The 56,261-nt window shown below is 69.8% G+C and carries 53 protein-coding genes (1 of these 53 only partly in view); 32 read left to right on the top strand and 21 right to left on the bottom strand.

Annotated elements, in window-relative coordinates:
- The 4 genes from FNH24_RS26020 to FNH24_RS26035 all read right to left on the bottom strand — a co-directional run.
- A protein-coding gene (locus tag FNH24_RS26020) for a LacI family DNA-binding transcriptional regulator (protein WP_152365164.1) crosses the window boundary here: on the bottom strand, positions 1-862 show its 5' portion. The gene continues 140 nt to the left of window position 1, outside the view; only the first 862 of its 1,002 coding nucleotides appear in the window; the start codon lies at positions 860-862; its stop codon lies beyond the left edge, outside the window.
- 81 nt (positions 863-943) lie between these two features.
- Positions 944-1,837: a carbohydrate ABC transporter permease gene (locus FNH24_RS26025; RefSeq protein WP_152365165.1), complete on the bottom strand. Its 894-nt coding sequence runs from the start codon at positions 1,835-1,837 to the stop codon at positions 944-946.
- On the bottom strand, positions 1,834-2,820 hold the full coding sequence (locus FNH24_RS26030) for a carbohydrate ABC transporter permease (RefSeq protein WP_152365166.1): 987 nt from the start codon (positions 2,818-2,820) through the stop codon (positions 1,834-1,836). Before FNH24_RS26030 ends, FNH24_RS26025 begins: the two co-directional genes overlap by 4 nt.
- On the bottom strand, positions 2,817-4,178 hold the full coding sequence (locus tag FNH24_RS26035) for an ABC transporter substrate-binding protein (RefSeq protein WP_152365167.1): 1,362 nt from the start codon (positions 4,176-4,178) through the stop codon (positions 2,817-2,819). The genes FNH24_RS26030 and FNH24_RS26035 overlap by 4 nt, the downstream gene beginning before the upstream one ends.
- 319 nt (positions 4,179-4,497) lie before the next feature.
- Between FNH24_RS26035 and arfA the strand changes: the two genes are divergently transcribed.
- The 4 genes from arfA (at position 4,498) to FNH24_RS26055 (ending at position 10,809) form a co-directional block, all read left to right on the top strand.
- The gene (gene arfA, locus FNH24_RS26040) at positions 4,498-6,054 is read left to right on the top strand and encodes an arabinosylfuranosidase ArfA (protein ID WP_343031912.1); all 1,557 of its coding nucleotides are present in this window, start codon (positions 4,498-4,500) and stop codon (positions 6,052-6,054) included.
- A 32-nt stretch (positions 6,055-6,086) separates the two neighbouring features.
- Positions 6,087-8,336 carry a family 43 glycosylhydrolase gene (locus FNH24_RS26045; RefSeq protein ID WP_246187080.1) on the top strand — a complete coding sequence of 750 codons (2,250 nt, stop codon included), beginning with the start codon at positions 6,087-6,089 and terminating at the stop codon, positions 8,334-8,336.
- 103 nt (positions 8,337-8,439) lie between these two features.
- Positions 8,440-9,366 carry a glycoside hydrolase family 43 protein gene (locus FNH24_RS26050; protein ID WP_152365169.1) on the top strand — a complete coding sequence of 309 codons (927 nt, stop codon included), beginning with the start codon at positions 8,440-8,442 and terminating at the stop codon, positions 9,364-9,366.
- Between the two features lie 123 nt (positions 9,367-9,489).
- Complete coding sequence (locus FNH24_RS26055; RefSeq protein WP_152365170.1) at positions 9,490-10,809, top strand: family 43 glycosylhydrolase; 1,320 nt, start codon at positions 9,490-9,492, stop codon at positions 10,807-10,809.
- A gap of 62 nt (positions 10,810-10,871) precedes the next feature.
- On the opposite strand, the gene FNH24_RS26060 is transcribed toward FNH24_RS26055, so the two are convergent.
- Together FNH24_RS26060 and FNH24_RS26065 are read right to left on the bottom strand one after the other, a co-directional pair.
- A complete protein-coding gene (locus FNH24_RS26060) occupies positions 10,872-11,918 on the bottom strand; it encodes an NAD(P)-dependent alcohol dehydrogenase (RefSeq protein ID WP_152365171.1) in 1,047 nt (348 codons plus the stop codon).
- A 129-nt stretch (positions 11,919-12,047) separates the two neighbouring features.
- Complete coding sequence (locus FNH24_RS26065) at positions 12,048-13,076, bottom strand: LacI family DNA-binding transcriptional regulator (RefSeq protein ID WP_152365172.1); 1,029 nt, start codon at positions 13,074-13,076, stop codon at positions 12,048-12,050.
- A 203-nt stretch (positions 13,077-13,279) separates the two neighbouring features.
- Between FNH24_RS26065 and FNH24_RS26070 the strand changes: the two genes are divergently transcribed.
- The 5 genes from FNH24_RS26070 (at position 13,280) to FNH24_RS26090 (ending at position 17,533) form a co-directional block, all read left to right on the top strand.
- The gene (locus tag FNH24_RS26070; RefSeq protein ID WP_152365173.1) at positions 13,280-14,074 is read left to right on the top strand and encodes a ThuA domain-containing protein; all 795 of its coding nucleotides are present in this window, start codon (positions 13,280-13,282) and stop codon (positions 14,072-14,074) included.
- Positions 14,067-15,062 (top strand): Gfo/Idh/MocA family protein, encoded by a 996-nt coding sequence (locus tag FNH24_RS26075; RefSeq protein WP_152365174.1) that lies wholly within the window; start codon positions 14,067-14,069, stop codon positions 15,060-15,062. Before FNH24_RS26070 ends, FNH24_RS26075 begins: the two co-directional genes overlap by 8 nt.
- A 97-nt stretch (positions 15,063-15,159) precedes the next feature.
- On the top strand, positions 15,160-15,987 hold the full coding sequence (locus tag FNH24_RS26080; protein WP_152365175.1) for a phytanoyl-CoA dioxygenase family protein: 828 nt from the start codon (positions 15,160-15,162) through the stop codon (positions 15,985-15,987).
- Between the two features lie 144 nt (positions 15,988-16,131).
- On the top strand, positions 16,132-16,395 hold the full coding sequence (locus FNH24_RS26085; protein WP_152365176.1) for a hypothetical protein: 264 nt from the start codon (positions 16,132-16,134) through the stop codon (positions 16,393-16,395).
- 166 nt (positions 16,396-16,561) lie between these two features.
- Positions 16,562-17,533 carry a CPBP family intramembrane glutamic endopeptidase gene (locus FNH24_RS26090; RefSeq protein ID WP_152365177.1) on the top strand — a complete coding sequence of 324 codons (972 nt, stop codon included), beginning with the start codon at positions 16,562-16,564 and terminating at the stop codon, positions 17,531-17,533.
- Between the two features lie 99 nt (positions 17,534-17,632).
- Here the strand turns inward: FNH24_RS26090 and FNH24_RS26095 are convergent, their stop codons facing one another.
- Positions 17,633-18,244 (bottom strand): SRPBCC domain-containing protein, encoded by a 612-nt coding sequence (locus FNH24_RS26095; protein ID WP_217428546.1) that lies wholly within the window; start codon positions 18,242-18,244, stop codon positions 17,633-17,635.
- 56 nt (positions 18,245-18,300) lie between these two features.
- Here FNH24_RS26095 and FNH24_RS26100 point away from each other — a divergent pair, with 56 nt between their 5' ends.
- From FNH24_RS26100 to FNH24_RS26120, 5 genes are all read left to right on the top strand, one after another.
- Positions 18,301-18,612 carry an ArsR/SmtB family transcription factor gene (locus FNH24_RS26100; RefSeq protein ID WP_217428547.1) on the top strand — a complete coding sequence of 104 codons (312 nt, stop codon included), beginning with the start codon at positions 18,301-18,303 and terminating at the stop codon, positions 18,610-18,612.
- Entirely contained in the window at positions 18,609-19,202 is a 594-nt protein-coding gene (locus tag FNH24_RS26105) for an SRPBCC domain-containing protein (RefSeq protein ID WP_217428548.1), read from the top strand. The genes FNH24_RS26100 and FNH24_RS26105 overlap by 4 nt, the downstream gene beginning before the upstream one ends.
- Positions 19,203-19,273: 71 nt before the next feature.
- Positions 19,274-19,552: a hypothetical protein gene (locus FNH24_RS26110; protein ID WP_152365178.1), complete on the top strand. Its 279-nt coding sequence runs from the start codon at positions 19,274-19,276 to the stop codon at positions 19,550-19,552.
- A gap of 71 nt (positions 19,553-19,623) precedes the next feature.
- The gene (locus FNH24_RS32510; protein ID WP_152365179.1) at positions 19,624-22,476 is read left to right on the top strand and encodes a helix-turn-helix transcriptional regulator; all 2,853 of its coding nucleotides are present in this window, start codon (positions 19,624-19,626) and stop codon (positions 22,474-22,476) included.
- A 108-nt stretch (positions 22,477-22,584) separates the two neighbouring features.
- Positions 22,585-23,031 (top strand): group II truncated hemoglobin, encoded by a 447-nt coding sequence (locus FNH24_RS26120; protein ID WP_152365180.1) that lies wholly within the window; start codon positions 22,585-22,587, stop codon positions 23,029-23,031.
- Here the strand turns inward: FNH24_RS26120 and FNH24_RS26125 are convergent, their stop codons facing one another.
- From FNH24_RS26125 to FNH24_RS26150, 6 genes are all read right to left on the bottom strand, one after another.
- Positions 23,032-23,817, bottom strand: a complete 786-nt coding sequence (locus FNH24_RS26125) for a nucleotidyltransferase domain-containing protein (protein WP_152365181.1) — start codon at positions 23,815-23,817, stop codon at positions 23,032-23,034.
- Positions 23,818-24,000: 183 nt separating this feature from the next.
- The gene (locus tag FNH24_RS26130) at positions 24,001-26,484 is read right to left on the bottom strand and encodes an ABC transporter permease (RefSeq protein WP_152365182.1); all 2,484 of its coding nucleotides are present in this window, start codon (positions 26,482-26,484) and stop codon (positions 24,001-24,003) included.
- Positions 26,485-27,258: an ABC transporter ATP-binding protein gene (locus tag FNH24_RS26135; RefSeq protein WP_425486914.1), complete on the bottom strand. Its 774-nt coding sequence runs from the start codon at positions 27,256-27,258 to the stop codon at positions 26,485-26,487.
- Positions 27,259-27,364: 106 nt separating this feature from the next.
- Entirely contained in the window at positions 27,365-28,024 is a 660-nt protein-coding gene (locus FNH24_RS26140) for a response regulator (RefSeq protein ID WP_152365184.1), read from the bottom strand.
- A gap of 54 nt (positions 28,025-28,078) precedes the next feature.
- Complete coding sequence (locus FNH24_RS26145; RefSeq protein ID WP_152365185.1) at positions 28,079-29,317, bottom strand: sensor histidine kinase; 1,239 nt, start codon at positions 29,315-29,317, stop codon at positions 28,079-28,081.
- Between the two features lie 97 nt (positions 29,318-29,414).
- Positions 29,415-30,038 carry a hypothetical protein gene (locus FNH24_RS26150; RefSeq protein ID WP_152365186.1) on the bottom strand — a complete coding sequence of 208 codons (624 nt, stop codon included), beginning with the start codon at positions 30,036-30,038 and terminating at the stop codon, positions 29,415-29,417.
- A 296-nt stretch (positions 30,039-30,334) separates the two neighbouring features.
- Here FNH24_RS26150 and FNH24_RS31605 point away from each other — a divergent pair, with 296 nt between their 5' ends.
- The 4 genes from FNH24_RS31605 to pyrH all read left to right on the top strand — a co-directional run bounded on the left by FNH24_RS31605 (position 30,335) and on the right by pyrH (position 32,170).
- Positions 30,335-30,475, top strand: a complete 141-nt coding sequence (locus tag FNH24_RS31605; protein ID WP_161606320.1) for a DLW-39 family protein — start codon at positions 30,335-30,337, stop codon at positions 30,473-30,475.
- Positions 30,476-30,549: 74 nt separating this feature from the next.
- Positions 30,550-30,927, top strand: a complete 378-nt coding sequence (locus tag FNH24_RS26155) for an ArsR/SmtB family transcription factor (protein WP_152365187.1) — start codon at positions 30,550-30,552, stop codon at positions 30,925-30,927.
- Positions 30,924-31,448 carry an SRPBCC domain-containing protein gene (locus tag FNH24_RS26160; protein ID WP_152365188.1) on the top strand — a complete coding sequence of 175 codons (525 nt, stop codon included), beginning with the start codon at positions 30,924-30,926 and terminating at the stop codon, positions 31,446-31,448. The genes FNH24_RS26155 and FNH24_RS26160 overlap by 4 nt, the downstream gene beginning before the upstream one ends.
- A gap of 2 nt (positions 31,449-31,450) precedes the next feature.
- Entirely contained in the window at positions 31,451-32,170 is a 720-nt protein-coding gene (pyrH, locus tag FNH24_RS26165) for a UMP kinase (RefSeq protein ID WP_152365189.1), read from the top strand.
- Between the two features lie 614 nt (positions 32,171-32,784).
- On the opposite strand, the gene FNH24_RS26170 is transcribed toward pyrH, so the two are convergent.
- Entirely contained in the window at positions 32,785-35,151 is a 2,367-nt protein-coding gene (locus FNH24_RS26170) for a phosphoketolase family protein (protein ID WP_217428549.1), read from the bottom strand.
- 82 nt (positions 35,152-35,233) lie between these two features.
- Here FNH24_RS26170 and FNH24_RS26175 point away from each other — a divergent pair, with 82 nt between their 5' ends.
- Positions 35,234-35,776 carry a 2'-5' RNA ligase family protein gene (locus FNH24_RS26175; protein WP_152365191.1) on the top strand — a complete coding sequence of 181 codons (543 nt, stop codon included), beginning with the start codon at positions 35,234-35,236 and terminating at the stop codon, positions 35,774-35,776.
- On the opposite strand, the gene FNH24_RS26180 is transcribed toward FNH24_RS26175, so the two are convergent.
- Positions 35,742-36,815 (bottom strand): hypothetical protein, encoded by a 1,074-nt coding sequence (locus FNH24_RS26180; protein ID WP_152365192.1) that lies wholly within the window; start codon positions 36,813-36,815, stop codon positions 35,742-35,744. The genes FNH24_RS26175 and FNH24_RS26180 overlap by 35 nt on opposite strands.
- 66 nt (positions 36,816-36,881) lie before the next feature.
- Here FNH24_RS26180 and FNH24_RS26185 point away from each other — a divergent pair, with 66 nt between their 5' ends.
- Positions 36,882-37,877, top strand: coding sequence for an LLM class F420-dependent oxidoreductase (locus FNH24_RS26185; protein WP_152365193.1), 996 nt, complete (start codon positions 36,882-36,884; stop codon positions 37,875-37,877).
- Positions 37,878-37,880: 3 nt separating this feature from the next.
- On the opposite strand, the gene FNH24_RS26190 is transcribed toward FNH24_RS26185, so the two are convergent.
- Positions 37,881-38,660: an SDR family oxidoreductase gene (locus FNH24_RS26190; RefSeq protein ID WP_152365194.1), complete on the bottom strand. Its 780-nt coding sequence runs from the start codon at positions 38,658-38,660 to the stop codon at positions 37,881-37,883.
- Between the two features lie 131 nt (positions 38,661-38,791).
- On the opposite strand from FNH24_RS26190, the gene FNH24_RS26195 reads away from it, so the two are divergent.
- Complete coding sequence (locus tag FNH24_RS26195; protein WP_152365195.1) at positions 38,792-39,709, top strand: sigma-70 family RNA polymerase sigma factor; 918 nt, start codon at positions 38,792-38,794, stop codon at positions 39,707-39,709.
- Between the two features lies 1 nt (position 39,710).
- Here the strand turns inward: FNH24_RS26195 and FNH24_RS26200 are convergent, their stop codons facing one another.
- The 3 genes from FNH24_RS26200 to FNH24_RS26210 form a co-directional block, all read right to left on the bottom strand.
- Complete coding sequence (locus FNH24_RS26200; RefSeq protein WP_152365196.1) at positions 39,711-40,850, bottom strand: acyltransferase family protein; 1,140 nt, start codon at positions 40,848-40,850, stop codon at positions 39,711-39,713.
- Positions 40,847-41,566 carry a TetR/AcrR family transcriptional regulator gene (locus tag FNH24_RS26205; RefSeq protein WP_152365197.1) on the bottom strand — a complete coding sequence of 240 codons (720 nt, stop codon included), beginning with the start codon at positions 41,564-41,566 and terminating at the stop codon, positions 40,847-40,849. The genes FNH24_RS26200 and FNH24_RS26205 overlap by 4 nt, the downstream gene beginning before the upstream one ends.
- Positions 41,567-41,730: 164 nt before the next feature.
- A complete protein-coding gene (locus tag FNH24_RS26210; protein ID WP_152365198.1) occupies positions 41,731-43,101 on the bottom strand; it encodes a dihydrofolate reductase family protein in 1,371 nt (456 codons plus the stop codon).
- A 56-nt stretch (positions 43,102-43,157) separates the two neighbouring features.
- Here FNH24_RS26210 and FNH24_RS26215 point away from each other — a divergent pair, with 56 nt between their 5' ends.
- Positions 43,158-43,616 carry a cytidine/deoxycytidylate deaminase family protein gene (locus FNH24_RS26215; RefSeq protein ID WP_152365199.1) on the top strand — a complete coding sequence of 153 codons (459 nt, stop codon included), beginning with the start codon at positions 43,158-43,160 and terminating at the stop codon, positions 43,614-43,616.
- Between the two features lie 43 nt (positions 43,617-43,659).
- On the opposite strand, the gene FNH24_RS26220 is transcribed toward FNH24_RS26215, so the two are convergent.
- Positions 43,660-44,910: an MFS transporter gene (locus FNH24_RS26220; RefSeq protein WP_152365200.1), complete on the bottom strand. Its 1,251-nt coding sequence runs from the start codon at positions 44,908-44,910 to the stop codon at positions 43,660-43,662.
- 729 nt (positions 44,911-45,639) lie between these two features.
- Here FNH24_RS26220 and FNH24_RS26225 point away from each other — a divergent pair.
- The 10 genes from FNH24_RS26225 to FNH24_RS26270 all read left to right on the top strand — a co-directional run bounded on the left by FNH24_RS26225 (position 45,640) and on the right by FNH24_RS26270 (position 55,684).
- On the top strand, positions 45,640-45,831 hold the full coding sequence (locus tag FNH24_RS26225) for a hypothetical protein (protein ID WP_152365201.1): 192 nt from the start codon (positions 45,640-45,642) through the stop codon (positions 45,829-45,831).
- A 6-nt stretch (positions 45,832-45,837) separates the two neighbouring features.
- On the top strand, positions 45,838-46,221 hold the full coding sequence (locus FNH24_RS26230) for a TadE/TadG family type IV pilus assembly protein (RefSeq protein WP_152365202.1): 384 nt from the start codon (positions 45,838-45,840) through the stop codon (positions 46,219-46,221).
- The gene (locus FNH24_RS26235; RefSeq protein WP_152365203.1) at positions 46,218-46,685 is read left to right on the top strand and encodes a TadE/TadG family type IV pilus assembly protein; all 468 of its coding nucleotides are present in this window, start codon (positions 46,218-46,220) and stop codon (positions 46,683-46,685) included. Before FNH24_RS26230 ends, FNH24_RS26235 begins: the two co-directional genes overlap by 4 nt.
- Complete coding sequence (locus FNH24_RS26240; protein WP_152365204.1) at positions 46,682-47,095, top strand: pilus assembly protein TadG-related protein; 414 nt, start codon at positions 46,682-46,684, stop codon at positions 47,093-47,095. The genes FNH24_RS26235 and FNH24_RS26240 overlap by 4 nt, the downstream gene beginning before the upstream one ends.
- Positions 47,096-47,133: 38 nt before the next feature.
- A complete protein-coding gene (locus tag FNH24_RS26245) occupies positions 47,134-47,844 on the top strand; it encodes an SAF domain-containing protein (protein ID WP_152365205.1) in 711 nt (236 codons plus the stop codon).
- A gap of 3 nt (positions 47,845-47,847) precedes the next feature.
- On the top strand, positions 47,848-48,630 hold the full coding sequence (locus FNH24_RS26250) for a CpaE/TadZ family protein (RefSeq protein WP_152365206.1): 783 nt from the start codon (positions 47,848-47,850) through the stop codon (positions 48,628-48,630).
- Positions 48,631-48,632: 2 nt separating this feature from the next.
- Positions 48,633-50,147, top strand: coding sequence for a TadA family conjugal transfer-associated ATPase (locus FNH24_RS26255; RefSeq protein ID WP_152365207.1), 1,515 nt, complete (start codon positions 48,633-48,635; stop codon positions 50,145-50,147).
- A complete protein-coding gene (locus FNH24_RS26260; protein WP_152365208.1) occupies positions 50,144-51,016 on the top strand; it encodes a type II secretion system F family protein in 873 nt (290 codons plus the stop codon). Before FNH24_RS26255 ends, FNH24_RS26260 begins: the two co-directional genes overlap by 4 nt.
- On the top strand, positions 51,013-51,909 hold the full coding sequence (locus tag FNH24_RS26265) for a type II secretion system F family protein (RefSeq protein ID WP_152365209.1): 897 nt from the start codon (positions 51,013-51,015) through the stop codon (positions 51,907-51,909). The genes FNH24_RS26260 and FNH24_RS26265 overlap by 4 nt, the downstream gene beginning before the upstream one ends.
- Positions 51,910-52,036: 127 nt before the next feature.
- Positions 52,037-55,684 (top strand): LysM peptidoglycan-binding domain-containing protein, encoded by a 3,648-nt coding sequence (locus FNH24_RS26270; RefSeq protein WP_152365210.1) that lies wholly within the window; start codon positions 52,037-52,039, stop codon positions 55,682-55,684.
- 67 nt (positions 55,685-55,751) lie between these two features.
- On the opposite strand, the gene FNH24_RS26275 is transcribed toward FNH24_RS26270, so the two are convergent.
- Complete coding sequence (locus FNH24_RS26275; protein WP_152365211.1) at positions 55,752-56,048, bottom strand: metal-sensitive transcriptional regulator; 297 nt, start codon at positions 56,046-56,048, stop codon at positions 55,752-55,754.
- Positions 56,049-56,261: the final 213 nt, after the last annotated feature.

Genomic DNA, 56,261 nt, shown 5'->3' on the forward strand with positions numbered 1-56,261 from the left:
TGGTCAGGGTCGGGTTGCTGAAGCGGCCCTCGGCGATGTCGTCGAAGCCGGCGATCGCGATCCGGTCGGGCACGGCGACTCCGGCCTCGACGCAGGCGCGGATCGCGCCGATCGCCATCAGATCGTTGAAACAGAACACGGCGTCCGGCGGCTCGGGCAGCGCCAGCAGCTGCTCCATCGCCGCCTTCCCGTCGGCCCGGTCATAGCGCGCGACGCCGATCACCAACTCCGGCCGGTACGGCAGCCCGGCGGCCTCCAGGGCCCGCCGATAACCCTCCAGCCGGACCGAGGCCGTGCCGGCCACCGACTCCCGGCCGATCGCGGCGATCCGGGACCGGCCGAGGGAGATCAGATGGTCGGTCATGGCCAGTGACGCGGTGACCGAATCGACCGCGACGTGGTCGTAGCCGGGCGGCACGGCCCGCTCACCGAGCAGCACCATCGGCACGTCGTCGGCGCGGGCCGCGATGTCCTCCGGGCCGACCGCCAGGGGCGAGAAGATCACGCCGTCGATCACGTGTGATCGCATCCCGTTCAGCACCACCTGCTCGGCCGCCGGATCGGCGCCGGTGGCGTCCAGCAGCAGCAGATAGCCGAGCCGGGACGCCGCCGCGCTGAACCGGGCGCCGAGCTCGGCGAAGTACGGCGAATCCAGCTGGGGCAGGGCGAGGGCGAGGAAGCCGGCCCGGCCGTGCTTGAGCTGCCGGGCGCTCACGTTGGGCTGATAGCGCAACTGCTCGATCGCCGCCCGCACCTTGGCCCGGGTCTGCGGGCTGACGTGCACGTACTCGTTGACCACATTCGACGCGGTCTTGACGCTGACCCCGGCCAGCGCCGCCACGTCCTTCAACCGCGCAACCACGCCGCCATCCTCCTCGCAAACCCCCACTTGTCAGAACCAGGGGACGCTCTAGCGTGCCCTAGTTCTGACAGGTCGGGGTTTTCAGCCCTTGATGCCGCTGGTGGCCACTCCCTCGATCACGTACCGCTGGACGAACGCGTACAAGATCAACACCGGGATCGCGGCCACCGTGGCGCCGGCCATCACGACCGGATAGTCGACCGCGAACGCACCGCGCAGGCTGGACAGGCCGGCCGGCAGGGTGAGCCGTTCCGGCGAGAACAGGACGAAGATCGGCCAGACGAAGTCGTTCCAGTTGCCCAGGAACGAGAGCACCCCCAGGGTGACCAGCGCCGGCTTGGAGATCGGGATCACGATCCGGGTCAGGATGGTCCAGGTGTTCGCGCCGTCGATCAGCGCCGTCTCCTCCAGCTCCCGCGGAATGGAGAGGAAGAACTGGCGCAGGAAGAACACCCCGAACGCGCCGGCGGCGCCGGGCACGACCAGGGCGAAGATCGTGTCCAGCCAGCCGAGCTGGTACATCAGCAGATAGTTCGGCATCAGGAAGATGAAGCCGGGCACGAACATGGTGCCGATCAGCACGCCGAAGATCAGGTTCCGGCCGCGGAACTTCATCCGGGCCAAGGCGTACGCGGCCATCGCCGAGATCGCCAGCACCAGCAGCGCGTGCAGGGTGGCGGCGACGAGGGAGTTGACGGCCCAGAGCAGCACCGGATTCTGGGCCTGGCCGAAGATGATCCCGAACGCCCGGAAGGTGATCTCGTCCGGCACCAGCGAGATCGGGATCCGCCGGGCGTCGGCCTGACTGCGGAACGAGGTCAGGAACATCCACAGGATCGGCGCGACGAAGATCACCGACAGCAACACGATGCCGACCCAGAAGCCGGGTCCGTTGCGGTCCCGGCGGAACGCCTTGCGGTGGGTCCTGGTCGGCCGGCTCCGGCGTGGCGCCTCGGGCTCGACGGTGGTGGTCATGACTTACGCTCCCTCATCGCGAAGAAGTTGATGATCGAGACGATCGCCAGGCAGACCGCCAGCACGTAGCTCATCGCCGACGCCGTGCCCATCTTGAAGCCGCGCAGGCCCTCCTCGGTCATCACCATGATCGCGGTCCGGGTGCTGTCACCGGGGCCGCCGTTGGTGACCAGATAGGACTGGCCGAACATGTTGGCGCTGGCCAGGATCGTCATGGTCACGATGAACACCAGCACCATCCGCAACCCCGGCAGGGTGATGTGGATCAGCTTGCCCCAGCCGCCGGCGCCGTCGATCTCGGCCGCTTCGTACTGCTCGCTCGGGATGCTCTGGATGCCGGCCAGGTAGATCACCGTGTTGAACCCGAGGGTCCACCAGACCGTCATCCCGACCAGGGCGACCCAGGCCGCCGGCTGGGTCTGGGTCCAACCGATCGGCTGGTACGACCCCAGCGGCAGGAACAGGTCGAAGAACCGGTGGAACAGCTCGATCACGGCGTTGATCAAGCCGAAGTCGGTCTCCAGCAGGTAGTTGAACAGTACGCCGATCACCGCGATGCCGAGCACGAACGGGGCGAAGATCATCGCCCGGAAAAACGTCCGGGCCGGGAAGCGGCGGTTCAGCAGCAGGGCGACCCCGAGCGGGATGACGACCAGGAACGGCACGCTGGCCACGGTGAAGATCGCCGTGTTCTGCATCCCGATCCAGAAGTTCTCCGAGATCACCGACTCCGGGTCGAACAGATCCAGATAGTTCTGCATCCCGACGAACGGTTTCGCCTCCAGCAGGAAATCCCAGTCGTGCAGGCTGATCCAGATGCCGAAGATCGCGGGCCCGACCACGAACGTGAGCAGCAAGATCACGTACGGAGCACAGAGCGCATAGGGCGTCAGCGGGTGATGCAGCCGAAGCCCTCGGCGTCGCTTGGCGGGCGAACCGTCGACCGTCCGGGACGCAGCCTGCTCCTGGACGGTCGCGCTCATCGGCCGTACTTCTTGCGGTTGGTCTCGAGGACCTTGTTGCCCTTCTCCGCGGCCTTGCCGAGGACATCGGCGATCGGCTGGTTGCCGGTCATGGCCGCGTTGACCCCGGTGGTCCACTCGCCCATCACGTCGCCCACGCCGGGGATCGGCGGAGTGAACTTGATGTAGTCGAGCTGCTTGGCGAACTCCACCACGGCGGTCTTCTCCTGGAATTCGGGCAGCTCGCGGACCGAGTTCCGGGCCGGGACCATGCCGGCATCGGCCCAGCCGAGCGACTGCTGGGTGATCCAGTTGACGAAGAAGCGGGACGCCTTGGCCTTGTTCTCGTCGGGCTTGGTCTGCCGCGGCAGCACGAACTGGTGCGAGCCGGCCCAGGTGGCCTGGGTGGTGCCGATCTGCGGCACCGGCGCGCAACCCCACTTCAGCTTCTTGTTCTCGTTCAGCGGCGTGGTCATCCACGGACCGTTGATCATGAACGCGCCCTTGTCGCTGTTCAGCGACACCTGATCACCGTCGCCGGCGGCGTTCTTCGGGCTGTAGCCCTTGTCGATCAAGCCCTTGAGCCAGGTGATCGCCTTGACCGCCGGCTCGTCGGCGAAGCCGACCGCCGAACCGTCGTCGGCGACCATGAAGCCGCCGTACTGGTAGACGAAGGTCTGGGCCAGCAGGCCGGCCGCGCTCTGCGCCGACACCCAGAATCCCTGAATTCCCTTGGACTTGCACTGCTCCAAGATCGTCATGAATTCTTCTTCGTTGGTCGGCGGCTTCTCCGGATCGGCGCCGACCTTCTCCAGCACGGTCTTGTTGTAGTAAAGGCCGGCCGGGTGGATGTCCAGCGGGATCCCGTACCGCTTGCCGTCGTAGAGCCCGCCGTTCCAGGCGATCGTCGCGAAGTCGGCCTCGGTCAGCTTCAGCGCGGTCGCGACGTCGTCCAGCGGCTGGATCACATTCCGGGCGGCGTTGGTGGCCAGGTCGTCGGCGTGCATGATCCCGACGTCCGGGCCCTTGCCGCTGCTCACCGCGGCCGGCAACTTCTGGAAGTACTCGGCCCACTCGATCGAGGTGGTGGTGATCTTGATGTTCGGGTTGGCCTTGGTGAACTGGTCGGTGAGCTTGCGCATGATCGGCCCGTCGCCACCGGTCAAACCGTTCCAGTACGCCAGCGTCACCGGCGGGCCGTCATAGCCACTGGCGCCGCCGTCACCGCTCGGTGCCACCTGTTGGCCCGGGGTGCCGGCCGAGCCGGGGCCGCAGGCCGTCAGCGCCAGGCCGCCGGCGACGCCGAGCGCACCGCCGAGCAGTCCCCGCCGACTGATCGACCGTGTCCCTGCGGAGCCGAATGGATTGACCTTCGTCATGTCTTCCTCCTTGAAGCTGCGAAATCTCCCGACGCTCACCGGCACCGGGCTGCGGGTTTCGACGGCAGCGAACCAGCCGGTCCCTTCATCGGGCGCGGTGGATTCGGTCACTCGGTTACAACGATTACTCGGGGACGATACCGGTGCACTCCAGAACCTGCAACGGCCCCGGACAACTTCTTTACAACGGTTAACAAGTGCTGTGAGAATGCGGTTCGAGCGGCCGTTGAGCCCCGTCCCATCGAGGGAGGCCGTGGCCAGCGACAGGGATGTCGAATGCCGGCCGGTGCGTCGAGCGCCGGACGACGGAGGAGGAACGGTGACCGAACAGCAGCAAGCCGGAACAGCTTCGACCGAGCGTGGCGCGGCCCGCATGAAGGTCGATCCGGACTTCCGGGTCGGGCCGTTGAACCGGCGCATCTTCGGCTCGTTCGTCGAGCACCTGGGCCGGTGCGTCTACACCGGCATCTACGAGCCCGAGCACCCGACCGCCGACGAGTACGGCTTCCGGGCCGACGTCGCCGAGCTGGTGCGTGAGCTCGGCCCGACGATCATCCGTTACCCCGGCGGCAACTTCGTATCCAACTACCAGTGGGAGGACGGGATCGGCCCGCGGTCGGAGCGGCCGGTGCGGCTCGACCTGGCCTGGAAGACGATCGAGACCAACCAGGTCGGCACCGACGAGTTCCTGCAGTGGTGCGAGCGACTTGATCTTGAACCCATGATGGCGGTCAACCTGGGCACCCGGGGGATCACCGAGGCCAGCGATCTGTTGCAGTACACGAATGCCGAGACCGGCATCGAGCTGGCCGACCGGCGGGCGAAGAACGGACACACCGACCCGTACGGGGTCAAGGTCTGGTGTCTCGGCAACGAGATGGACGGGCCGTGGCAGATGGGCTTCAAGACCCCGGAGGAGTACGGCCGGCTGGCCGAGGAGACCGCCCGGGCGATGAAGCGGTTCGATGAGAACCTCGAGCTGGTCGCCTGCGGTTCCAGCAACCGGTCGATGCCGACCTTCGGCACCTGGGAACGGGTCGTGCTGGATCGCTGCTTCGACCTGGTCGAGCACATCTCGGCCCACGCCTACTACGAGCCGATCGACGGTGATCATGACTCGTTCCTGGCCAGTGCCGAGGACATGGACCGCTTCATCTCCTCCGTCGTCGCGACGGCTGATCATGTCGCGGCGGCCAAGGGCTCGAGCAAGAAGATCATGGTCAGCTTCGACGAGTGGAACGTCTGGTTCCAGAAGCGCTGGGCGGGCGAGAAGAAGCTCGAGATCCGGGAGACCTCGGCGCTGATCGAGGACGTCTACGACGTCGAGGACGCGGTGGTCATCGGCAGCCTGCTGATCGAGCTGATGCGGCACACCGACCGGGTCTCGATCGCCTGCCAGGCCCAGCTGGTCAACGTGATCGCGCCGATCCTGACCGCTCCCGGCGGCGCGGCCTGGCGGCAGACGATCTTCCACCCGTTCGCCCTGACCGCGAAGCACGCGCACGGCACCGTGCTGCAGCCGGCGATCAGCGGCCCGGGCATCGACACCGCGCGGTACGGCGAGGTCAGCGCCCTGCACGCCACCACCGTGTGGAACGCCGAGGCGGGGGAGCTGGTGATCTTCGCCGCCAACCGCGATCGGGCCACCGAGCTGGACCTGACGGTGGATCTGGCCGGCTTCGATGAGCTTCGGATCATCGAGCACGTGCACATCGCCGACGACGACCGCCGCGCCTTCAACTCGCCCGAGCAACCGGACCGGATCGTCCCGAAGCCGGGCGTCTCGACCCTGACCGACGGGCGGCTGACCGGCGTCCTGCCGGCCGCCTCCTGGCACTGCATCCGCATCGCCACCAGCTCACGCTCCGAGGACTGACCTCACCCCTTTCAACGACGAGGAGATCAATGATGATCAGACCCCGACCGCCCCACGCTCTGCGTACCCTCCTGATCATGGTCGCCGCGGCGGCCGTGATCGCCGGGCTCGCCCTGGCCGGCCCGGCCGCGGCGGACCAGGCCAAGCCCGGCCGCTTCACGAACGCGATCAGCGACAGCTTCGCCGACACCTTCGCCGATCCGTCGGTGATCTTGGGCAAGGACGGCTGGTGGTACGCGTACTCGACCGCCGACCCGCTCCGCTCCGGCGACCCGTCCGGGATCATGCACATCGCCCGGACCAAGGACTGGATCACCTGGGAATACCAGGGCACGGTCTTCGACGCGTCGAACCGGCCCTCCTGGGCGGCGCCGAACTCCTTCTTGTGGGCGCCGGATATCCGTTATATCCAAGGCAAGTACGTGCTCTACTACACGGTGATCGACACCCTGCTGAACCCGGGCGAGGACGAGGCGATCGGGGTCGCCACGGCGCCGACGCCGACCGGACCGTGGACGCCGACCGACGCGCCGGTGATCGCGCCGCGGGCGAGTGGCGGCACGTTCCTCGGCACCATCGACCCGGCCGGCTTCACCGACGTCAACGGTGACTCCTACCTCTACTTCGGCGGCTACCACGGCGGCATCTGGGCCAGCAAGGTCAGCGCCGACGGCCTGACCGCGACCGGCGAGCTGACCCAGGTCGCCATCGACAACCGGTACGAGGGCGGCTATGTGATCCGCCGCGACGGCTGGTACTACCTGATGGCGTCGTCGGCCAACTGCTGCGCCGGCCCGACCACCGGCTACACGGTCTTCGCCGGCCGGTCCAAGAGTCCGCTCGGCCCGTTCGTCGATGCCGACGGGATCCCGCTGCTGGCCTCCGCGGTCGGTGGCACCACGGTGATCACCCAGAACGGCAACCGCTGGATCGGCACCGGTCACCATGCGATCGCCACCGACGCCGAGGGCCGCGACTTCATCGTCTACCACGCGATCGACCGCAACGAGCCCTGGCTGAACCAGCCGTTCGGGATCAACCGCCGGCCGATGCTGCTGGACCGGATCGACTGGATCGACGGCTGGCCGCGGACGCGGGCCGGAGCCGGCCCCAGCGACAGCCCGCAGCCGGCGCCGGTCACCGGCTCGGCGCTCGGCATCATCGCCGACGATCCGGCCGCCCGTGGCTTCACCGGTCTGCAGCCCGGGCCCGCCGATGATCAGGCCGGCAAGACCGCCCTGGTCGACGGCGACGCCCGGTCCAAGGCTCCGGCGCCGGGCAACCGGGCGCGGGTGCGACTGGACGTCCGCGCCGACCAGGCGCTGACGATCACGCTCGGCTCCGGCCGGCAGCAGGTGACCGCCACCGTCGACCCGGCCGAGCAGCAGTTGCACGTCACCGCCGGACCGCAGTCGATCGAGGGCTCCGCCGCGCTGAAGCCGACGCCCGGTTGGCAGTCGGTGATCATCGAGGTCGACCGGAGCCGGGTCACGGTGTCGGTGGGGGACTCCGATCTCGCCGATCCCAGCGCCGAGGTGCGGCTCGACGTGCCCGGACTGCGGCTGCGCTCGGCTCCGCTGAGCCTGAGCGGCGACGGCGCCGTGATCGACAACCTGTCGGTCCGGTCGATCGCGGTGCAGGCCCGGGAGACCGTGCCGACGCCGGGGACCGGCAAGCTGCTCTGGGCCGACGAGTTCGACAACGGTGACCTGACCGGCTGGAACTGGCTCCGCGAGGATCCGGCGGCCGAGGTCGCCGACGGCGAGTTCACCTGGCCGCTGCAGGCCGGCGACCTGGTCGGGACGGCCAACACCGCCGGCGCGCTGCTGCGCACCCCGCCGAAGGGGTCCTGGATCGTGGAGACCAAGGTCGAGCTCGATCTCGGCGCCGACACGGTCCGCAACTATCAGCAGGCCGGCCTGGTGATCTATCGGGGCGACAACGATCTGGCCCGGCTGTGCAGCGTGGCGATCTGGAACACCCGGCAGGTCGAGTACGGCCGGGAGTTGGTGGGCGACGCTGCCGGCCGGCTGTCGTACGGCGCGGCCATGATCGGCACGCCGGCGAAGGAAACCTGGTTCCGGGTCGCCTACCACCGGGGCGCCAAGGGCGAGCACCACTACCGGGCGGCGAGCTCGCGCGACGGTGAGCACTGGACCTGGGGTGCCACCTGGGTGCTGCCGGCCGGCGAGGCACCGAAGATCGGCCTGGTCGCCCACGGCGGCGCCAGCCCGGCCACCGTCGCCTCGTTCGACTACCTGAGGTTCTATGCCGTGCGGTAGAGCGCCGATCGCTCTCCCGGCCATGATCATCGCCCTGGTGGTGATCATGGCCGGGTGCACGGCCCCTGTCGATCCAGTCCCCGAAGGAGCCGAGGAATCACCCATGGGATTCACCAATCCGGTCTACGCCAGCAACTTCCCGGATCCGTTGATCATCACCGGCCCAGATGGTGCGCCGACCGAGGACGGCCGCTACTGGGCGTACGCGACCAACGGCAACGGGGCCAACGTGCAGACCCTGACCAGCACCGACCTGGTCAGCTGGGAGCAGGGGCCGGACGCACTGCCGCAACTGCCGGACTGGAGCAGCTCGGGCAAGGTCTGGGCGCCGGAGGTGATCAGGCATCCCGACGGCCGCTACCTGATGTATTACACGACCCGGGCGCCGGACCCGTCGATCCAGTGCGTCGGCCTGGCGATCGGCGACGCCCCCGGCGGGCCGTTCGTCGATGATCATGACGGGCCGCTGATCTGCGAGACCGATCAGGGCGGTAGCATCGACGCGCATCCCTACGTCGACAGCGACGGGAATCGCTACCTGTACTGGAAGAACGACGGCAATCACGTCGGCGTCGACAGCTACATCTCGGTGCAGCGACTGAGCGCGGACGGCACCGAGCTGGTCGGGGAGCCGAAGCAGTTGTTCAAGCAGGACCAGCCGTGGGAGGGACCGCTGGTCGAGGGGCCGTTCCTCTGGGAGCGGGACGGGACCTACTACCTGTTCTACTCCGGCAACGGCTTCACCTCCCCGGACTACGCCGTCGGCTACGCCACCGCCGACAACCCGCTCGGCCCGTTCACCAAGCACCCGGACCCGATCCTGACCGCCAACGACGTCGCCGCCGGACCGGGCCACAACGCCCTGTTCGAAAAGGACGGACGGGTCTGGACCGTCTATCACGGCTGGGCCCCGGACGCGGTCGGCGAGTCGATCCCCGGCCGGATGATGTGGCTGAGCGAGGTGATCTTCGGCGCCGACGGCAGCGTCTCCATCGAGCCGCCCCAGCTCGACTACCCGACGAAACCCTGAGTCGTGTTTCGTTCCCTGAGCCTGTCGAAGGGCAGGCCACATCAGCCGGGCCCTTCGACAAGCTCAGGGAACGAACACCCAAGACGTCCCCTTCGAACTGACCGCTACTGCGAGGAGATGATCATGCGAATCCGTACCGCCATCGTTGCCGCTGGCGCCGCACTGTGCCTGGCGCTCACCACCCTGCCCGCCACCCCGGCCTTCGCCGCCGGAACCGTCGCACCGCAGATCCAGATCAACCGTGACTTCCCCGACCCCGACATCGTCGCCGACGGCAACACCTGGCACGCGTACTCCACCAGTGCCGGCGGCATCGGCACCGTCCCGCACGCCTCCGCGCCGAGCCCGACCGGGCCGTGGACGGTCGTCGGTGACGCGCTTGATCACAAGCCGGCCTGGGCCCGGGACAACCACGGCTTCTGGGCGCCGGACGTCTCCCGCCGCCCGGACGGCAGTTGGCTGATGTACTTCACCGCCAGGCACGACGCCAACGGCCGGATGTGCCTCGGCGCGGCCACCGCGGCGACGCCGAATGGCCCGTTCATCCCCACCAGCGAGAACACCCCACTGGTCTGCAACGCCGGCGAGGGCGGCGACATCGACCCGTCCAGTTTCGTCGACAGCGACGGGAAGCGTTACCTGCTGTACAAGAACGACGGCAACGCGGTCAGCCAGCCTTCGATCCTGTGGCTGCAGGAGGTCGACGCGACCGGGATCGGCTTCATCGGCGGCCGGACCGAGCTGCTGCGCAACAGCGCCCCGAGTGATCAAGGAGTGATCGAGGCGCCGACGCTGGTCAAGCGTCCCGAGGGCTATGTCCTCTTCTTCTCCGCCGGGGTCTACTCACAGGGGACCTACCACACCAGCTATGCCCGATCGGCCACCCTGCGCGGCAGTTACGGCCGGGCGTTCCGACCGTTGATCACCACCGAGACGGTCGACGGAGCGGTGAACGGACCGGGCGGCCAGGACGTGATCGGCAACCGGATCTGGTTCCACGGTCACCTCGCGGCCGGCGGTCGCGGGATGTACACGGCCGAGGTCGGCTGGTTCGGCGGCAATCCGGTGGTCCGCGGCTCCCGGGTCCGCTACGAGGCCGAGCGGGGGACGTTGAACGACTGCGTCGTCCGGGCCACCTCGAGCGCGTCGCAGGGCGAGGTGGTGGCCAAGATCGACAACCCGACCTCCTGGGTGCAGAACACCGTGCACGTGCCGACCACCGGTGACTACACGCTGCACATCTTCTATGCCGCCGGGTTCGGTGACGCTGAGCATGCGTTGTCGATCAACGGCGGAGCCCCGGTCACCGTGAGCTATCCCAACCGTGGTTGGGAGAACTGGACCGAGGTCGCGGTCGACGTACGTCTCAACGCCGGCGCCAACACGATCCGGCTGACCCACCAATCCCGCTGGGCCGAGATCGACCACCTCGAAGTCGCCTGACCCGACCTTCAGCCGACTTGTCAGAACTGAGTTGCCCCAGGAGGCAACTCAGTTCTGACAGGTCAGCGGGGGAGGGTGGAGCTGTCGATCACGAACCGGAAGCGGACGTCGGAGGCGAGCACCCGGTCCCAGGCCTCGTTGATCTGATCGGCCGCGATGAGCTCGACCTCGGGGGCGATGCCGTGCTCGGCACAGAAGTCGAGCATCTCCTGCGTCTCCCGGATGCCGCCGATCGATGATCCGGCGAAGGAGCGACGGTTGTTGAACAGGGAGAACACCTGGATCGGCAGCGGCTCGGGCGGGGCGCCGACATTGATCATGGTCGCGTCCAGCGCAAGCATCCCCAGGAAGGCGCCGGTGTCGAGCGGTGCGCTGACCGTGTTGAGGATCAGATCGAACGAGTTCGCCAGCTTCTCGAAGGTGGCCGGATCGCTGGTGGCGTAGTAGTGGTCCGCGCCCAACGCGAGCCCGTCGTCTTTCTTGCGCAGGCTTTGCGACAGGACCGTGACCTCCGCGCCGAGCGCGTGGGCGATCTTGACGCCCATGTGCCCGAGCCCGCCGAGGCCGACGACTGCGACGTTCTTGCCGGGACCGGCACCCCAGTGCCGCAACGGCGAATAGGTGGTGATCCCGGCGCAGAGCAGCGGGGCGGCCTTCTCGAACGGGATCGCCTCGGGCACCCGCAGCACGAAGTCCTCGTCGACGACGACGTGGCTGGAATAGCCGCCCTGGGTGATCGTTCCGTCCCGGTCGCGGGCGCCGTAGGTGCCCACGTTTCCGTTCAGGCAGTACTGTTCCTGGCCGGCCTGGCAGTTTGCGCACTCGCGGCACGAGTTGACCATGCAGCCGACGCCGACCCGGTCGCCCGCCCGGTGCCGGGTGACCTCGGCCCCGACCTCGGTGACGATCCCGACGATCTCGTGACCGACCGTCAACGGATACGGCACCGCGCCCCATTCACCGCGGACCGTGTGGATGTCGGAATGACAGATCCCGGCCCAGGCGATCTCGATCAACACATCCTTCGGCCCGACCTCGCGACGCTCGATCGTGCCCGGCTCGAGCGGAGCATCGGCCGCGGCGGCGGTGTAGGCGGTGGCAACAGACATCGGAAGCTCCTGAAGTGAGGTGTTCTGGACCCGTCCGGCGGATCCTCGTCCACCCCTGAGATCGTACGGCTGCCTTGACGCTGCTTGTTCCGTCCCCTGAGCCTGTCGAAGGGCAAGCCAGACGGACCGTCAGGGAACGGAACCAGCAGCGAGGGCGGGCCCGGTGGAGGCGGCGAGTTCGAGGTGGCAGGGGATCAGTTGGGGTGGCGGGGGCTCGTGCCCCTCGATCACCTGGATCAGCGCTTGGACGCCGAGCCGACCGAGCTCGGGGCCGGGGGAGCGCATGATCGTGAGCTCCGGGTCGCTCAGGGCCGGCAGCTCTTTGGAGGCGACGAGCGGGAGGACGGAGATGTCGCCGGGGATGTCCCGGCCGCGCCGGCGGAGCTCGGAGACCAGGCCGAGCGAGGCGTACTCCTTCATGATCAACACTCCGGTGGTGTCCGGCTGATCATCCAGCAGGCGGCCGGCCAGCTCCCGGCCGGCGGCGGCCGTCGGTCCGCAACGCAGGATGGTCGGCTGGATCCCGCGGCTCTCCGCCTGGCCGGCGAACGCCTCCTCGGCCCGCACGTAGGGCCCGTAGTCGATCATGGACGGATCGGTCCGGTCGCCGGAGACGAGCACGATCCGGCGATGCCCGAGCTCGTGCAGATGGGTCAGGGCGTCCCGGATGGTGGCCTCGAAGTCGATGTCGACGTGCACGAACGGCGCCGGGTCGGCGGTCCGGCCGATCAGGGCGAACGGCACCCGGGAATCGGTCAGCGCGGCCACCCGCGGGTCGTCCAGCTGCACCTCCATCAGCAGCACCCCGTCGACCAGACCCTGGCCGAGCAGTTCGGTCAGCTCGGCGGCGTCGTTGCTGACCGGCCAGAGCACCAGGTGATGATCAAGCTTGGCCGCGGTCGCGGCCGCGCTGGTGAAGAACTCGAGCGAGGACGAGCTCAGGTCGTGGTCCAGCGCCGGATAGGCCATGGCCAGGATGTGGGTGCGACGACTGGCCAGTGCCCGGGCGACGGCGTTGCGGCGGAAACCGAGGTCGGCCATGGCCTGCTCGATCCGCTGCCGGGTGCCGGCCGAGACCGGCTTGGTGTCGTTGACCACGAAGGAGACCGTGGCGATGGACACGCCGGCCCGGTCCGCGACATCCCGCATGGTGACCATCCGTTCCCGTCCTCTCCGCTCCGATTCCACGGCCGCTGCCGATCCTTGACAGTGTCGAACTCGTCGTTGCAGTATCGACCCTACGCACTAGTTAAGCGCTTAAATCCCGTCCAGGTCCTGGCTGTCGGGCCGAGGTGGTCGCCGCCGGGATCGCGTTGGCGCGATGACATGATCAAGACCACGACGACAGGGGAGCAGCACGTATGACGTCACCGATTCGGGTCCTCGTCTGGGGCGAGAACCGGCACGAGCAGGTCGAGCCGCACGTCCGGGAGATCTACCCGAACGGGATGCACACCACGATCGCCGAGGGGATCAGCGAGTTGCTCGGCGACCGGGCGCAGGTGAGCACCACCACCCTGGACGAACCCGATCATGGTCTGACCGAGGAGGTGCTGGCCAACACCGACGTGCTGGTCTGGTGGGGTCACGCGGCGCACGGTGAGGTGTCGGACACGGTGGTCGAGCGGGTGCACCAGCACGTCCTGTCCGGGCTCGGCCTGCTGGTGCTGCACTCCGGTCACTGGTCCAAGATCTTCGGCAAGCTGATGGGCACCACCTGCACCCTGCGCTGGCGCAGCGAGCAGGACCGGGAGCTGGTCTGGACCGTCAACCCGACCCACCCGATCGCCCAGGGCGTGCCGAACCCGATCATCATCGAGCAGCAGGAGATGTACGGCGAGTTCTTCGACATCCCGACCCCGGACGAGTTGATCTTCATCTCCTCCTTCACCGGCGGCGAGGTGTTCCGGTCCGGCTGCACGTTCCGCCGCGGCCACGGCAAGATCTTCTTCTTCTCGCCCGGTGATCAGGACTATCCCGTCTATCACCACCACGACGTCCGCCAAGTGATCGCCAACGGCGTCCAGTGGGCCCATCCGGAGGTGCAGCGGAAGGCGCCGATCCTGCTCCGCTACGAGACCGACGACTTCTTCCACGGCCACGGCTACACCGGGGCGATCAAGTCCGAATCCCCCGAGGTGGGGGCCGATGGCTGATCAGATCCGGCTGATCCAGGTCGGCGCCGGCGGGATGGGCAAGGGCTGGCTGCGCAACCTCGCCGCCAACCCCGACGTCGAGCTCGTCGGGCTGGCCGACCTCGACCTGGCCACCGCCGAAGCGGCCGCGGCCGACCATGGATTCACGGGGATCGAGATCGCCCGCTCGCTGACCGAGCTGCTCGACCGGACCGATGCCGACGCGTTGATCAACGTCACCACCCCGGATGCGCACCGGGCGACGTCGGAGAAGGCGCTGGACCGCGGCCTGGCCGTGCTGTGCGAGAAGCCGCTGGCCGAGTCGGTCGCCGAGTGCCGGTCCATGATCGACACCGCCGCCGCGGCGGACCGGCTGCTGATGGTGTCCCAGTCCCGGCGCTACGTCCGTACCCTCTACGCCTTCGAGCGGCAGCTGGCCGAGCTCGGTCGAGTGGAGCAGCTCAGTTGCGAGTTCTTCAAGGCGCCTCACTTCGGTGGGTTCCGCGATCAGATGGACGAGCCGCTGCTGATCGACATGGCGATCCACCAGTTCGATCTGGCCCGCAAGCTGATCGGCGCCGAGCCGGTGTCGGTGCGTTGCCGGTCGTTCAATCCGTCCTGGAGCTGGTACGCCGGCAACGCGGCGGCCGAGGCCACCTTCGAGTTCGAGAACGGCGCGGTGTTCAGCTTCGTCGGCAGCTGGTGCGCCCCCGGCCTGGAGACCTCCTGGAACGGTCGCTGGCGGGCGAGCACCGCCGCCGGCACCGCGATCTGGGACGGTGATCACGAACCGGTCGCCGAGACCGCGGACGGCACGGAACTCGCGGCCGAGGTGGGCGACGAGCCGGAGGGGATCGCCGGCAGCCTGGCCGAGTTCGTCCAGGCCCTGCGGACCGGATCGACGCCGCAGAGCGAGGCCCGGACCAACATCAACAGCGTCGCCATGGTCGAGGCGGCGGTCCGCTCCAGCCGGCTGGATGCCACCGTGTCGCTGCAGCCCGCCGCGTGATCAGCAGGACGGGTGCCGTCCGTTCCAGCGGATGTTCTAGGTGGCGTGGCGGGATCGTCCATGGTTGGGACGAGTGCAGCGCGGGGACAATCGGGGTATGACGCAGGTTGAGTCCGAGCGGGCACTGCCCCTGACCGACGACGAGTTCCGGGCCTGGGACTCCGACGGCTTCCATGTCGCCCGCGGGTTGTTCGCGGCCGAGGAGGTCGCCGCGATCCGGGACCGGTTCGACCGGATGGCGGAGCGCCGGGAGCCGATCGAGGGCCATTGGGCGTACGACAGCGCGGCGACCGACGCGCTCGGCCGCTACCCGCGGGTGATGCATCCGCACGAGATCGACCCGGCCAACGTCGACGTCTACCTGGACCGGCGGGTGCAGCGGATCCTGCGGCAGCTGATGGGCGAGGAGATCGTCGGCTGCCAGACGATGTTCTACTTCAAGCCGCCCGGTGCCCGCGGTCAGGCGTTCCACCAGGACAACTACTACCTGCTGGTGCAGCCGTACACCTGCGTCGCGGCCTGGCTCGCCGTGGATCGCTCGTACCCGGAGAACGGCGGCCTGCAGGTCTGTCCCGGCACCCACCGGATGGATCTGGAGTGCCCCGACCACGCCGACCTGTCGGAGAGCTTCGTCGACGACTACGTGCGGCCGCCGGAAGGGCACGAGCCGGTCGGGCTGGATCTGGCGCCGGGCGACATGCTGTTCTTCACCGGCAGCGTGATCCACGGCTCGCAGCCGAACTCGACCGAGGACGAATGGCGCCGCTCCTTCATCAGCCACTACATGCCGGTCAGCGCCACCCACATCGGCGGCTGGTATCTGCCGCACATGATGGATTTCGACGGCAACCCGGTGACCCGCGAGACCAACGCCTGGGGCGGCCCGTGCGGCGAGGAAGACAGCCACTTCCGCGGCTTCCACTGACCGTCCTAGGTGGGGCCTTAGGTACCTCAGACCCGCCGACCCGGGTCGCCGGCGGCGAAGATGAGGCAGTTGCCCCATGTGCCGGTCGGGGTCTTAGAACGAGGCTTTAACCATCGAGAAAGACACGATGGGAAGGGCACTCCGATGAGCCTCAACAGCGACTACTTCGTCAACACCGCCGTGCAGCAGCGCCGCGCCGACCTGATCGCCGAGGCCGAGAGCGACCGACTGGCCCGGCTGGCCCGGTCGACCCGGACCGGCTGGCTGCGCCGGCTGCGCTCCGCCCTGCGCCGGCCGCAGACCCCGGTGTCCGCTCCGGTCACCGAACCGGCCGTACGCGAGCCGGAGCGGGAGCCGTCTTCCGAAGCGCGGCAGCTGGTTGGCGCCGGCCGGAGCCACGGCGCCTGAGCGGTGGGTCAAGGCTGAGCGACCTGGGGAGCGTCGGGCCACCGCCCGACGCTTCTCCACGTCGGGCACGCACGTCCTCCCGGGTGATCGAACCTCGTCGATCGTCTAACACAGTGTGTTAGTCTCGTACTAACACACTGTACTAGTCGTTTGAGGGGTACTTAACGTGACGACCGAGAGCGCGGGCTCGGCGGCGGCGACCAGGACGAACTGGCTGGTTGGTCGCAGTGAACCGATCCGTCCGGCCGCGGTGCCCGCCGGAGTCGAGTACCACCGGGTCCTGGCCGGCGAGAAGCGACGGGTCGGCCGGGGCATCCTGGCCATCCTGTTGCTGCTGGTCGGCTTCCTCGGCTTCCCGCAACTCATCGGGCGGCCCCTCGGACTGATCGATCTTGCCCAGGGTCGGACACCGCCGATCTTCGGCGGCACCGACTACACCCAGCTGGCCCACGCCGGCTCGATGGTCGCCCTGGGTCTCCTGATCCCCTGGAGCATGATCATCCAGCGGGTGCTCTACGGTGTCCCGGCCGCCTCGTTGCACTCGGTGATCTCACGGTTCCGGTTCGAGTTGTTCGGTAAGGCGCTCGTCGTCCTCGGTCCCGTCTGGTTGATCGCCAACGCGTTCGGATTGCTGGCCCCGGCCGCCGAGGTGCCCTGGTCGCAGCTCGATCTGGTCGGGATCTTCCTGGGCACGCTCCTGCTCACCCCGTTGCAGACGACGGGGGAGGAGTACGGGGTGCGCGGGCTGATGTTTCGGGTGATCGGCGGCTGGGCCCGCAGTGCCCGAGCCGGCCTGGTCGCCGGCGTGCTCGTGTCCAGCGCACTGTTCACCGCGGCGCACGGCGCTACCGACCCATATCTGATCAGCTGGTATTTCGTGCTCTGGACCTGTCTGGCGCTGATCACCTGGCGCACCGGTGGGTTGGAGATCGCGGTGGTGATCCATGCGGTCCTCAACACCGCCAGTCTGTTGGCGGCGCCGTTGCTGCGGATCGACCTCGGAGCCGCGCTGCTCGACCGTTCCGCCGGGGCCGGCTCGCCGATCCAACTGATCCCGACGCTGGTCGTGATCATCTTCACCGCCATCGTCTGGTGGGCCACTCGGCGCACCGGGCCGGCGCTCACGCCCACGGGTTAGATCGCCGCCGTGTTGATCAACACGTGCAGGAAGATCCGGAAACCGTTCGGTGGAACGGTTCCGGCGGATCCTGGTCGGGGGTCGCCGGTCACGGCAGGATCAGTGGTCGGCGGCGGCGTATGCGGCCTCGGCCTTGGCCCACTCCGGCGCGCGGAGCTTGGCCAGCCGCATTTCCTCCGCCTCGTCGAAGACGTACCACTCCAGGCTCGGCCGGTCCGGCAGGGCTCCACGCAGATGCTCGCCGAGGAAGTGCAGCGGACCCTCCCAGCCGATCGCCGGGCTGAACTTGTCGCCGCTGAGGTCGGTATGGAAGACGTCGGCGACGGAGGCGTGCTCGAGCTCCAGCCAGGTCGCAGCCGGGCCGTCGGCGGTCAGCCGCAGCTCGACCTGATCGGCCTCGCCGCGGTCCGGCGGCAGCCACTCGACTCGCACCAGGTTCGGCGCGTCGCAGGCGAGGATCCTGCCGCTGGCCTGCCCCTGGAATGCGTAGCTGCCGTCCTCGGTGTCGATGGTGACCGGCAGGAAGAACCGGTCGATCCGGTCCGCGGTCGTGATCGCGGACCAGACCTCGGCGATCGGCGCCTGGTAGCGGCGCCGCAGCGTCGCGGCGCGGGCCGGACCCTGCGCGATCTCGCGGTCGCCCATCGTCCGCTCGATGGCCTGCAGGGTCGTGTCCTGGCTGGCGATCTCGGTCAAGGTCAGCTCCTTCATCAGCCCGAGTGGGGGATTGGGCCCCCATGCTAGAAGTCATATGACCATCTGGCAATATGAGGTACGTGAGCGCCTACGCCGCCCTGGCCGAACCACACCGCCGGCAGATCCTCGACCTGCTGCGCGGCGGCGAGCGATCAGCGGGCGACCTGGTCGACCACCTCGACCTCAGCCAGCCCGGCGTGTCCAAGCACCTCAAGGTGCTGCGCGAAGCCGGGCTGGTCGCCGTCCGCGCGGAGGGCAAGCGCCGGCTGTACGCGCTCCGCCCCGAGCCGCTGGCCGAGGTCGACCAATGGCTGGAGCCGTATCGTGCCTACTGGGCCGGCCGCCTCGACGCGCTGGAGCAACACCTGAAGGAGAACCCATGACCGACGGCACCCTGGGCACGATCGACGGGCGATCGGCCCTGGTGTTCGAGCGCCTGTTGGCGCATCCGATCGAACGGGTCTGGCGGGCCGTCAGCGATCCGACCGAGCTCGGGCACTGGTTTCCCGCCACGGTCGACTGGTTGCCCGAGGCCGGCGAGGTCCTGCAGGCCCTTGGCATGACCGGCGAGGTGACCGAGGTCGAGCCGCCCCGGCTGCTGGCCTGGGTCTTCGCCGGCGACTCGTACCGCTTCGAGCTGACCGCCGAGGATGACGGCTGCCGGCTGGTCTTCACCCACGTCTTCGACAACCGGGACCTGGCGGCGCAGATCGCGACCGGCTGGGCCAGCTACCTGTCTCGGCTCGAGCCGCTGCTCGCCGGCCACCCCGTCTCCGAGGATCTGGCGCACGAGTCGTGGGCCGAGCTGCACGAGCGCTATGCGGAACGGTTCGGCGTCGATCCGCCCCGGGCCGCCGGTTCGCCGCCGCCCTGCGGTCAGAGGAGAACAGAGCTGACGGAACCGTTCCGGAGGTGCCTTAGGTACCTTAGGCGCCTCCCGGCGGTCCCTCAGTGGCGAAGATCGGGCAGTTGACTCATGTGCCGACCGGGGTCTTAGGACGAATCTGGACACATCGAGAAAGAAACGATGTGGAAGGCACTCCGATGAGCCTCATCAACGACTACTTCATCAACTACGAGGTCCGGCAGCACCATGCCGAACTGATCGCCGAGGCGCAGAACAACCGGCTGGCTCGGCTGGCTCGTCAGGCCCAGAAGGCCCGGATCAAGCTGCAGCGGCGCCTGCTCGGCTCGCAGCAGCCGGCTCCGCTGGACCCGCACGCGCCGGTGGACGCGCCGGCCGAAACCCTGACGGACGCGGACTCGGCTTCGGCTTCGACCGTCCGCGTGCCGGTCGGGGCGGGCCGGATCAACAGCCTCTGAGCCGAGCGGGTGCGTCATGGTGACACGATGGACGGGTGACCACGGCCCGCGGCTCGAGATTCGGCCATAGCATGCCGAAGCTGATGGTCGGGCGGGCTCCGCAACTGGCGGAGCTGCACCGCACGCTGGACATCGCCGCCGCCGGCAACAGTCGGCTGGTGCTGATCGGCGGTGACGCGGGCGGCGGCAAGACCACCCTGGTGCAGGCCTTCGGGCGGGAGGCGATCGACCGGCCGGCAACGGTCGAGCTCGGCGAATGTCTCCCGCTCGAAGGCCTGGCCTATGCCCCGGTCAGCCGGCTGCTGCGCGGCCTGATCGATACCTACAGCGCCGGCCGGGTGCTCGACTGGGCCGGGGCGGCGCGGGTCGGCCTGTCGGCCGTGCTGCCCGACCTGGTGCCGGCGCCGGAGGCCACCGACACGATGCGGCTGCAGCTGTACGAAGCGGTGACCCAGGTGATCGAGCGGGCCAGTCGGGACCGGCCGCTGATCCTGATCATCGAGGACCTGCACTGGGCCGACCAGCCGACCCGGCAGCTGCTCAACTTCGTCGCCCGGGCGCTGACCGATTCGCCGGTGATGATCATCATGACCTACCGCAGCGACGAGCTGACCCGGCGCCATCCGGTCCGGCCGTTCCTGGCCGAGCTGGCCCGGCTGCCACAGCTGCGCCGGATCGACCTGCCCCGGCTGAACCGGCCCGAGACCGTCGAGCTGCTGACCGATCTGATCGGCCGCGAACCCTCCTCGTCCATGATCGACGTGATCACCGCGCGCAGCGAGGGCGTGCCCTACTTCATCGAGGAGCTGGCCCGGGCCGCGGTCGACTGCCGCGACTGCCTGCCGGACAATCTGCGGGACGCCCTCAGCGTCCGGATCCAGGGCCTGTCGGAGGAAACGCAGTCACTGCTGCGGGTGCTGGCGGTCGCCGGCCAGCGAGTTGATCACGACATCCTGGAGGCCGTCGCCGGCCAGGAGACCGGTGCGGCCGACCTTGATCATCGACTGCGCGAGGCGATCGACGCCCAGGTGCTGCGGGTCGACGCCACCGGCTACGTGTTCGGGCACGCGCTGTTGCAGGAGACGGTGAACGAGGACATCCTGCCCGGCCAGCGGGCCCGGCTGCACGGCCGCTACGCGACGGTGATCGAGGAGTTGCCGCGGCTGTCGGAGCTGGTCCGGGCGCGGGAGCTGGCCCGGCACTGGTTCGAGGCGCACGAACAACACCAGGCCTTCCGCTGGGCGTACCGGGCGGCGCGCAGTGACGACGTCGCCGCGCACGACTCGCTGCTGATGTACGAGCGGGTGCTCGAGTTGTGGGATCGGGTGCCGGACCCGGCGGGCTTCGCCGGCCCGCGGGCCGAGGTGCTGCAGCGGGCGGCCGAGGCGGCCCGGGCCGCGATCGACCCCGAACGGGCCCTCGCGTTGATCAAGGAATCGGTGGCCGAGACCGCTCCCGATGATCATGAAAGGCTGGCCGAGCGGCTGATCTACCGGAGTCGGCAGCTGACCACCCTGATGCGGTCCGGGGCGGTGATCGACGCCGAGCGGGCCCTGGCCCTGTTGCCGGCCGACCCGCCGACCGAGGTGCGCGCCGAGGTGCTGGAGCGGCTGTCGGTCTGCCTGATGTTGGAGCAGGGCCGGGCCGCGGAGGCGCTGCGGCGATCGCGGGAACTGATCGAGACCGGGATCGCGCTCGGTTCGCGCCGGCTGGAGGCCTCGGGCCGGAACTGGGCCGGGTCGGTGATGGTGGCCCTGGGCGACGAGGAGGCGGGGCTGGCCGAGCTGCGCCGGGCCGAGCCGTTGTCCCAGGGCGACGCGGATTCCATGATCAGATACTTCGTCAACCTGTCCGACGCCCAATACTGGGCCGGCCGCTTCACCGCCGCCGTGGCGACCGCCCGGGCGGGACTGGAGGCGGCCGAGCCGCTCGGCCTGGACCGGACCATGGGCGTGATGCTGGCCGGCAACGCGGCGGTGGCCCTGCTCGCGCTCGGCGACTGGCCGGAAGCGCAGCGGCTGATCGATCAGGCGCTCCGGCTGGATCCGCCGGCCAAGCACGGCGCCCACCTCCGGCTGCTCCGCGGCTGGGTGTCGCTGTGGACCGGTGACCTCGACGGCGCCGAACAGATCCTGATCGAATACCGCTCGCTGATCATCAACGACGTCCCGTCGCCGCAGTACGCGATCATGGCGATCGGGCTGGAGATCTGGCTCGGCCTGTGGCGCGACGATCCGGAACGGGCCTGGGGCGGAGCGCAGTTCCTGTTCCAGAACTGGGATCGGCTGCATGCCAGCATGGTGTTCGAGCCGCTCGCGGCCGCGGCCCGTGCCGCCCGGCTGCTGGACGGCGGCGAAGGGGAGCGGACCGCCGCGATCCGCCGGCACCTGGCCCACTCGGTCCGGACCACACTGGGCCGGCACTGGACGCCGACCATCGAGGCCGAGCTGGCCGGCACCACCGAGGCCTGGCGGACGGCCTGGCAGGACACGGAATCCTGCGGTGGCCAGGCGACGATCCGGCCCTACGCCGGGCTCCGGTTCGCCGAACGGCTGATCGCCGACCATGATCATGATCATGAGGTGGCCGGGGTGATCACGACGGCGCTGGCCGCGGCCGACCACCTGGGTGCCACCCGGCTCTCCGTACCGCTGCGGGACTTGGCCGGCCGGGCCGGGGTCGCGCTCGAAGCCCCGGAACCGGTCGCCGCGGCGCCCGATCCGGCCGGCCCGCTGAGCAGCCTCACCCCCCGCGAACGCGAGGTGCTGACCCTGGTCGCCCAGGGCCGGACCAACGGCGAAATCGCCCGCGAACTGGTGATCAGCACCAAGACCGCGAGCGTGCACGTCTCCAACATCCTGACCAAGTTCGGCGTCACGAACCGCGGCGAGGCCGCCGCCCTGGCCCACCACCACACCCGCTGACCCGCCACTTGTGCACCGGTGGAGCCTGTCCTGAGCCTGTCGAAGGGCGGCGTGTCGGTGCACAAGTGACGTCTCGACGCCGCTTCGGCGATGTGTGATCCTGCGGGGATGAGTACGGTCTACGAGGCGATGGGCGGCCATGACGGAGTGGTCCGACTAGCTCATGCCTGGCATCAGCGGGTGCTGGCCGACGAGGTGGTGGAGCACGCCTTCAGCCACGGGTTCCGGCCCGACCACACCGAACGGCTCGCGGCCTACTGGGCCGAGGCGCTCGGCGGCCCGGCGACCTACAGCGAGCAGTACGGCGACGAGTCGACCGTGGCCCGGATCCACAGCGGCAACGGGCCGCACGACGAGATGGACCGCCGGGCGATCGCCTGCTTCGACGAGGCGCTGGGCGATGCCGGGATCACGGACGAACGACTGCGCCGGGTGCTGCACGACTACTTCGCCTGGGCCACGAACACGTCGATGGCCCGGTTTCACGGGTCGAAGGCGGACGTGCCGGACGGACTGACCATCCCGCGCTGGTCCTGGGACGGCCCGCTGCCCTGATCAGGGTCGGCGGCCGACGCCGTCCTCGACCATCCAGGTCAGCAGGTCGTAGGTGTCCTGCCCTCGTCGCCCGGGGTCGTCGTACCCGCTCGGGGTGTCGGGCCGCTCGCGGATCCGTAACGCTTCCCGAGCGATCTCGGCCCAGCGTTGATCGAGCTCCAGCAGGTAACGGCCGGCTCCGCTCTTCGAGGTCATGACCCGACGGGTGAGCAGGTGATGCAGTCGGGCCACGCCGAGCGCGATCCAGGAGACCGCGCTCTCGTTGCGCCCGAGCCGGTCGAAGCCGGCGTCCTCGACCTGGGCGATGGCCCCGCGCCAGTAGCTGTCCAGATTGCCGCGGGTGTACGCGAGCAGCGCCGGCCGGTCCGTGTGCACCGGCGGGAGCTCTCCGCGGATCGTCACTGCGCGCTCGGCCAACTCGTGCCAGGTGACCAGGCTGAGACCGGCCCCGCCGGCCGGATCGAAGGTGCCCTGGAAGAAGGCCGGCCGGTGGTCGATCAGGGCCGGTGAGCCGGCCAGATCCGCGGCGGTGCCGTGCAGCCCATCGAAGACGCGGTCCGGGTGCCGGGCCCGGGTGCTCTCATGCGCCGCCCGCAGCAGGTCGAGGTCGGCACCGGTCGGCAGCCGGTCCCAGACCGCCAGGAAGTCGATGTCGCTGCCCGGGAAGAATTCACCCCAGCAGAGTGAGCCGTGCAGGAACAGCCCGCCCAGTCGCCCGGGAAGCCGCCGGTCGACCTCGGTCAGGAAACACCGGGTCACGGCATCGACGGGAGCTGGCAGCGGCACCCGCCGAGCCTAGTGTCGTCCGGCTCCGGCCGGCCACGGAGTCACGGGTCCCGGCCTCCGTGCCGGGAGGCCGGGATCCGTCCACTCAACAAGCCCGCCGGCTTTCACCGAGCCGTCACTTGTGCACGGACACGCCGCCCTTCGACAGGCTCCACCGGCGCATAAGTGACGGGTCGGCGGGGGTTAGGTGGCTTGGGCGAGGGCGGCGGCGGGTGGGACTCGGGCGGCGCGGAGGCCGGGGAGGATCGAGGCCACGCCGCCGGCCAGGAGGGCGACGATGACCACGACCGCGGTCTGCGGGGCCGACACGGCGAGCACGGTGTCGGACATCCCGGCGTCGCGGGCCAGGGCGGTGGTGCCGAGGAAGCCGAAGCCGATCCCGGCGGCGATCCCGACGATCACGGCGACCAGGGCCAGCACGATCGCCTCGATGGCGAGCATCCGGCGCAGTTGTCGCCGCTCCAGGCCGAGCGCCCGGAGCAGGGCCGACTCGCGTTGCCGCTCGATCACCGACAGGCCGAGGGTGTTGCCGACCCCGATCAGCGCGATCACGATCGCCACGCCGAGCAGCGCCGTCGCACCGGCCAGCAGCGCGTCGATCAACTGACCCATCTGCGCGGCCTGGGCCAGCGAGCCGCCGATCTGGAGCCCGGGGCGCTGATCGACCACGGCGACCACCGCGGCCGAGACCGCCTGGGCGGCGGACCGGTCGACGGCGGACGCCCAGACCGCCGCGACCGGGGCCTTCGGCGCCAGCGCCGCCAACGTCGAGCCGCGGACCACGAGCGCGAAGTCCTCCGGGACCCGGCTGAACCGGAGCCGGTAGGTCGCCTCGCTTCCGCCCGTGGTCACCGTGACCTGTTGACCGTCGGTGAGCCCGAGGATCCGCGCCGTGTACGGGCCGATCAGCGCGACGTCGGCGGCATCCAGCCGGTCCAGCCCTTCCCGGACCACGGAGTCGGCGTCATCGGCCAGGCCAGCGATCGTGAATTCGGTGCCGTCCGACTCGGCGAGCGCGGCCCGGACCTGGCGGATCTCCGTCGTCGCCCCGATCCCGGGCACCCGGGCCAGCGCCGGAGCAAGATCACCCGGCAGCGGCTCGGAGCCGGCGGAGACGGTCACGTCGACCGGATAGCGCTGCTGCGCGTCGACGTCCGTGGTCGCCTTCACGCTGGCCGCACCGACCTGCAGCGTCACCACCAGCCCGACCGCGATCATCAGCGCGGCACAGGTCGCGGCGGCACGGCCGGGATGGCGTGCCGTGTTGGCGGCGGCGACCCGGCTGACCGGGCCGAACCGGCGCAACACCAGGCCGAACCCGCGGACCAGCAGCGGGACATAGACCGGCGCGGCCGCGATGATGCCGACGGCGAACAGGAACGCGCCCGCGATCGCCGGCAGCAACACCCCGCTCGGCTGGCTCAGGGCCAGCCAGATCACGCCGGAGCCGGCCAGCATCAGGCCCAGCGCCAGCAGCCCGATGATCATGGTCCGCCGCCGCTCCACCCGGTGATCATCGACCGGTCGCAACGCCTCCAGCGGAGTGATCCGGCTCGACCGGGCGGCGGGCACGCTCGCGGCGACGACGGTGACGATCACGCCGACCGCCGCGGCCAGGGCCAGCCGGACCCAGGGCAGGGCCAGCCCGTTGCTGATCGAGCCGGACAGGGCCGCGCCGATCGTGGCCAGCCCGATGCCGAGCCCGATCCCGATCGCCGCGCCCACCACGCCGACCAGGAAGGCCTCGGCCAGCACCATCCGCCGGACGTCGCCGCCGGTCGCGCCGACGGCTCGCAGCAGTCCGATCTGCCGCCGCCGCTGCGCGATCAAGATCGCGAACGTGTTGGCGATCATGATCCCGCCGACCAGCAGGGCCACGGCACCGAAGCCCTGCAGCAGGATGCCGTACGTGTCCACGCCGCCGGACAGGCCGAGCAGGGTCTGCTGGGCCACCTCCTCGGACGCGGCGACCACGGCGGTCGTCGGCAGCGCCGAACGCAGCCCGTCCAGCACCTGACCCTGATCGGCGCCGGGGGCGGTGATGATCAGATAGCGGACCGCCCAATCGGCCAGGGTCTGCCCGGGCGCCGCCTGCGCGGTCGACTGCTCGAAGTAGGCCTGGGTCACGTAGCCGGAGTCGTCGATGCCGGCGAACAGCGACCGGGACTGGTCGACGATGCCGGACACGGTCAGCGGGTGATCGGCACCGGTCGACTCATCGGAGACGGTGATCACCGAGCCGACCTCGAGTCCGTGCTGCTGTGCGGTGGACTGGCCGACCGCGATCTGGTCGGCGCCCCGGGGCCAGTCGCCGGCGGTCAGGTCGGCCCAGCGCAGGGCCGGTTCGCCCGGGACCGAGGTGATGCCCAGCCGGCCGGAACCCTCCGGGCCGCGGAACTGCAGCCCGCCGGACCAGATCGGATCCGCGGCCGCCACGCCGGCGACCGATCGGATGGCGGCGAGATCTTCGGGTCGCGACTGTTCGGCGTCGACCACGATGTCGCTGGTCGACAGCGACCGGGTCGCCGCGGCGGCGACCGCCGCCTGTTCGGTCTCCAGGAAGGTCATACAGGCGGACAGGAACCCGACGCTGATGGCGATCGCGCCGAGCACGGCCACCATCCGGCCGGGAGTGTTCCGCAACTCCCGCAACGCAAGCCGCAGCATCTACTGTCCCAGCTCCTTCATCGTCGCCAGGATCTCCTCGGCGTCGGGATGATCGAGATCGTCGTTCAGCCGGCCGTCGTTCAAGATCAACACCCGGCTCGCGTAGCTGGCGGCGATCGGGTCGTGGGTCACCATCACGATCGTCTGACCGAGCTCCCGGCTGGCCCGGCGCAGCTCCGCCAGCAGTGCCTGCCCGTTCTTGGAGTCCAGCGCTCCGGTCGGCTCGTCGGCGAACAGGACGTCCGGCCGGGTGATCAACGCCCGGGCGATCGCGACCCGTTGCTGCTGGCCACCGGACAGCTCGCTCGGCCGGTGTTGCAGCCGGTCGGTCAGGCCGAGGGACTCGACCACGGCCGAGAAATGATCATGGTCCGGCTTGCGGCCGGCCAGGTCCAGCGGCAGCACGATGTTCTCGGCCGCGGTCAACGCGGGCAGTAGGTTGAACGACTGGAAGACGAAGCCCACCTTGTCCCGCCGCAGCCGGGTCAGCTCCCGGTCGGAGAGGCCGCTGATCTCGTGGCCGCCGAGGAAGATCCGGCCCGAAGTGATCGAATCGAGGCCGGCCAGGCAGTGCATCAGGGTCGACTTGCCGGAGCCGGACGGTCCCATGATCGCGGTGAACGTGCCGCGATGGATGTTGACACTGACCCCGTCCAGCGCCCGGACCGCGGTCGCTCCGGACCCGTACACCTTGGTCAGGTTGAGCGTCGAGGCGATCACGCGGGACAACTCCGGATCGGCCGGGGCCTGGGTCACTGCTGCGGTGGACATCAAACGAACTCCTCGGTGGATGACGATGCACGTCACAACCTAGGAATCCCGCCGGAACCACACATCGGAGCGCGGACCGGACCGGGCTACGACCCCGGTCGGAGACCGCTCAACGGTCGACGAGTCCGACCTCGTACGCGAACAGGACGAGGCCGACCCGGTCCCGGATCTGCAGCTTCGACAGCAGCCGGCCGATGTGGGTCTTCACCGTTCCCTCGGCCATGAAGAGCTTGCCCGCGATCTCGGTGTTGGTGGCGCCGGCGGCGATCTCGTTCAGCACCTCGATCTCCCGGGCAGTCAACACCTCGAGCCGCTCATCCGTCTTGCCGGGCAGGGTTCCGGGCAGCTTCGGCACCACATGATCAAGAAGTCGTTTCGTCGCGCTCGGCGCCACCACGGCGTCGCCGGCGGCGACATTGCGGATCGCCGACAGCAGGTCCTCCGGCCGCGAGTCCTTGAGCAGGAAGCCGCTGGCGCCGGCCTTGAGCGCGGCGAAGACGTACTCGTCCAGGTCGAACGTGGTCAGCACCAGCACCTTGGCCGGATTGCCGCTGGCCGCGAGCCGCTTGGTGGTCTCGACGCCGTCCAGCCGGGGCATCCGGATGTCCATCAGCACCACGTCGGCCCGGATCCGCTGCAGGGAGGCCAGTCCGTCGGCGCCGTCGGACGCCTCGCCGACCACCTCAAGATCATCTTCGGCCTCGATCAACATCCGGAACCCGCCCCGCACCAGGGCTTGATCATCGACGAGAAAGACACGGATGGTCACGCTGGGAACTCCTTGTGGCTGGTCGGTGTGCCGCACTGTCGAAACGGACGTGGCCTACGGCGTCGGTTGGGCGCCACCCAGCGGCAGGGACGCCCGCACGACGAATCCGCCCCCGGGCCGCGGTTGTGCGCTGAGCCTACCGCCGTGCACGGCGACCCGCTCGTACATGCCACGCAGCCCGTTGCCGCGGCCGTCACCGACCACGGCGGCGCCGCGGCCGTCGTCGGAGACCTCCAGCTCGATGCTGGCCGGCAGATAGGCGATCCGGACCCAGGCCCGGGCGTTCGGGCCGGCGTGCTTGAGCACGTTGGTCAGCGACTCCTGCACGATCCGGTACGCGGTCAGGCCGAGCGCCTGGTTGACCACCGGCCGGTCCCCGTACTGGTTGAACTCGGCCAGCTCGCTGGTCCGCCGGACCAGGTCACCAAGATCATCCAGCCCGGGGGTGGGCACGTATTCGGGATCGGATCCCTCCGCCTCGCCGCGGAGCAGCCGGACCATCTGCCGCATCTCGGCCAGCGCCTGCCGACTGGTCTCGGCGATCGTGCCGAGCACCTCCGGCGCCCGCTCCGGCCGTTTGGCCGCGATCGCCTTGCCGCCCTCGGCCTGGACCACGATCACCGACAGCGAGTGGGCCACGATGTCGTGCAGCTCGCGGGCGATCCGCTGCCGCTCGGTCATCGTCGCGGCGCGATCCCGTTGCGCCTCCTCGGCGATCAACAGCCGTTGCCGTTCCAACTCGGCCTGGGCTCGCTGCCGGGCGTTGTCGGCCCACTCGTTGCGGCGCCGGCCGAGCAGGTAGGCGCCGCCGGTGATCGAGGCGCAGGCGAACGCGGTGACGACCAACAGCGCGCTCTTGTCGAGGTCGTACCCGTAACGGAACACCCAGCGCACCGGACCGACGATCGACCCGAACATGGCCAGGGCCAGCGAGATCCTGCCCCAGCGCCGTTCGGTCCACCGGGCGGCCGAATAGACGATGATCGGCACCACGATGATCGCCATCACCGGCTCGCTCAGCGCGACGGCCATGATCAACGCGATCCCGGCCGCGGCGATCACCGCGAGCCGCGGCAACTGCCGCCGGATCATCACGGTGGTGGTCAGGGCGAAGGAGAGCGACACCGCGAGCAGTCCGTTGGTGCTGGTCAGCCCCTCGTACCCGAGCAGGTACGGGACGACGCAGAGCACCTGCAGCGCGGCGCAGAAGAGGAAGTCGAAGGCCCAGTGCGGATCGCGGATCGCCGGCGGTGGGCCGCCGGGAGCCGTGCTCATCTGGCCTGGGTACGTCATGACCCGGCCAGACTAGAAGGTGCCCCCGGCCCGTTCATCGGTCCACGGTCCGATCCGGCCCGTGTCCTGAGTCGGATCAGCCGTGTCCTGGGTCGGATCAGCCGCCCTCGTCCTCCCGCTCGGCCGGGCCGATGAAGGTGACCGGCTCGTTGAGGTCGTCGCCCGGGTCGACGGTGACCGCGATCGACTTGATGGCGCTGAACGGCACCGCGAAGCCGAGGGTCGCCGTCGCGTCGCTGTCCGGTGGGACCGGTTCGCCGAAGCCGGCGCGCAGATCACCGGTGTCGTCGATGATCAACGGCGCGTCCTCGACACCCTGATACTGCAGGGTGATCAGGGCGTCCTGGGCGTCGAACGGCTCGGTGCCGGTGTTGGTGATCAGGACGGCGACGACCACCAGCTCACCGTTGGTCGACTCGGCACCCTTCTCGTGGTCGCCGGCGCGGCGGGCCAGTGGGGTGCCGGAGATCTCGATGGTCAGCCCGTCGTCGAACTCCGCCGCGTCCTCGAAGGTGAAGTCGTCCTCGCCGGGGGTCTGGCTCGCGGCCGGCGAGCCGGCCGGGGCGCTCGGCGGTGCCAGCGGTGGCGCCGGGTCGGACGGCGTACAGGCCGTACCGAGGAGTGACAGGCCGGCGACGAGCACCGGGATGATCAGTCGGGGGAGTGGACGCCGGCGGGCGGAAGACCCCGACCTTGCGGCGGCGACCGGTGCGCAAGTCATGCCCACACGGTAAACCGGGCCGATCCGGTTCCCGACCCGCACCGCCGGTCAGCCCCGGCCCGCGGCTCGGGGCCGGATCGGCCGTTGGGTTCCCGCCCTGGTGTTCCTGGCGAGGGGCACTAGTAGCGTGTCGCGGCTGAAGCGGGCCGTTTCGCGGCGTCCAGGTGCGTGCAGCGCAAGGCCGACGAGGAAGGAATATCGGGTCATATATCGACTGAGGAGAACGCCGCGATGTGCGTGCCTGGGCGTCGCGAAGCGGTTCGCTTTAGCTGCGACGCGCTACTAGGGTGGGCCAGGTGAAATGGAAGGTCTTACTGGTTGTCGGCGCCGTTGCGGCGGGGGTCATCATCGCGGCCCGGCGACGAAACCTCCAGCTGCAGGCGGATGCCGAACTCTGGGCCGAGGCGACCGACCCGGTGCCCAGCTCTCACCGCTGAGCCGAGCCGATGCTCTCCTCGGGGACTTGTTCGTTCTTGAATACATCACTGGACAGTGATATCAATGAACGGTGATGAAAACCTCCGACGGCATCTTCGAGGTGCTGGCCGATCCGGTCCGACGCCGGCTGATCGAGCTGCTGTCCGAGGGCCCGCGCACCGCCGGTGACCTGACGACGGCCGTGACCGGCGAGTTCGGGGTCAGTCAGCCGGCCGTCTCGAACGCGCTACGGATGCTGCGCGACACCGCCGTCGCCGACTGCGCGCCGGACGGGCGGCGCCGCATCTACACCCTGCGACCGGAGGCACTCGCCGAGGCCGAGCAGTGGCTGCACCGCCGTCGTTCGCTCTGGGCCGGCGCGCTGGAAGCCCTGCAGACCGAGGTGGCCCGCGGCCGGCGCGGCGACCGGTCCGCCGGAGCCGCGCATCGATCCCGAAAGGCGTCAGCATGAACCTCGATCAACTCTTCGATCGGTCGGCCAGCCGGACCGCCACCGGCTTCGACCAGACCTTCCGACATCGCTATCGGACCACCATCGACGACCTGTGGGCTGCCCTGACCACACCCGACCGGATCGGTCGGTGGCTCGGCCCGGTGGCCGAGCGGTCGGCCGACGGCTCCACGTACCTGATCAACATCGGCAGTGGCGAATCCTTGGCCCCGGCCCGGATCGTGATCCGCCACTGCGCCGAGCCGACGGAGTTGATCGTCGACTGGGAGTGGCAGGGCCAGCCGGCCGCGCGGGTCTCGGCGACACTCAGATCGATCGACCATGATCAGGTCGAGCTCACCCTCCGGCATGGCGGAGTCTCCTCCGAGTCGCTGGTCGTCGGGTACGGTGGCGGCTGGGAATGGTGCCTGCTCGCACTCGGGGTCGAGGCCGGAGCCGAAAGCTGGACCGCCGAGCAGCTCGACGATCATGAGCGCGCGGCCCAGGACGCCTGGCGACGCACGCTGGAAGGAATCGACTGACGATGGGGTCTCGATATCGACGGGTCGTGCTCAAGCTCAGCGGCGAGGCGTTGTCCGGCAACGACGGCTGGGGCGTCGACCCCGAGGCCCTCGACCGGTTGGCCGACGAGGTGCTCACCGTTCATGATCTTGGCATCGAGGTCGCCGTGGTCGTCGGCGGCGGCAACTACTTCCGCGGCCGGATGGCCGACGCCTGGGGCATCGGCCGGGCCGAGGCCGACAACATCGGCATGCTCGGCACCGTGATGAACGCCCTGATGCTGCGCGGTGCCCTCACCGCCAAGGCCAAGACCGAGGTGCGGGTGATGACCGCGATCGGCATCCAGAGCGTCGCCGAACCCTTCATCCGCCTCCGCGCCATGGCCCACCTGTCCCGCGGCTACATCGTGATCCTGGCCGGCGGCATCGGTCAGCCGTACGTGACCACCGACTACCCCTCGGTCCAGCGCGCGCTGGAGATCGAAGCCGACGCCCTGCTGGTGGCCAAGCGCGGTGTCGACGGGGTGTACGACAGCGATCCCAAGATCAATCCGGACGCCAAGCGTTACGACGACCTGACCTACTCCGAGGCCATTCGGCGCGGGATCACGATCATGGACGCGGCCGCCTTTGTGTTGGCTGGGGAGCAGAAACTGACCATGCATGTGTTCGACATCGATGCTCGGGGTGTGATGAAGCGCATCTGCTTGGGCGAAGATCTGGGGACTGTCGTTCATAGCTGACTGGGGGCTGCCTGCCGCGGTGGGGTCTGGGGGATAGGTGCGCGGGCAACCATCCGCCCGCGGGCAGTTGAAGTGCCGCTGCCGCGGTTCTTGCGTCCGCGTGCTCCCGCCAGGCCCGTCCACGCCCGCGCACCTATCCCCCAGACCCCACCGCTCCCTTTGGATCCCGCATAGTTTTACCGCCACAGCCGAGCGCTGATCGGACCTGCTGGGACTGCCTCACCGGAGCGGTTGGAGTGATCACGACGGCAACGCCGCGGGCTCGCCGCCGAGGTGTGGGTGTCCGTTCCCTGAGCCTGTCGAAGGGCAGGTCAGGGTTCCGGGTGATCAACTGATGATCTTGCTTGCCCTTCGACAAGCTCAGGGAACGGACACCTTCGTGATCAGCCATACGCTCGGCTTGGCAGTCGGCAAGATCAGGGTTCCGCTCGGCTGAGGCGGTAAAAAAGTGTGCGGGGGGCAAAGGGAGCGGGGAGGGTTGGGGGTCTGTGCGCTGGCGTGGCTGGGACTGGCGGGAGCACGCACACCCAGACCGCGGCAGCGGCACCCAACGTCCCGCGTGCGGATGGTAGCCAGCGCACAGACCCCCAACCTTCCCCGCGGCAGTTCCCCTCCTAGGAGCCAGGGCGAGTCCAGGACCAGTTCTTGATCTCTGGCAGATCTTCCAGCTGATCAACGACGTAGCGCTCGTGCTCGGCTAGCTTCTCTTCGCACCAGGCCAGCAACTCCGACGCCCCCGGAGGCGTACGGCGGGCGTTGTTGATGGCGTCCATGACCAGGTGGTAGCGGGAGGCGCGGTTGCGGACGGTCATGTCGAACGGGGTGGTCGTGGTGCCTTGCTCGATGAAGCCGCGGACGTGGAAGCGGTCGGCGTCGGGGCGACCGTGGACCAACTGGTGGATCGCGCCGGGGAAGCCGTGGAAGGAGAAGACGACGTCGACGTGGTCGGTGAACAGCTCGCGGAAGTAGGTGTCGGAGAGGCCGTGGGGGTGATCACGGCGGCGGGGCAGGGCCATCAGGTCGACGATGTTGACCACCCGGATCCGCAGCTGCGGCATCCGGCTGGTCAGGATCTCGGCCGCGGCGATCGTCTCCATCGTGACGACGTCGCCGGCGCAGGCCAGGACCACGTCCGGGTCGGCGGTGCCGTCGTCGTTGCCGGCCCAGGGCCAGATGCCGCCACCCCGGTCGGTGTGCTTGATCGCCTCGTCCAGGGTGAGCCATTGCTGCTGCGGCTGCTTGTCGATCACGATCAGGTTGACGCAGGACCGCGACGTGAAGCAGTGCTCGGCGACCCGGAGCAGGGTGTTGGCGTCCGGCGGCAGATAGACCCGAGACACGTCACCGCGGTGGGTGATCACGTTCTGGATCAGGCCGGGGCCCTGGTGGGAGAAGCCGTTGTGATCATTGCGCCAGCAGGTCGAGGTGAGCAGGATGTTGAGGCTGGGCACCTTGGCCCGCCAGGTCAGATGGTTGGCCTCCTCCAACCACTTGCCGTGCTGCACGGTCTGCGACGCGCTGACCATCGCGAACGCCTCGTAGCTGGCGAACAGCCCGTGCCGGCCGGTCAGCGTGTACCCCTCGAGCCAGCCGTGGCAGTTGTGCTCGCTGAGCACCTCCATCACCCGGCCGGTGGCGGAGAGCTTGACGTCGTCGTCGGTCGTCCGCTCCAGGAAAGTCCGGTCGGACACGTCGAACACCGCGCCCAGCCGGTTGCTGTTCACCTCGTCCGGGCAGAACAGCCGGAACCGGTCCGGGTTGCGCCGATAGAGCTCGGCCATCAGCTCGCCGAGCCGTCGGGTCGACTCGACGGCCGTACCGAACTCGTCCGCGGTGACCGCGAAGTCGGAGAGGTCGGGCAGCTCGAGATCACGGGTGAGCAGGCCGCCGTTGGCGTGCGGCGAGGCGCTCATCCGGCGCGGCCCGGACGGGTTCGCGGCCAGCACGTCGGCCACGGGGCCGCCGGCGGCATCGAACAACTCCTCCGGCCGGTACGACCGCAGCCACGCCTCCAGCAGCCGGCGGTGATCGGCGTTCTCCCGGACCCCGGAGAGCGGCACCTGATGCGCCCGCCAGGTGCCCTCGATCTGTTCGCCGTCGACGACGTCGGGGCCGGTCCAGCCCTTCGGGGTGCGGAGCACGATCATCGGCCAGTGTGGTCGCTCCGACACCGTGCCGGCGGACCGGGCCTGCTGCTGGATCTCGGTGATCATGGCGTACGCCTCGGCCAGCGCCGCGGCGAACCGGTGATGCATGCCGGGAAGATCATCTCCGGTCACTTCCAGCACCCGGTAGCCGTGACCCTCGAGCAGTGACCGTACCTCCGCCGGGTCCTTCCGGCCGAGCACGGTCGGGCCGGCGATCTTGGCGCCGTTGAGATGCAGGATCGGCAACACGGCCCCGTCGTGCACCGGGTTGAGGAAGGAGATGCCCTTCCAGGATCCCTCCAGCGGACCGGTCTCGGCCTCGCCGTCGCCGACCACGGCGATGGTCAGCAGGTCCGGATTGTCGAAGACGCTGCCGAACGCGTGCATCAGCACGTAGCCGAGCTCGCCGCCCTCGTGGATCGAGCCCGGCGTGGTCACCGAAACGTGGCTCGGGATGCCGCCGGGAGAGGAGAACTGCCGAAACAGTCGGCGCAGGCCGGACTCGTCCCGGGTCACCTCGGGGAACACCTCGCCGTAGGTGCCTTCGAGCCAGCCGGCGGCGACCAGTGCCGGCCCGCCGTGGCCGGGCCCGGTGAGGTAGATGCAGGACTGGTCGGACTCGCGGATCAGCCGGGACACGTGGGCGTAGCTGAAGGAGAGCCCGGGACTCGTGCCCCAGTGCCCGAGCAGCCGGGGCTTGATCTGCTCCGGCGTCAGCGGCTCGCGCAGCAGCGGATTGTCCTGCAGATAGATCTGGCCGACCGTCAGGTAGTTGGCCGCGCGCCACCAGGCGTCGATCGTGCGGAGCTCGTCGTCGGGCAGTTGATAGGTCATCTGTTCCCCTCGTCGTGATCCGAGTGGCTTCCACCGTAGGTACCCGGCCGGTGCGCTGGCTACACCCTCATAGGGTCGGACCATGGCCTCCCGACGGATGATCGCGATCGAGTTGTTCTTCGATCCGCCGACCGATCGCGCCGTCCGCGACGTCTGGGCGGCGCTCGATCGGGCTGGAATCGGATCGTTGGCGACGACGCACAGCCGGCAGCACCCGCACCTGACGCTGGCCGTGACCGACGAGCCGCCGCCGATGATCATCGATCGGCTCGGAGCCGAGCTGCCCGCCCTGCCGCGGATCGGACTCGACGCGGCCGGCTGCTTCCCGGGCCGGGGCGGCGTCGTCTTCCTCGCCGTCCGGGCGACCCCCGAGCTGCTCGCCTACCACCAGGCGTTGCACACGATCCTGGACGAGTACGAACCGCGGCAGGTTGATCAACTCCGGCCGGGCCGCTTCTTCCCCCACTGCACGGTGGCCAAGGGTCTCGACGAGGATCGGATCGGCCCGGCCGTGGCGGTGGCGCGCGGCCTGGTGCCGATCAGCGGGGCGGCAACGTCGATCAACGCGGTCGTGGTCGGCAGTGGCGAGATCACGTCGATCGATCGGCCGCGGCCCGCCCGTTGATCAACCAGCGGACCGTGCCCGGCAGCGCCAGCGAGACCCAGAGCAGCAGCAGGGATCCGGCGGCGATGATCATGATCGGGGTGATGATCACCGGATACCAGGCCGCCTCCAGCCGCTGGCCGACGAGCCGCAGCGGCGCCTTCCAGCCGGCCGGGTTGATCAACAGACAGACGTAGAGGACGATCGGCCAGGCGCCGGCGACCAGGCCGGTGGCGATGGCCCCGAAGGTGCTCCGGCCGCCGCGGTGGAAGGTCCGGGCCAGCAGCGCCGAGACGACGACGCCGGCGATCAGCAGGCCGGCCAGGGTGAGCAGCCGGAACAGTGCCTGGTTGAGGAATTGCCGCAGCGAGTACGGTTCCGGCCGCATCGCCCCGGCCCGGCCGACCAGGTCACCGAAGGCCACACCGTTGACCGTCAAGATCACGAGCCCGGCGCCGGTGAGGGTGACCAGGCCGATGGCGGCGAGCAGCGCCGGCCGGGGCCGGGTCGTGATCGGTGCGCTGCGACTGCGTACCTCCGCCGTGGCCGACGGGCCGCCGGCCAGGACGACGACCGCGATCCGGGCCGCGACGATCAGCACCAGCAGCATCGCTCGGACGTATTGGTAGCCCAGCGGCCCCGGCGCGATCTCCGGCATCCCCGCGTCGCCACCGCCGAAGGTGATCACCCAGAGCGGGTTGGCCCAGGCCGTCCCGGCCAGGAACAGCAGGTTGGCCGTCGTGGTCAGGCCGAGCACCAGGAACGCCGGGCCGGCGCTGGTGGACAGCCGGCGCACGATCAATCGGTCGGCGAGCGTCAGGACCGCGGCGCCCACGATCGCGAACGCCAGCGGGCCGAAGGAGATCGGGACCATCGGGAGGTCGTTCGGGGTGTCCAGCAGACTCATCCCCGGGAAGGCCATCGACTCGCCGAACATGGCGACCAGGCCGACCGCCGCCGTGTCGTTGATCAACAGCGCCAGCCAGAGGACGGGCATCCACCGGAGCAGTCGGACGGACGGGCCGAGCCGGGGCGGCAGCGGCCGGTCGACAGCGATCATCCTGCCCAGAGTAGTGATCAAAGGTGCACTTGCCTTCGAGTGCGGTCTAAGGTCTAGCTTCGAAACATGACCCGAACCCGACGCATCCGACTGGGCTACCAGATCCCCAACTTCACCTATCCCGGCGGCCCGGAACAGATCTTCAACACCGTGGCCGCGCAGGCCCAGGAGGCCGAGGCCGCCGGTTTCGACACGGTGCTGGTGATGGATCACTTCTATCAGTTGCCCATGATCGGCAAGCCCGAGGAGCCGATGCTGGAGGCGTACACCACGCTCGGCGCGCTCTCCGCGGTCACCGACCGGATCCAGCTGTCCACGCTGGTGACCGGCAACACGTACCGCAATCCGGCCCTGCTGGCGAAGACGGTCACCACCCTCGACGTGATCAGCGGCGGCCGGGCGGTGCTGGCGATCGGCGCCGGCTGGTACGAGCTCGAGCATGATCAGATGGGCTACGAGTTCGGCACCTTCACCGACCGGTTCGAGCGGCTCGGTGAGGCGCTGGACATCATCGAGCCGATGCTGCGCGGTCGCACTCCCGATCATGACGGCCGTTGGTACCAGGCCCACGGAACCCTGAACCAGCCGCAGCTGCGGACCGATCTGCCGATCATGCTCGGCGGCAGCGGCGAGAAGAAGACCTTCGGCCTGGCCGCTCGCTATGCCGATCACCTGAACATCAACACATCACCGGGCGAGATCCCGCGCAAGCTGGACGCGTTGGCCCAGCGGTGCGAGGAAGTGGGCCGGGACCGGTCCGACCTGGAGACCAGCTTCCTGGCCACGGTGATCATGGACGAGAACGGCGATGAGGCCCGACGGATGTTGCGCCGGCACCTGGCCAGGACCGGGATCGATCTCGACACGATGCCCGACGAGGCCCGCCACCAGCTGACCGACCGCCTCTTCGTCGGCACCCCCGACGACGTGGCCGATCAGCTGCAGCGCCAGGTGATCGAGGCCGGCATCGACGGCGTGATCATCAACCTGGTGCCCAACGGGCATCTCCCGGGCACCGTCGAGCTGGCAGGCAAGGCACTCTCGCCGCTCGTCGCCGGCTGAGCGTCAGCGGGCCGCGCCGGACCTGGTCGACGCCTGGGCGCTGAGGAACTCGTCCCAGGACCGGCCGCTCCGTACCGGATCGGCCGCCAGGTTGACCCCGGCCCGGTAGGCCCGGCCGACCTTGCCGGCGAGCGGCACGGGCAGGATCGGCCGCCGCTTGCCCTGCGCCGCCAGGTAGCCGCGGACCAGGTCGGCCATCGGGTAGACCCGCGGCCCGGCCAGCTCGTCGACCACCCCGGCCGGCGTGCCGAGCGCCAGTTCGGCGATCCGGGCCGCCACCGCGGCCGAGTCGACCGGCTCGAATCGCAGGTCCCGCGGCGCGGGGACGACCGGCAGCCGGGCCATCGCCCGGACCGCGGTCAACGTCAGCTCGTGGAACTGCGCGGCCCGCAGGATCGTGTGCGGCACCCCGGACTCGGCGATGGCCCGCTCTGCGCCGGCCTTGGCCCGGAAATAGCCGAGCGGCATTCGCGCGGCACCGATCACCGAGATGTGCACCAGGTGCCGCACTCCGGCCGCCGCGGCCGCCCGGACCAGGTGCCGGGCCGCGATGTCGTCGCCCTTCGGCCCGCCGGCCAGATGCACCACGGTCTCGATCCCGGCCACCGCTGTCTCGATCCCGGTCCCGGCGATCAGGTCGCCGGTGACGTACTCGATCGCGGTGGTGTCGGCATGCTCACGCCGGCTGAGCAGCCGAACCCGGTGCCCGGCCCCGATCAGCAGCGGCGCGACCTGCCGGCCGAGAGTGCCGGTGCCGCCGGTGAGCAGAATGGGTGCTGACATGATGAGATTCCCTTCGCTGTTTGCCCCGGTCCGGGCGCTGTGTACTCTGTCCGGCCGGGCCGATTCGGTCGGTTCGTCCGGTGTTTGCCCTTCAACTTCGATGACAACCGGCGATCGAGGAATGTGACGGCGTGACTGACGACGACTGGCTGGCCGGGCAGTTCGAGGGCCAGCGGACCCGGCTGCGGGCGGTGGCGTACCGGATGCTGGGCTCGATCAGCGAGGCCGACGACGCCGTCCAGGAGGCCTGGCTGCGGGTCAGCCGGGCCGGCGTGGACGGGGTGGACAACCTGGCCGGCTGGCTGACCACCGTCGTCGCCCGGGTCAGCCTGAACCTGCTGAAGGCGCGGGATCGGCGGCGGGAGGAGTCGATCGAGCTCCGGGTGCCCGACCCGATCCTCAGCCCGGAGTCCGGGGTCGACCCGGAGCAGCAGGCGGTGCTGGCCGATTCGGTCGGGTTGGCGCTGATGGTCGTGCTGGAGACGCTGACGCCGGCGGAACGAGTGGCGTTCGTGCTGCACGACCTGTTTGCGGTGTCCTTCGACGACATCGCGCCGTTGCTCGACCGGACGCCGGCCGCGACCCGTCAGTTGGCCAGCCGGGCCCGGCGCCGGGTGCAGGGCCAGGCTCCGGTCGGCGACCCCGAGACCGTACGGCAGCGGGCGGCGGTCGACGCGTTCCTGGCCGCGGCCCGCGACGGCGACTTCGACGCCCTGGTCGCGGTGCTCGATCCGGACGTGGTGCTGCGGGCCGACGGCGGTCGGGCCCGGGAGCGGTTCACGATGACGATCAGCGGAGCCCGTACGGTCGCGTCACAGGCCCAGCTGGCGCAGAAGCTGGCGCCGTTCGCCCGGCCGGTGTTGATCAACGGAGCGGCCGGCGTGATCACCATCGCCGGCGACCGGGTGTTGTCGATCATGGCCTTCACCGTGGTGCACGACAAGATCGCCACGATCGACGTCCTCTACGATCCGGACCGGCTGGAGAAACTGAAGATCCCCCGGCTTCCGCCGACAGAGTCGACGGACACCGGGGGCATCAGCCGGTGAGCTACATGATCTTGGCGACCGCCGGGATCCGGCGGAGCAGGCTCGCCACCAGCCAGCAGGCCGGGACGGACAAGATCAGCAGCAGGGCGAACTTGACGATCGCCGGGGCGACCAGGCCCTGCATCGCCACCGCGATGGCGACCAGGACGACCGGGTGGATCACGTACACGGTGAAGGCGTTCGCCGCGGCGAACCTGCGGATCGGCCCGGTGCCCGGCGCGACGCGGCGGAACAACATCAACAACGCGACGCTGATCCCGACGCCGAGGATGGCCATGGCGACGCCGCCGCCGGCCGCGGCGACCGCCGGGTCACCGGACATCAGCATCGGGCCGAACACCAGCACCGCCAGCACCGACAGGCCGAGGCCGACCCAGCCGAGCGAGCCGGGCATCCGCTCCAGCCACCGCCGCCGGGCGGCGAGCACGCCGGCCGCGAACATCAGTGCGTACTGCGGCAGGAAGGCCGGGCTGGGCAGCCCGATCACCGGCCAGTAGGTGCCGTCCGGCACGAACTGCCGCCACACCGCCAGCAGCACGCCCATGATCACCATCAGACCGACCAGGACGCCGAACGCGACCCACCAGCCGAGCTTGCGATCCGTGTCGTACGGCTTCGGAGTGCCGCCGCGGAGGGCCCGGAACCCGGCGTAGATCAGGGTGAAGACGAGCAGCACCTCGAGGAACCAGGTGGGCCCCGGATCCCAGCTGAGGAAGTAGAAGATCGGGAACGGCGGCAGGTCCGGCGTGGTCAGGTAGGCGTGCAGATTGGCCAGCGGCCGGAGCAACAGGATGAAGCCCAGCAGCGGCAGGCCGAGCCGGATCAGCCGGTCCCGGCTGAACGAGCCCGGGCCCTTGCGATCGATCGACCGCGGGATGAAGTAGCCGGAGATGAAGAAGAACAGCCCCATGAAGAAGCTCTGGTTGATGATTACCAGGAGGTCCAGCGCCGAGGCGGACGGATCGTGCGGCGTCTCGTTGTAGAACCAGACCGGGATGTTGCCGTACGTCACGCCGCAGTGGTGGGCCAGGACCAGGATGGTCAGGGCGACTCGCAGCGTGTCGATCCAGTAGACGCGGCTGCCGGCCGGCCGACTGACCGGGTCGGCCGCGGCGGCGGTGCGGGTGGGGACGGGATTCATGACGATGCCCTTTTCGACGAAGATTTCTTGGCGGTGGTGGTTTTGCGAGCGGTCCTCGATCGCTTGGCCGGGGGTCGGGGGGAGGGGGACTCGGGGCCGGCCCGGACGGCGTGCACGATCAGGTCGGCCAGCCGGTCGGCGTGGGCGACAAGATCATGATCGGGATGGTTGCCCCAGTAGGCGAACATGGCGTCGATCGCCGCCTGTTGGGTGATCGCCATCACCCGGACGTCGAAGTCGCGCAGCTCACCGGCCTGCTGTCCGTGCTGATACATCTGTTCCAGGCCGGGATAGAGGGCCTCGTTGCTCTCGGCGCCGAAGTGCAGCCGGCCGTCCGACCGGCGCAGGTTGCCGGCCACCTGACCCAGCGCGATCAGCATCGAGCGGTGATCGAGGGCGTAGAGCGCGAGCTCGTGCAGATGGACGTGGATCCCGGCGATGGTGCCGTCCGCGGCCAGGATCTTCGGCACGACGGCCTCGATCATTCCCTCGAAGCAGTGCTCGACGACCTTGACCATCAGGGCGTCCTTGCTCTCGAAGTGGTACGAGATCACGCCCTTGGAAACCCGCAGATCCTTGGCGATCCGGGCCAGCGAGGCATTCGCGAACCCGACCTCGGCCAACGTCTCGATCGCCCCGTCGAGGATCTGCTTGCGCCGGGTCGCCTGGATGAAGGTCTCCGCCTTCTGGCCCTCGGACTCAAAATCTGACCGCATGGCCAGAAATATATCCCCAGGGTCAGATACTGAGCAATTCGGGTAAACCCTGAACCTTCTCGGGCACCGGTCGGTTCTTCACCTAACGGGAAAGGCTGACGCTTTAGGAACGTTGCAAACCACAAAGTGACAGGAACGTGGGTGAAGCTTGCCGGCGATGCCGGTCAGCCGGCGGTCGAACCGCGGGTCGTCAGCGCGTTCGTCAGCGGCTCGAGGTCGTCGATGATGACGTCGGCGCCGGCCAGGTCGAGCCCGGGCCGGCGGCCCGGCCGGGCGTAGCCGATCACCGGCACCCCGGTGATCATGGCGACCTCGACGTCGGTGACCGAGTCGCCGATCAGCAGGCCTTCGGTCGCGGGCCGGCCGAGCCGGACGAGGGCGCGGCGGATCGGATCCGGATCCGGCTTCATCAGGTCCGGCCGGCCGGGGAGGCGGGCGATCACGCCGGTCACCCGGTCGGCCAGGCCGTGCCGGTCGAGGAAGACGGCGATCGCCGGCGCCGAGTTGTTGCTGACGATGATCACCGGCAGCTCGGCGGCCTGGCAGGTCGTGAGCAGCTGAGCGGCGCCGGCGGTGAGCGGGGCCAACTGCGCGGCCTCCACCTCACCCTGGATGCAGGCCAGCTCCACCGCCGCGGCGGCGTCCGGACCGAGGTGTTGAGGGGTGGCCCAGCGGAGGATCCGCAGCGGGTCGACGGTGGTCCGAAGCTCCGCGGGCGGATCGACGCCATGTTCGGCCAGGACCTGCCGCATCCGGTCGGCGATCCGGCCGTCGCGGCCCTCGGCGAGCAGCGGGGTCACCGGACCGTCGAAGTCGAGCAGTAACGCTCTGGTCGGTGCCAGGATGCGGGCCAGGGATTGGTCGAGGGCGGTCGGCGTTTCGTACCGGAGCACGGCGATGTCACCCAGTCGGCGTACCTCGGCCAGCCGGACGTGATCATTGATCGGTCCGATCCCGGCCCGGATGAAGCGGGGCGCCCGGTCGTCCCCGACGACGATCGGCGCGATCGCCAACTGCAACTCGTCGTAGCAGCGCCGGGCCAGGAACTCGGTCAAGATCATCCCGCCGCCTTCGACCAGCAGCCGGCCGATCCCGCGCTCGACGAGATCACGCAACAGCCGGTCGAGATCGATCCGGTCACCGAGGTCGACCACCGACGCCGGAAGGGCTGTCCGGCCGAGCTCGGTCGCCGCGGGGGACGTCGCGTAAATGATCTTGTCCGCATCGCCGGCCGCGAAGAACGCGGCTCCCGGATCGAGCTCACCGGAGCCGGTGATCGTGATCTTGGTCGGGTCGACCGGCAGTCCGCGCGCCACGCGGGCCGCCCGGCGCGACTCGGACCTGATCAGCAGCCGTGGATCGTCGCTGCGGATCGTCGTGGCGCCGACCAGAATGGCATCGTGCCTGGCCCGGACGGCGTCGACCCGGTCGAAGTCGGCCGGGTTGGACAGCAGCAGCCGGTTCGGCGAGGCGTCGTCCAGGTAGCCGTCCAACGACACGGCGCAACTGAGGGTGACGTACGGGCGGTCGATCATGGTCGGTCCCTGCCGATGTGGGACGATCGGAGCAGCCGACCGGCCCAGGGAGACCGATGCAGAACGACCGCCGACCCGCTGATGATCATCACTGGATGCAGCTCGCCGTCGAGCTCGCCCGGCTCTGCCCGCCCAGCGACTCCGCCTTCGCCGTCGGCGCGGTGATCATCGACGCGGATGGCAACGAACTGGCCCGCGGCTTCTCCCGCGAGTCCGATCGGGTGCACGCCGAGGAGTCCGCGCTCGGCAAGCTCGGCCCGGACCCGCGCCTGGCCGGGGCGACCCTCTACTCCACCCTCGAGCCATGCTCCATCCGCGCTTCGCGGCCCGACAGTTGCACCCGGCTGACGATCAAGGCCGGCCTCGCCCGGGTGGTGATCGCCTGGCGCGAGCCGCCGATCTTCGTCGCCCGGTGTGAAGGAGTCGAGCTGCTCCGCGCCGCCGGAATCACCGTCGACCTGCTCCCCGAGTTCGAGGCGGCCGCCAAGGAACCGAACGCTCATCTCGGACTCTGATCATCGATCTCGAGACTCGGCAGATCGTGAGCCGCAGCCGGGGTCACTTCTGCGAGCGGGGTAACTCGAACCCCCGGAGTCGCTTCTGGGACAAGGCGAGCAGGGTCGATCCGAGGACGATCACGCCGCCGCCGATGAACGGCACGCTGGCGCCGAACGGTCCGGTGAGGAGCCCGGTGAGGGCGTGACTGATCGGGACCACGCCCTCGAGTGCCAGGGTCAGCAGCCCCATCACCCGGCCGATCTCCGCCTTGGGCGTGATGGTCATCAGGTGCGCGAGCAGCAGGGTCCCGTACGCGCCGGTGCCGAGGCCGAGCAGCACCGCCATGGTCACCGCGGCCTGCAGTGAGGTGGCGATCCCGTGCAGGATCAGCGAGGCGCCCATCACCCCGAGCGCGGTGAACGCGAACAGGCCGGCCCGGGGCGGTCGCTTGATGATCAGCAGCACGGTCGCGGTCACGGCCGCCCCCAGGCCGAGGCCGCCGAACAGATAACCGACGCCGATCGGTCCCCAGTCGTTCTGGTTGCCGAGCAGCGGGTAGCCCACCGTGACCGGCCCGGCGAAACCGAAGTTGGTCGCCGCGATGACGACCAGCAGCCAGAAGACCGGCCGGTTGGCCCAGGTCGACTTCAGGCCGGTGACAGTCTCGCTGAAGATCGATCGCTCCGACATCATCCGCAGCTCGTACGGCAGCGGCCGCGGCACCCGGAGCAGCAACAGGGAACTGACCGACACCACGAACAGGACGGCCGCTCCGCCGAACGCGGCCGCGGGTCCGAACAGGGCGAGCAGCCAGCCGGTCAGCGGCCCGCCGATCACCAGCACCAGGCGCTGCCCGACCGTCCGCACCGCCGCCATCCGGCTGAGCTGGTCATCGGAGGCGATCCGGGCCGGCACGGCTCCCATCGCCGGCGCGAAGAAGCCGTCCAGCGCACCGAAGATCAGCGCGATCACCAGCAGGCCGACCGCACCGAGCGACTCGGCCCCCAGGAACAGCACCGCCGCGAGCGCGATCAGGATCGCCGCCCGTGCCGTGTCGGTGACGAGGATGATCCGCTTCGCGCTGACTCGGTCGGCGATGGTGCCGCCGATCAGCAGGATCAGCAGCCGCGGCACCGAGGCCGCGGCCAGGATCAGTCCGGTCATCGCCGGATCCGTGAACTCGCTGGCGACGACGGAAAGAGCGATGAAATAGACCTGGTCGCCGAGCAGTGACGAGACGAATCCGACGATCCAACCGACGACGTTACGCGGCGCGTTCATCGGGAAGACGGCGCGGCGCGGAGCGATCACCGCGTCAACCTATTCAGTCCTTGTCGGCTCATCCCTACCCGCTCGTAGCCATCGACTGCACGTCCCGGTCGGCCCCCGTGAGCCTACGAGTCACCTCTCTTTCCTTCCAAGCGGGACGCTCCGATTCTGGAACCTTCCCGCCACCATCGGTGCACCCACCGACTCCCCGACAACAGATCACTCCACCGAACGACACCTCCGCCCGCTCGGACAACACCTCGGCCAACACCCGCTCGGCAGCATGGTGCCAACGGACAACGCCTTGGAAAGGAGCCCGAACATGCGAACTGCTTCGGACCGCTCGATGCCGGCCGCTCTGCCAACGGAGTCCGTCACCCTCGCGACCTGTCGGTGGGTGTCGTCGGGGGAGACCCATCGGCACGGTCGCGAACCAAGAACGTCGATCCGGGCACGGACCGGAGGTCGGGTGGCCGCCCACGGAGGTACTCCAGGGCCGTGCTCGGATCGGCATCCAGCCTGCCAAACCGGCACCCCGACACGCCCAAATCTCGACGTCCACTTGAGGACATGTCATCAACCGGACACAGGGTTTCCGATGGGATGCGCGGCGCGTTGGCATAGCTTTAGAAATCGCTTCACACTCCGAATCGACATCATCGCGGACTCGATTCGGCGACCGTCCATGGCGCCGGTGGACGCGGGGATGACAGGTGCTCAGGGATGTAGTGGGTCGCGCCTTCTCGCGACCGTTGACGAAGGAGGATCTCGATGACTCAGCTGCGGCGTCAGCTCCAGTTCCTGATCGGCACATTCGTCTGGCTGCGGTCGCCGGCCGCGCGGGACGAGCGCGGGCTCAGCCAATCGGCGGAGAACGCGATTCTTCTGGCCGGCGCCGTCGCGGTGGCGACGATCGTGATCACGACGATCTCGATCTACGTCAGCAACCACCTGCCCAAGTGACCTGCCATGAGGGCAACCCACCGGCACCGGTCGGAACGCGGGGCCGCCGAGTCGTTGCAGTTGGTGCTGATCTGGCCCGTGGTGCTGCTGGCCACCGTCGCCGTGATCCAGACCGGCCTCTGGCTGCATGGCCGCAACATCGCGGTGCGGGCCGCCGCGGTCGCGGTTGACGAGGCCCGTGGCGCCACCGGGACGACGGACCGGGGACGAGCCTTGGCCATCGACCTCGCCACGACCGCGGGTCTGACCGAGGTCAAGGTCGTGGTCCTTCGGATCGGTGACCAGGTCGAGGCCCGGGTGACCGGCCGAGCCGCGGTCATCATCGACTTCGGCCTGAGCCGGATGGACGAGCGGGCGGTCGCTCCGCTGGAGCGGGTGCCGGGTCGATGACCCGGTCCGGCGATGGTCCGCGGCGGCGGCGGACCGGTGATCGCGTACGTGGTCAACGCGGTGCGGCGACGATCGAGCTGGCCCTGGTGGTTCCGGCACTGATGTTGGTTCTGGGACTACTGATCGCCGGCGGACGGCTCTGGTACGCGCGGACCGTCGTCGCCGAGGCCGGCTACGCCGCGGCGCGGGCCGGCTCCCTGGCCCGGACCGCCGCCGAAGCCCGGATCGCGGCGGGATCGGCGGGAAGACAGTCCCTCGCGACCGCCCGGCTCGACTGCGAGCAGGTCCGGGTGAAGGTGTCGACGGCCGCGTTCCGGGTGCCTGCCGGGCGACCCGCGACCGTCACGGCGACCATCCGGTGTTCGGTGCCGCTGACCGACGTCGTCCTGCCGGGACTGCCCGGCCGGATCGAGCTGGATGGCACCGGCGCGGCGGCCCTGGACACGTACCGGGGGCGGGGATGAGCGGACCACCGAGCCGCGATCAGCGGGGACAGTCGATCAGCGTGTACGTCCTCGTCGTGCTCGCCGCGTTGATCATCAGCGCCGGCCTGGTCATCGACGGCGGACAGAAGATCGCCGCGGCCAGCCGGGCCGAATCGGTGGCCGCCGAGGCCGCCAGGGCCGCGGGCAATGCCGCGGCGACGCACCGACTGGCCGGGCACAAGAAGGCGTCGGTCGCGGTCCGAGCGGCGAAGAGCTACCTGGCCGGACAGCCGGAGGTGTCCGGCCGGGTCCAGGTCAGCGGCGGGGTGGTCCGGGTGACCACGGTGGCCACCCGGCCGACGATGTTCCTTGGCGCGATCGGGATCCGGACCGTGACCGCCACCGGCTCGGCGGAAGCGACGCTCGTCCCGACCGGGGCGGACGGCTGAACCAGGACGGCGAGACCACCAGGAAGGGGGAGGATCGGATGCTCAGGATCGAGAAACGCGGGTCGGCCGGGGCCGACACCGCCCCGGAACCCGGGGTCGAGCAGGAGTTCCGGGACGGCGCGACGGCCCAGCCGCCACGGTTGCCCGGGCGGCGGAACCCGAAGTGGATCGCGCTCGGGGTGATCGCCATCTGCCTCGGCGCCCTGCTCTCGTACGTGATCTATGCCAAGGTCGCGGCCGAGAGCTCGGTACTGATCATGACCAAGACCGTCTATCGCGGCTCGGTGATCATGGCCGAGGATCTGGCTCCCGTGACGATCAGCGGCACCGCCGCCGGCAACGCGGTGCTCGCCGACCGAGCCGGCGAGTTGGTGGGTCGGGCCGCGATCTACGACCTGGTGGCCGGCAGCATCGTGCCGGCCGGGGCGATCGGCGAGGTGATCATTCCGGCCGAGGGCCGGGCCGTGGCCGGACTCCGCCTGGTCGAGGGGCGGGCGCCGGTCGGGCTGTTGCATCCGGGCTCCGTGATCCGGCTGATCGCGCTGCCTCCGGAGGGTGCCGAGCCGGACTTCGCCGACCAGTACACGGGGGACGCCTTCCCGGCCACCGTGGTCGACGCCGTGGCCGGGGCGGACGGCATGTCGACCCTGGTCAACGTCGACGTCGCGGCCGACCAGGCCGCGGCCGTCGCCTTCCTGGCCGCGCAGGATCGGCTGGCCGCCGTGCGCGACTTCGACGGTGAGCGCTGAGCCGTGGCGATCATCACGCTGACCGCCGCCGGTGGGGCGCCCGGCGCCACCACGACCGCCGTCGGGCTGGCACTCTGCTGGCCGCGCTCGGTGATCTTGGTCGACGCCGACCCGGGTGCCCACCAGGCGGTGTTGGCCGGGTTCCTGGCCGGTCAGGACCCCGGCGGTCGCGGACTGGTCCGGGTGGCCGAGGCGCACCGGGATCGTCGACCGCTGCGGGAGGTGATCATCGACCAGTCCCTTCCGCTGACCGGCGACGAGGGCACGCGGCGCCTGTTCCTGCCCGGGTTCGCCAAGCCCGGCAACGCCCGCCTGTTCTCGGGAGTCTGGCCGGAGTTGATCGAGGCGATGCGCCGGCTGGACGAGTTCGGCATCGACGTGATCATCGACCTCGGTCGCTGTGCCGCGGACGGATTGCCGCCGGCGCTGATCGAACGGGCCGACCTGACCGCGGTCGTGCTCCGGTCCAGCCTGCGGTCGGTGATGTCCACCCGGGTGCTGCTGTCGACGCTCGACGACCAGATCGCTGTGACGGGCGGCTCGGTGAACCTCGGACTGATCGTCATCGGCGACGGGCATCCGTACGCGAGCCGGGAGATCGCCGCGGCACTGGGCCGGCCGGTCCGGGCCGACCTCGCCCTGGATCCGCCGGCCGCCGAGCACCTGTCGGACGGAGGTCCGCGGCCCCGCCGGTTCGAGCGATCACCCCTGACCCGATCGCTGCACACCACCGCGCAGGCACTGCGTGATCATTGCGTCGCGACCGACGAACTGGTCGAGAGGTGATCATGGACGACTCCACCGGTCCGGCGCTGGCGGACAACCCGCTGTTCGCGGGATACCAGTCGGCCGATCAGACCGGGCCCGCCGAGACGGCCGGCCTCCCGGTGACGGCCGGCGACCAGTTCCAGCGGCTCTCCACCTTCGACCGGCCGGCACTCGAGGGCCACCGTGACGCGCTGCCGACCCACGACGTCGACTGGTCCCAGGTGGTGGAGTTGCGCCGGCTGGCCTCGGCGGCGATCACCGGCGAGACCGAGGCGCTCCAGTCCAAGTCCGGCACCCCGCTGACGGAGACGGACCGGGTGTTGCTGGGGCGCTCGCTGATCCGCCGGATCGTCGGCGATCACGTCCGCGCCCTGCATCGAGCCGGGGCCGAGCTGTGGTCGACGGCGCAGGAGGAGACCTACGTCCAGGCGGTCGAGGATGCGGTGTTCCGCTACGGCCGGCTGCAGCCGCTGCTGCACCTGCCCGACGTGGAGAACATCGAGATCAACGGCTGGGACTGCGTCATGGTCCAGTACGGCGACGGTCGCCGGGAACGGATGCCGCCGGTCGCCGACAGCGACGCCGAACTGGTCGACGCGATTCGTTTCCTCGGTCAGAACGGGCAGCCGTCGCGGCCGTTCGACGATGCCCATCCGACCTTGACCCTGGCACTCGGCGACCGGTTCCGACTGCACGCGATCGGGTTCGGGCTGTCCCACCGGCCGAGCGTGGTGATCCGGCAGCACACGCTGACCACGGTCACCCTGGGCGACCTGGCCCGAGCCGGGACGATGCCGAACGAGGTCGCCCGGTTCCTCGACGCGGCGGTGCTGGCCCGCAAGTCGATCGTGATCTCCGGTGATCAGGGCGCCGGCAAGACCACGTTGTTGCGGGCCCTGATCAGTTCGATCCCGATCACCGAACGGTTCGGCACGCTGGAGACCGACTACGAACTGATGACCCATCTGCAGCCGGGCCGGCACAACGTGCTCGCCCTGCAGTCGCGGGTCGGACACGGCGAGACCGCCGGTGGCTCGGCCGTGGGCGAGTTCGGGCTGTCCGACCTGATGCCCGAGGCGCTGCGGCAGAACCTGTCCCGGCTGATCGTCGGCGAGGTCCGCGGCCGCGAGGCGGCGGCGATGTTCGAGGCGGCCCAGACCGGCCTGGGGACGATGAGCACCACGCACTCCCACTCGGCCGAGTCGACGATGGACCGGCTCGCCTCCCGGGTCGCGCAGGGCGGGGTGCTGACCATCGACGAGGCCTACCGCCAGATCGCGCTGAACGTCGACCTGCTGATCCACATCCGGCTGGTCGACGAGACCTGGAAGGGCGGCATTCGGCGGCGCTACCTGTCCGAGATCCGACAGCTCACCCGCGCGATCGAGAACAACCGTCCGGTCACCCACCTGACCTACCAGGCGGACCCGTCCGCGTCCGGGCCGGCCGGATACTTCCCGGATCCCGACTTCGAGGCCGAGCTGCTGCCGTTCCGGCGACAACTGCCCGACGCCGCCGAAGGGTCACCACGATGAACGCGATCGCCGCGGCGGCCGCCGGGATCCTTTGTGTGGCAGGGGTCCTGGCCGTCTTCGCCGGTTTGCGCCGAGGTTGGAGGGAGCCGATCAGGCGTCGGCCCGGGCTGGTCGACGGTTGGGTACGGCTCAGCCGGCGCCCACCGGGCCGCCGGGGTCGTCGGCGGGATCTGATCTTGGCCGCCAGTCTGGCCGGGGGTTTGATCATCGCGCTGATCACCGGGTGGCTGATCGCGATCCCGTTGGCTCCGGTGCTGGCGTTCGGAGTGCCGTACCTGCTGCTGTTGCCGAAGGCGCACGACGTGATCATGCTCGAGGCGCTCGACCGTTGGGTCCGTTCGCTCGCCTCGACGCTGTCCACCGGCCGGTCGATCACCGATTCGATCCGGACCTCCCGCCGGACCGCGCCACCCGTCATCGCCGACCAGTTGCAGCTGCTGGTGACCCGGCTGAACAATCGCTGGCCGACCTCCGACGCCTTGCGCCGCTTCGCCGATGATCTCGACTCGGCCGATGCCGACTCGGTGATCGCGGCGGTGATCCTCGCCGACCAGCGCGGCGCGACCGGGGCGTCGATCACCCTGCACGCACTCGCGGACTCCCTGCAGGCCCAGCTCAAGGGCCGGCGGCTGATCGAGACCGAGCGGGCCAAGCCGTACATCGTCGTCCGCCAGGTCACGGTGATCACGTTGATCGCCTTGGGTGGTGCCTTCCTGTTCAACCCGACGTTCTTCGAGCCGTACCGGAGCCCACTCGGCCAGGCGATCCTCGCCGTGTTGATCACCGGCTACATCGGGTCGTTGGCGCTGATGCGCCGCAAGGCCAGACACCGGACCGGAGAGCGGATCCTGATCGGGCCGGGTTCATGACCGCCGGGCTGGTGCTGTTGGCCGGGTTGCTGGTCGCCGGTGGAATCGTCGCCTGCGTCGCGGCCCTGGTCCCCAGCACGCCGCGGTTGTCGGTCGCCCTGGCCAGGATCGAGGGTGCAACGCCGTGGACCGCCGCGGCCGGCCGGGAGCAGGTCGCCGCGAAGGGCACCTCGGAGCAGCTCGGTGCCTGGATGTATCGGCGGCTGCCGATGGCGATGACACCCGGTCAGCGGCGCCGGCTGGTGCTCCTGGACAAGTCGCTGGCGGAGTTCTACGCCGACAAGATCGTGATGGCCGTCGTCGGCGCGGTGATCCCGGCGATCGTCTGCACAGCGATCAGCCTGCTGACCCAGTCGACGCCCGCCCTTCCGGTGATCACCGCCCTGGCCGGGCTCGTGATCGGCTTCTTCGTCCCGGATCTGTTGCTGTTGCGGACCACGGCCAGGTCCCGATCCTCGGCAGTGGAGGCCCTGCTGGTCTACATCGACCTGGTGACTCTGGAGCGGTTGGCCAACGCCTCGGCCACGCAGGCGCTGCACAACGCGGCCCGGATCAGCGACGTCCCGTTGTTCCGGCAGCTCCGGCTCGCGCTCGATCGGGCCCGACTGGAGCAGCAGTCGCCCTATGGCGAGCTGCGCCGGCTGGCCGAGCAGCTCGAGCTGCCGGAGCTGACCGACCTCGCCGACATCATGCAACTGGACGAGACCGGCGCCGCGCTGGCCGGGACGCTCCGGGCCAGGGTCCGCGAGCTCCGCGATGCGCACAGCAATGCCCAGCAGGTCGCGGCCAGCAGCGCGGCCGAAGGCATGACGATCTACATGACCGTGCCGGTGTTGATCTTCGGCCTGATCTTCATCACACCGGCCCTGCTCCGGATCGTCGGAGGCTGGTGATGATCATGGATGGACAACACCGTCGGGCGACGGACAACACCGTGCCCCTTCAGGTCCGCCGGCCCATCGACCAGGCTGGTCGGGTGACAGGACCGCACTGCTCGAGACGAGTTCCAGGGGGCGGTGGATGATGGGACGGATCCTGCGCGGCCTCGCGGCCCTGCTCGTGCTGATCGCCGGTGTGGCCGGCGTGCCGCTGGCCCTGATCCTGCTGGGTGGCAATCCGTTCCCGAGCCGGCTCAGTTGGGGCGATCTGGTCCAAGCTCTGTTCCGACCCGACGACGGCACGGTCCTGATCGGCTTGATCACGATCATCGCGTGGTTGGCCTGGCTGATCTTCACCGCCTCGGTGTTCATCGAGGTGACCGGTCGGCTCGCCGGCTATCGGATCACGCTGCAGCTGCCGGGGATGGCGGCACCGCAGCGATTCGCCGCCGGACTCGTCATCGCCGTGGTCACCATGATCGGGACCCCGGCGCAGGCGGAGCCGGGGCAGCAACCGCCGCCGGCGGCCCGGGTGGTGCCGCTGGACCACGGCGACACCGATGATCGCCCCGGTGCCCGCCCGGCCGACGGAGGGTCTCGGGGTGATCATGACCAGGCCCGCGCCCGGCAGCCCGGGTCCGAATCCGAACGTGCCGATGAAGTCCGGCACCGGGTGAAGGCCGGCGACGATCTGTGGACCCTGGCGGAACGCTATTACGGTGACGGCTGGGAGTGGCGCAAGATCGCGTCGGCGAACCCGGAGCGACTGAGCGGCGGTCCGGACGTGCTGCAACCCGGCTGGATCCTGGTCATTCCCGACGTCGAACGACCGGCCGCGGCGGCCGCCAAGACCGTCCGGGTGCGGACCGGCGACTCACTCTGGGCCATCGCCGACCGGGCCTACGGTGATCCGGAGCGTTGGCCCGAGATCTACCAGGCCAACCGGTTTCAGCTCAGCGATCCGGACGAGCTCGAGATCGGCATGCAGTTGGTGCTGCCTCCCTCCGGATCCGTCGAGGACGCCGACCGCCCCGACCGGCGGCCGGAGGCGGGGGACGAGGACGGAACCGGTCCATCGCCACGGGATCGGGGCGGTCAGGGTTCGGCTCCGTCCGATCGGCAGCCGGCTCGGTCGGGCGAGCCGGAGCGATCGCCGGGTGGCTGGCTGCCGGCCGGCCCTGGCGATCGTGCGGGAGAGGAACGTGGCGCGCCACCGGCGGCCGGCCAGGATCCCTTGGCCGGGGCTCCCGCCACCCCACCCGGGACAGTCGATCCCCCGGCGGCCACCGAGCCGCCCGTCCCGAGCGAGGGGCCGATTCCGACGGGTCCGCCCGTCCCCGCAGATCCGCCCGTCCCCGCAGATCCGCCGGATTCGCCGGAGTTGCCCGTCCTGACGGAGCCGCCCGTCCCGAGCGAGGGGCCGATTCCGACGGGTCCGTCCGTCTCCGCAGAACCGCCTGTCTCCGCAGAACCGCCTGTTCCGACCGAACCGCCCGTCCGGGCGGACCCGCCTACCCCGGCCCGGAGCGATCCGCCCGTCCTGACGAATCCGGCCGAGCCGCTGGTGCCCACGGACCCGATGGTTCCGACTGGCCAGGGTGTCCCGACCGTGCTGGCCGGAGGTGGCGGCGCTGCGGCGGCCGACTCGGTCGCGTCCGAGGTCGGCCCGGCGGAGACTGCCGCCGTCGCCGGACTGGCCGGGGTCGGCGGGCTGTTGGCCGCGGCAGTGATCGGTGGTCTGGCGGCGCGCCGGCGGGTGCAGTTGCAGCGGCGACCGCTGGGTCGCCGGTTGCCGCCGCCCTCCGCGGCGGCCCGGGCGGTCGAGTCGGCCCTCGGTCGTTGGCAGCGACCACTGGGTCTGCGCGCCCTGGACCAGGCATTGCGGGCGATCTCGGCTCACTGTCACGCGACGGCGACGCCGCTGCCGCCGCTCCGCCTCGCCGCTGTCGGTGAGGACGAGCTCGAGTTGATCTTCGACGGCCCGGTCGACACCGCGCCCGCCGGGTTCACGGTCCGCGACAACTCGTGGCTGGTCACCGCTGACGACGTCGGCTATCTACGCACGATCCCGGGGTTTGCCGAGGCGACCCGGCCCTACCCGGCGCTGGTCGGACTGGGTACGGACGCCGCGGGCCGGCCGGTGCTGGCCGATCTCGAAGGAGTGGGGGTCCTGGCGGTGGAGGCCGAGGACCCGGCCCTGGCCCCCGCCCTGCTCGCGGCGATCGCGACCGAGCTGTCGTTCTCACCGTGGGCCGACGAGATGATCCTGACCCTGGTCGGCGATCACCCGGACCTTGCCGCGGCGCTGGGTCGGCACAACGTGACCCGGACCGACGATCTCGACGACCTGCTCGACCAGCTCGAGCAGCGGGCGCAGGTGCAGCGCCGGGAGCAGGCCGACGTTGCGGTGGCCCGGCTGCGCAGCGATCCGGACCTGGCCGACCCCTGGGCCCCGGAGATCGTCCTGGTCGACCGGCTGCCGACCGATCGCCAGCTCGATCGCATCACCGAGATCGTCGCCGGCCGGCCGGCGGTCACGATCGCCGTCGTCGTGCCCGGTGGGTCCGCGCGGGCGGAGTGGACGCTGCGGCTGCGCGCCGGTGAGCACCCGGCGGAGGCGGCTGACGTGGGGCCGGGGCGATCGGCGGAGGATCCGGCGGCCCGAGCCGAACCGAATGCTGCGGCCGCCTCCGGTGTCCAGGCCGAACTGCTGCCGATCGGGCTCCAACTCGAGCCGCAGCTGCTCCGGCCGGCGGCGGTCGATGCCGTGGTCGAGCTGATCGCGGCCACCGGCACCGAGGAGACCGACCCCGCGCCGTGGTGGGCGCACGAGGTGAACGGCCGGGAGCTGCCGCGTCGTCGGATGAGCGAGGGGTCGGTGCCGGACACCTGGCTCGAGCCCGCCCTCACCGACGAGGAGTCTCCACCACTCGGCACCGACCCGCCGGACAACGTCGCCCACCTCGGTCGGCGGCGTGGGGGTTGGGGAGAAGCAGCGGCGGAGCATCAACGAACGAGGGCAACCATGCAGGGTCAGGGAGAGCAGGGACCGGGACCGGTCCATCACCCGACGCTGCGAATCCTCGGCGCGATCGAGCTCGCCGGAGCCGCCGGCCCGGTGCCGCCACGCGCCGACAAGCAGTGCCTGGAGTACTGCGGCTGGCTGCTGGAGCATCCCGGCAGCACCGCTCGGGTGATGACCGCGGCGCTGGCCGTGGCCGAGGGCACCCGACGGTCGAACATGAGCCGGCTGAGGACCTGGCTCGGGGCCGCGCCGGACGGGGACCCGTACCTGCCCGATGCCTACAGCGGACGGATCGCGCTGCACACCGCGGTCAGTTCGGACTGGCACCGGGTGCAGATCCTCACCCTCGGCGGCGTCAACCGCGCCGGCGACGACTCGCTGTTCGCGGCCCTGGAGTTGGTTCGGGGTGCTCCGCTGGCTGATGCGGCGCCGGGCCAGTGGCACTGGGCCGAGGAGCTGCGGACCGACATGATCTCCGCGGTCCGCGACATCGGCGTCGAGCTCTGTCGGCGGGCGCTGGACCGCAATGATCTCGACCTGGCCCGCTGGTCGGCGGCCCGGGCCCTGGCGGCGGCGCCGGGCGACGAGCTGCTCCTGGTGGCCCGGATCCGGACCGAACACCAGGCCGGCAACCACGCCGAAACCGAGCGGCTGGCGCTGCAGCTGGCCGGTCACGCCCGGCAACTCGGCGTCGATCTCGATCCGGACACGGTTCGGGTGCTGCAGCAGGTGATGGAGGGGCAGGTCAGGGCACGGCTCGCGTAACGGTCGCGCCCGTTCAGCGCCGGGTCGCCTCGCGTGCGGCGGGTCTCCTCGGCCGTGCTCGGAGCGGTCAGGACCGGACGAGCCGGGCGATGGCCTGGGTCGCTTCGCTCAGCTTGGCGTCGGCTTCGGCGCCACCGTTCTCGATCGCGCCGGCGACGCAGTGGCTCAGGTGTTCCTCCAGCAATCCGATCGCAACCGATTGCAGGGCGCTGGTCATGGCCGACACCTGAGTGAGGATGTCGATGCAGTACTTCTCTTCCTCGATCATCTTCTGCAGTCCGCGGGCCTGGCCCTCGATCCGCCGCAACCGTTTCAGGTAAGCGTCTTTGTTGCTGATGTAACCATGATCATGTTCGTCGGTCATCGCTGCTCCTCCACCACTAACTTACCCCCCTAGGGTATATGGCTTCCGGGATCGCGTCGAGCGCCCCGGATTCGACATGTCGACATGTCCTCATGTCAATGGACTGCTTTGGTTATCCCCAGCCGTTGTGCGTAAGTACTGGCTTCCGGATGACGTTGTCAAGTTGGACGATGGTCGGCGGGGGGAGCCGAGAATCCTCTCCACCGATTTTCA

It is taken from the genome of Microlunatus speluncae, from assembly GCF_009299835.1.
GTDB classification, from domain to species: domain Bacteria; phylum Actinomycetota; class Actinomycetes; order Propionibacteriales; family Propionibacteriaceae; genus Microlunatus; species Microlunatus speluncae.

What these genes read in the sequence shown, in the direction of transcription:
- FNH24_RS26170 (WP_217428549.1), bottom strand. Translation starts at nt 35,151, where the DNA reads ATGACCTATCAACTGCCCGACGACGAGCTCCGCACGATCGACGCCTGG.
- FNH24_RS26275 (WP_152365211.1), bottom strand. Translation starts at nt 56,048, where the DNA reads ATGACCGACGAACATGATCATGGTTACATCAGCAACAAAGACGCTTAC.
- FNH24_RS26205 (WP_152365197.1), bottom strand. Translation starts at nt 41,566, where the DNA reads ATGCGGTCAGATTTTGAGTCCGAGGGCCAGAAGGCGGAGACCTTCATC.
- FNH24_RS26160 (WP_152365188.1), top strand. Translation starts at nt 30,924, where the DNA reads ATGAACCTCGATCAACTCTTCGATCGGTCGGCCAGCCGGACCGCCACC.
- FNH24_RS26270 (WP_152365210.1), top strand. Translation starts at nt 52,037, where the DNA reads ATGATGGGACGGATCCTGCGCGGCCTCGCGGCCCTGCTCGTGCTGATC.
- FNH24_RS26180 (WP_152365192.1), bottom strand. Translation starts at nt 36,815, where the DNA reads ATGATCGCTGTCGACCGGCCGCTGCCGCCCCGGCTCGGCCCGTCCGTC.
- FNH24_RS26120 (WP_152365180.1), top strand. Translation starts at nt 22,585, where the DNA reads ATGAGTACGGTCTACGAGGCGATGGGCGGCCATGACGGAGTGGTCCGA.
- FNH24_RS26255 (WP_152365207.1), top strand. Translation starts at nt 48,633, where the DNA reads ATGGACGACTCCACCGGTCCGGCGCTGGCGGACAACCCGCTGTTCGCG.
- FNH24_RS26200 (WP_152365196.1), bottom strand. Translation starts at nt 40,850, where the DNA reads ATGAATCCCGTCCCCACCCGCACCGCCGCCGCGGCCGACCCGGTCAGT.
- FNH24_RS26095 (WP_217428546.1), bottom strand. Translation starts at nt 18,244, where the DNA reads ATGAAGGAGCTGACCTTGACCGAGATCGCCAGCCAGGACACGACCCTG.
- FNH24_RS26080 (WP_152365175.1), top strand. Translation starts at nt 15,160, where the DNA reads ATGACGCAGGTTGAGTCCGAGCGGGCACTGCCCCTGACCGACGACGAG.
- FNH24_RS26025 (WP_152365165.1), bottom strand. Translation starts at nt 1,837, where the DNA reads ATGACCACCACCGTCGAGCCCGAGGCGCCACGCCGGAGCCGGCCGACC.
- FNH24_RS26145 (WP_152365185.1), bottom strand. Translation starts at nt 29,317, where the DNA reads ATGACGTACCCAGGCCAGATGAGCACGGCTCCCGGCGGCCCACCGCCG.
- FNH24_RS26035 (WP_152365167.1), bottom strand. Translation starts at nt 4,178, where the DNA reads ATGACGAAGGTCAATCCATTCGGCTCCGCAGGGACACGGTCGATCAGT.
- FNH24_RS26055 (WP_152365170.1), top strand. Translation starts at nt 9,490, where the DNA reads ATGCGAATCCGTACCGCCATCGTTGCCGCTGGCGCCGCACTGTGCCTG.
- FNH24_RS26155 (WP_152365187.1), top strand. Translation starts at nt 30,550, where the DNA reads ATGAAAACCTCCGACGGCATCTTCGAGGTGCTGGCCGATCCGGTCCGA.
- FNH24_RS26050 (WP_152365169.1), top strand. Translation starts at nt 8,440, where the DNA reads ATGGGATTCACCAATCCGGTCTACGCCAGCAACTTCCCGGATCCGTTG.
- FNH24_RS26130 (WP_152365182.1), bottom strand. Translation starts at nt 26,484, where the DNA reads ATGCTGCGGCTTGCGTTGCGGGAGTTGCGGAACACTCCCGGCCGGATG.
- FNH24_RS26045 (WP_246187080.1), top strand. Translation starts at nt 6,087, where the DNA reads ATGATCAGACCCCGACCGCCCCACGCTCTGCGTACCCTCCTGATCATG.
- FNH24_RS26060 (WP_152365171.1), bottom strand. Translation starts at nt 11,918, where the DNA reads ATGTCTGTTGCCACCGCCTACACCGCCGCCGCGGCCGATGCTCCGCTC.
- FNH24_RS26065 (WP_152365172.1), bottom strand. Translation starts at nt 13,076, where the DNA reads ATGGTCACCATGCGGGATGTCGCGGACCGGGCCGGCGTGTCCATCGCC.
- FNH24_RS26235 (WP_152365203.1), top strand. Translation starts at nt 46,218, where the DNA reads ATGACCCGGTCCGGCGATGGTCCGCGGCGGCGGCGGACCGGTGATCGC.
- FNH24_RS26175 (WP_152365191.1), top strand. Translation starts at nt 35,234, where the DNA reads ATGGCCTCCCGACGGATGATCGCGATCGAGTTGTTCTTCGATCCGCCG.
- FNH24_RS26215 (WP_152365199.1), top strand. Translation starts at nt 43,158, where the DNA reads ATGCAGAACGACCGCCGACCCGCTGATGATCATCACTGGATGCAGCTC.
- FNH24_RS26210 (WP_152365198.1), bottom strand. Translation starts at nt 43,101, where the DNA reads ATGATCGACCGCCCGTACGTCACCCTCAGTTGCGCCGTGTCGTTGGAC.
- FNH24_RS26260 (WP_152365208.1), top strand. Translation starts at nt 50,144, where the DNA reads ATGAACGCGATCGCCGCGGCGGCCGCCGGGATCCTTTGTGTGGCAGGG.
- FNH24_RS26100 (WP_217428547.1), top strand. Translation starts at nt 18,301, where the DNA reads ATGAGGTACGTGAGCGCCTACGCCGCCCTGGCCGAACCACACCGCCGG.
- pyrH (WP_152365189.1), top strand. Translation starts at nt 31,451, where the DNA reads ATGGGGTCTCGATATCGACGGGTCGTGCTCAAGCTCAGCGGCGAGGCG.
- FNH24_RS32510 (WP_152365179.1), top strand. Translation starts at nt 19,624, where the DNA reads ATGCCGAAGCTGATGGTCGGGCGGGCTCCGCAACTGGCGGAGCTGCAC.
- FNH24_RS26265 (WP_152365209.1), top strand. Translation starts at nt 51,013, where the DNA reads ATGACCGCCGGGCTGGTGCTGTTGGCCGGGTTGCTGGTCGCCGGTGGA.
- FNH24_RS26105 (WP_217428548.1), top strand. Translation starts at nt 18,609, where the DNA reads ATGACCGACGGCACCCTGGGCACGATCGACGGGCGATCGGCCCTGGTG.
- FNH24_RS26150 (WP_152365186.1), bottom strand. Translation starts at nt 30,038, where the DNA reads ATGACTTGCGCACCGGTCGCCGCCGCAAGGTCGGGGTCTTCCGCCCGC.
- FNH24_RS26230 (WP_152365202.1), top strand. Translation starts at nt 45,838, where the DNA reads ATGAGGGCAACCCACCGGCACCGGTCGGAACGCGGGGCCGCCGAGTCG.
- FNH24_RS26185 (WP_152365193.1), top strand. Translation starts at nt 36,882, where the DNA reads ATGACCCGAACCCGACGCATCCGACTGGGCTACCAGATCCCCAACTTC.
- FNH24_RS26070 (WP_152365173.1), top strand. Translation starts at nt 13,280, where the DNA reads ATGACGTCACCGATTCGGGTCCTCGTCTGGGGCGAGAACCGGCACGAG.
- FNH24_RS26240 (WP_152365204.1), top strand. Translation starts at nt 46,682, where the DNA reads ATGAGCGGACCACCGAGCCGCGATCAGCGGGGACAGTCGATCAGCGTG.
- FNH24_RS26225 (WP_152365201.1), top strand. Translation starts at nt 45,640, where the DNA reads ATGACTCAGCTGCGGCGTCAGCTCCAGTTCCTGATCGGCACATTCGTC.
- FNH24_RS26085 (WP_152365176.1), top strand. Translation starts at nt 16,132, where the DNA reads ATGAGCCTCAACAGCGACTACTTCGTCAACACCGCCGTGCAGCAGCGC.
- FNH24_RS26075 (WP_152365174.1), top strand. Translation starts at nt 14,067, where the DNA reads ATGGCTGATCAGATCCGGCTGATCCAGGTCGGCGCCGGCGGGATGGGC.
- FNH24_RS26190 (WP_152365194.1), bottom strand. Translation starts at nt 38,660, where the DNA reads ATGTCAGCACCCATTCTGCTCACCGGCGGCACCGGCACTCTCGGCCGG.
- FNH24_RS26245 (WP_152365205.1), top strand. Translation starts at nt 47,134, where the DNA reads ATGCTCAGGATCGAGAAACGCGGGTCGGCCGGGGCCGACACCGCCCCG.
- FNH24_RS26110 (WP_152365178.1), top strand. Translation starts at nt 19,274, where the DNA reads ATGAGCCTCATCAACGACTACTTCATCAACTACGAGGTCCGGCAGCAC.
- FNH24_RS26030 (WP_152365166.1), bottom strand. Translation starts at nt 2,820, where the DNA reads ATGAGCGCGACCGTCCAGGAGCAGGCTGCGTCCCGGACGGTCGACGGT.